Origin of the sequence: Streptomyces sp. CB02414, assembly GCF_001905385.1 — a bacterium.
Lineage (GTDB): Bacteria > Actinomycetota > Actinomycetes > Streptomycetales > Streptomycetaceae > Streptomyces.
On record NZ_LIPF01000005.1, the window covers coordinates 285,536 to 340,767 of the forward strand.

A 55,232-nucleotide genomic window follows, 5' to 3' on the forward strand; every position below is an offset into this window, starting at 1 on the left:
CCTCGAAGCGGAACGCGTCCGCCTCGTCCAGCACGCCGAGCGCGTAGGCGCCGACGTCACGATGGCTTTCCAGGGACCTCATGCCGAATCCTCGTGCCGTTGGGTGCGGGTGGGGTTACTCCGTGCTCCCACCCGTACGCACCGGGAGGCCGAATCACTCAAGCCACGTACAGAATCGCAACCAAGGGGTTCGGAGCGGCGGAGCCGGCGGATTGGTCCCCGCTCGAAGGAATCAGAAAAGGTGGATGGCGAGGTGGCCGAGCGGCAGCCCCAGCTGCCAGGCCGGCGTCCACACCTTCGGTCCCTCGTCCTCGCCGGTCACCGGCGCCCCGCCGGGCACCGCGTTCAGGTCCGGGGCGAGCAGTTCGGTCTCCTCGAGCCAACGCCAGGCGGCCCGGGCCATGTCCAGGTCCGGCGAGTGCCGGCCGGCGGCGACGGCGTCGGCCGTGACCTCGGCGAGGCGCACACGCACCCACTCCTGCCACGGCTGGTCGTAGGCGGTCAGCGACAGCCAGGTCTCCAGCCGGGTGATGACCCGGATGCCGCTCAGCTCGTCCTCGGTGTCGGACAGGAAGACGGTCAGCGCCAGCGCGTCGCGTCCGGCGCGGAACTCGAAGGACGTCGGCGGCATCAGGTCGCCGGTCCGCAGCAGCTCGTCGGCGATGTACTCGGCGTACAACCACGCCATGGGGACGGCCAGTTCGCCCCCGCCGGTGCCGTCCGTGCTCTCTTGACCTCTGTGCAGCATTCCTTCCTGCCTTCCTCCGGTGCGTGCGCGTCGCCCGACCCGGGTCGTGGGCCCCCGTCCGGAACACGGATGAGGACAGCCGATTACTCAACCGGGGTCCACGGCAAGGCGCTTTACGGAGGTTTGACCATACGGTCGGTTTCACCGCAGGTCGGCGGCGTATCCCGGTAGCACCCTGCGCAGGGCGCGCAGCGCGTAGTACGCGCGGGACTTCACGGTACCGGGTGGGATGCCCAGGGCTGCCGCGGCTTCCGCCACACTCGCCCCCTGGAAGTACACCAGCACCAGGACTTCACGGTGCTCGGGGGTGAGAGTCTTCACAGCCTCGCGCACGTCCAGGGCGGCGGCGGCCCGTTCGGCGTGATCGGCGCAGACCCGCGCGTTCTCCAGCACGGCGTCGCCGACCTCGGCGGGGCGCGCCTGCCGGGCCCGACGCGCGTCGATCGCCAGGCGCCTGGCCACGGTGAGCAGCCAGGGCCGTACGGAGTCGAAGTCGTCGGCGCGCAGTGCCTCGGGGTGCTGCCAGGCGCGCACCAGGGTCTCCTGCACGAGGTCCTCGGCGCGTTGCCGGTCCCCGTCGCTGAGCCGCAGCAGCAGCGCGAAGAGCGGCCGGCCGTGCTCGCGCTGCAGTGCGGCGAGCTCGTGCTCGGCGGTCGTCTCGCTGGTCCTGTCCATCAGGGTGATTCCGGCCGTCATGGCCGTATGGCACCGCAGGGTGCCGCCGGGGGACAGGGCGCGCGCACGGGTGTGCGACGGACGGTCGATCGCGTCGACGAACGGTTCGACGAACGGTCGGCACACCCCGCTCGCGCACGCCGGACGGGCTAATGAGCGTGTCGGAGCCGCCCGGGGCCACAAGGGACCCATTACCTGTTTGTAAGTAAATGTGACTTTTCCTCGGTGTGTGCGACCCCAGCGGAGTGAACGGATGATCACACGCAGTCGGCAGGTGGCCCTGGCCCTGACCGCCCTCCTCACCGCGGGCGCGGCCTGCCAGGCCCGCGACCCCGAACCGCCGAAGCCGAAGCCGCCGGCCCCGGCCCCGTCCGCCGCGGACAACGGCTCCTTCACCCTGGTCGCCTCCGGCGACGTCCTGCCGCACGACTCGATCATCGACCGGGCCCGCTTCGACGCGGGCGGCACGGGCTACGACTTCCGCCCCATGCTGGCGGGCGCCCGGCCCGTGGTCTCCGGCGCCGACCTGGCCCTGTGTCACATGGAGACCGTCTACGGCGCGAACGGCGACTACAGCGGCTACCCCCTGTTCAAGTCCCCGCCGGAAGTGGCCAAGGCGCTGGCCGCCACCGGTTACGACGGCTGCTCCACCGCCTCCAACCACAGCGTCGACGACGGCGCCGACGGCATCCGCCGCACCCTGGACGCCCTCGACCGCGCCGGTGTGCGGCACGCCGGGACGGCGCGCTCCGAGGCCGAGGCGCGCACCACCACCGTCCTGCGCGCGGGCCGGGCCGACGTCGCCCACCTCGCCTACACCCTCCACACCAACGGCCACCCGCTGCCCGACGGGCAGCCCTGGGCGGTGGACATGATCGACGAGGAGCGGATCGTCACGGACTCCCGGGCCGCCCGGGAGTCCGGCGCGGACGTCGTCGTCGTGTCCCTGCACTGGGGGACCGAATGGCAGGACGAGCCCGACCAGGACCAGTTGACGCTGGCCCGCCGCCTGACCGCCGCCCGTGCCGGCGACCGTCCCGCCATCGACCTGATCCTCGGTACCCACGCCCACGTGCCCCAGGCGTACGAGAAGGTCAACGGCACCTGGGTGGTCTACGGAATGGGCGACCAGATCGCGGGCGAGATGATCAACGGCGACGGCGAACGCGACCCGCGCGGCAACCAGTCGTCCATCGGCCGCTTCACCTTCGCCCCGCCCGAGCGGCCCGGCGAGCGCTGGCGGGTGACCAAGGCCGAGTTCGTCCCGCAGCTGTTCGACGTCGACGCCGGCCGGGTGGTGAACCTCAACCGCGCACTGGACAAGGGCGCCGAGGTGAAGGCCGTGCGCGACCGCATCCGCGACGTCGTGCTCAGCCGGGGCGCGGCCGAGGACGGGCTGGTGATGGGGAAGTAGCGCGGAGGTCAGGCGTCGTCCAGATGGTCCAGGGCCGTCAGCATCGCCCCGAGCACCCGCAGGCAGGTGGTGACGTCGGTGTCGGTGAGGTCGCCGCCGACGTCGCGCAGCAGCCGGTGCTCCCGGTCCAGTACGGCGGTGACGGCGTCCTGGCCCGGCCCGGTCAGCCGGACCAGCGACGACCGTCGGTGCGCCGGGTTCGGGATGGTCTCGACCAGGTCCTGCGCCGCTGCCTCGTTGACCATGCGCTGCACGAACTGCCGGCTGATCGCCTGGGCCCGGCCCATCTGCGGCACGGTCATCGGCCCGTTGCGGTGCAGCAGCGTCAGCACGGCGCGTACGCCGACGGACAGGCCGTGGGTGGCCAGACCCTGCTCGACGCTGCGCTGAGCGCGCCGGTAGAGGGGGCCGACCAGGTCGTAGACCTCGGTGAGCCGCCGGGCCAGCGCGTCCGGTGGGAGGGGCGTGTCGGTGTCCTTCACTCCGCCATGATGACACCTGGGTTGCCAAAATGGACGCAGAATGACACCTTGGTTGTCATGACGGCTGCTTCGGACATGCGTTTCTTCGCCTCCTCGGACGGTGACCTCGCCTACCGCGACACCGGGACCGGGGACCCGGTCGTCCTGCTGCACTCCGGGTTCGTCGACCACCGGGTCTTCGACGCCCAGATCCCGGTCCTGGCCGCCGGACACCGGGTGATCGCGCCGGACGTCCGCGGTCACGGCGCCTCGGCCAACGCCACCCGGCCGTTCCGCTGGGCCGACGACCTCGCCGCCCTGCTGCGCCACCTCGACGCCGGGCCCGCGGTGCTCGTCGGTGTCTCCATGGGCGGGGCCATCGCCACCGACACGGTGCTGGAGTACCCGGAACTGGTCCGCGCGGTGGTGGTCTCGGGCGCGGCCACCAGCGAGTTCGAGTACACCGACCCCTGGGTGCGGCAGGTGCAGGCCGACCAGGCCCGCGCCCTGGGCGCGGGCGACGTCGAGGGCTGGCTCGCCGCGTTCCTGCGCTTCGTGCCCGGCGAGCACCGCACCCTCGACGACATCGACCCCGCCGTCCTGACCCGGCTGCGGGAGATGGCCCTCGGCACCCTCGCCAAGCACACCCCGGACGAGGAGAACCACCACGTGCCGATGACCGGCACCTGGTCCCGCGTTCCGAAGATCGACGTACCGGTCCTCACGGTCAACGGCGCCCTGGACGCGCCCGACCTGATCGCCGAGGCGGAACGGCTCGCCCGTACGGTCCCGGACGGCCGTTCCGTCGTCGTCGAGGGCACGGCCCACTACCCGAACATGGAGCGGCCGGAAGCCTTCAACGAGATCGTCTCCGGCTTCCTGGACGGCCTCTAACCCCGCCGCGCCAGCTCCGACTTCCGGTACGAGTACCCGAAGTAGATCACCAGGCCGAGCGCGAACCACACGGCGAACCGCGCCCACGTCTGCCACTGCAGGAACGTGATCAGCCAGACCGAGAAGACGATGCCCAGCGCCGGCACGAACGGCATGAAGGGCGTCCGGAAGGTGCGCGGCAGGTCCGGCTGCCGGTAGCGCAGCACGATCACCGCCGCGCACACCACCACGAAGGCCAGCAGGATGCCGATGTTGGTCAGCTCGGCCGCCTCGCCGATCGGCAGGAACCCGGCGATCAGCGCCGACGCGACACCGACGATCCAGGTCACCCGGGTCGGCACGTGCCGCGTCGGGTGCGTCTTGGCGAACCACTTGGGCAGCAGCCCGTCGCGCGACATGGAGAACCACACCCGGGTCACGCCCAGCATGAACGTGAACATCACAGTCAGGATGCCGATGATCGCGCCCACCGCGATCACGTCGGCCAGACCGCTCAGCCCCACCGACTTGAAGGCCGTCGAGAAGCCGCTCTCCGGGTCGATGTCCGGGTAGTTCTGCATGCCGGTCAGCACCAGACAGGCCGCCACGTACAGCACCATCGAGATGATCAGCGAGTAGATGATCGCCTTAGGCATGTGCCGCTGGGCGTCCTTGGACTCCTCGGCCGCCGTCGACATGGCGTCGTAGCCGAAGACCGCGAAGAAGACCGTCGCCGCGCCGGTGAACGCCCCGCCCACCCCGTACGGGAAGAACGGGTCGTAGTTCGAGGTGTCGATGTGGAAGACGCCGACCGCGATCACCAGCAGTACCACCAGTACCTTCAGGACCACCACGACCATCTCGAACCGGGCCGCGTTCTTGATGCCCAGGTTCAGCAGGTACGCGATGAGCAGGCACAGCAGCGCGGCGAACAGGTCGACCCGGTGGCCGTCGCCGGTACCGGGCGCGCCCAGCATCCAGTTGGGGATGTCGGCGCCCATCTCCCCGACCAGGAAGCTGAAGTAGCCGGAGATTCCGATCGCGACCACCGCCACGATCGCCGTGTACTCCAGCAGCAGGTCCCAGCCGATGAACCAGCCCGCCAGCTCACCGAGGACCGCGTACCCGTAGGTGTAGGCGGAGCCCGCCTTCGGGATCATGCCGGCGAACTCGGCGTACGACAGGGCCGCCGCCGCGCTCGCGACGCCCGCGATGAGGAAGGAGACGAGGACCGCCGGGCCCGCCGTGCCGTTGGCCACCGTGCCGGCCAGGGTGAAGATCCCCGCCCCGATGATGCCGCCCACGCCGATCGCGGTCAGCTGCCACAGCCCCAGCGTCCGCTGCAGGCGGGCGCCCTCACCGCCCTCCGTGTCCTCGATCTGCTCGATGGGTTTGCGACGGAGAACACCTTCGCCCATGCGGAACCCGGCCATGCGCCTCACCTCTTTGTGAACGGCAAACGGCTGACGGTGGATCATGATGACTCACACACGCCTGCCGGGGAAGCACGACGCACACGCCACGAAGACCGGTGCTACGGCACCACGGTCACCGGCCAGCGCCCCGCCTTCACCAGCCGCACCGCGACCGACCCCACGATCCGGTGCCCGGCCTGCTCGGACGCGCCGACGACGACGGCGTCGGCCGTCAGTTCGTCGGCCGCCTTCACCAGACCGTTGTACGGGTCGCCGCGGAAGGTGTGGAACTCCCAGCGCACGTCGAATATCCCCTTGGCCCGCTCGGCCGCCTCCCGGATCTGTGCCACCAGGTCCTCGGCGATCTCGTCGGTCGTCTCCGCCACCGGAGCCCCGAGCGCCGCACCCGCCGCCAGCACCGGCTGCACGTACACCACGGCGAGCAGCGCGCGCTGGCGCCGGGCCAGACCGCCGGCGTAGGCCGCCGCCCGCAGCGAGGAGTCGGAGCCGTCCACCCCGACGACGATGACCTTGGGCCCGTCCGTGCCCCGCTCGAACCGCTGGGCGTGCTGTTCCGTCACGCGGCGAGGCTATCGGAGGCGCTCCCGGTTCTGCTCCGTGCGGGTGGTTCCATGCCGCCGCCCCGGTGTTTCTCAGGTGCGCCGGACCCGTGCCGGGCGACTGATGAGTCATGCAGAAGGATCAGTTGCTCACCCGGCGCCGCGCCCTGCTGGCCGGTGCCGCGGCCGTCGGAGCGGCCGGCACCGCCGGCGTACTGGCGGTGGGCCCGGGGGGCGGGCCGGCCCCGACGGCCGCGCCCGCCCCGGGCCCCGTGGCACGCCGCCCGCTCAAGCCGTCCGCCTACCGCCTCCAGCCCCTGACCGGATACGGCGCGCCCGGAAACGCGCCCCGGCAGCCCCCGGTGCGCAGCGAGCCGATCCTGCGGGTGTCGGGCCGGGGCCGGATCATGATGCTCACCTTCGACGACGGACCCGACCCCCGCTACACCCCGGACATCCTGGACACGCTGGCCGAGTACGACGTGCGCGCGACGTTCTTCGTCTGCGGGGAGATGGCCGACCACAACCGGGACCTGCTGTCCCGGATGGCCGACGAGGGGCACGTCGTCGGCAACCACACCTGGTCGCACCCGCTGCTGACCCGGCTGACCCGGCGCCGCATCCGCTCCGAGATGGAGCGCACGTGCGAGGTCGTCGAGCAGGCCTACGGGGAGGCGCCCCGCTGGTTCCGGGCTCCCTACGGGGCGTGGAACCGCGCCGCCTTCCAGCTCGGCGCGGAGCTGGGCATGGAGCCGCTCGCCTGGACCGTGGACACCCTCGACTGGACCACCCCCGGCACCGGCACCATCGTCGAGCGGGTCGAGGACGGCGCCGCCCCCGGCGTCGTGGTGCTCTCGCACGACGCCGGGGGCGACCGCTCGCAGAGCGTCCGGGCCCTGCGCAGGTACCTTCCCGAGCTGCTGGACTCCGGCTACCACCTCACCGTCCCCCGCCGCCGGTTCGTCTGACGCCCGCCGCGCCCGAGGACCGGGGTCCGCTCAGCGGACCTCGGTCATGCGGGCGAAGGCGACGACGTTCCCCTCGTAACCGTTCTGCTTGGAGAAACCCCCGCCGCAGGTGATGACCCGCAGTTCGGGGCTCCCCTTGGAGGCGTACACCCGGTCGCCGGGGAAGTCGTCCTTCGCGAACACCTCGATGCCGTAGATCTCGAAGACCGCCGTCTTCCCGTCCTGGCGGTGCACCTCGACCTTGTTCCCCTTCTTGAGGGCACCGAGTCCGTAGAAGACGGCGGGACCCTGCTGGTTGTCGACGTGGCCGACCACGACCGCCGTGCCCTTCTCGCCCGGGGTGACCGCGCCGGTGAACCAGCCCGCCAGGTTCGGGTCCTCGGGGGGCGGCGCGTCGACCCAGCCCTCGGCGTCGAGGCCGACCGGCATGACGGGCGCGTCGACCTGGATGGCGGGGATGCCGACCCGGTCGGGCACCGAGTACGACAGCGGGGCGAGCCCCGTGGCGGCTTGGGCCTCGTCCGCGGCGCGGGTGTCGGAGGCGGCGGCCGACGCCGGCTGCGGCGGGCCCTGGTCGAACTCCCCCGAACCGTTCCGGATGAGCGCGAGCCCGGTCAGCAGCACCAGCGCTATCACGCCCCAGGGAGCACGCTTCCTGCGCCGCTCCTCCTCTTCGGCCCACTCGGACGTGTCCATCGGCCTTCCCCTCTCGACCCGGCCGTCGCCGTGTCTTTCGCGCATACGGGCACGCTAAGCGCCGCGCGGGCGACCGGCGACGGGGCGGTGGCGAACGGGTGGCGGGGCCGTCCCCCGGTGAGCCATCCGGGACGCGGCCGGACGGAATCTCCTGACGGTCCGTGACCTGCGGCGATATCGGCTCCCGCGGTTCCGGCCCGGTACGCCCCTCACCAGGACGGACCATTCCCGAAATGCGGCCCCGCGCGGGGCAACTGAGGGTCTTTCTGGGAGACGCTTTCTCGCCGATCGACCGGGGACGGGTCCCGGGGCGTCTTTCGCGGAGGATCACATGCGCAACACTCGTGCCCTCGCGGCCGCCGGCGCCGCGGTCGCTGTCCTCGGGCTGGCCGCCCCCACGGCCACCGCGGGCGGCGACCACAACCAGCCGAGCAACATCGTCGCCCTGCCCAGTGTGATCGCCCGCGGCGGCCAGATGACCGTCACGGTCGACGGCTGCCCCCAGGGCGGCACGATGACCTCGGACGCCTTCCGGACGACCCACCTGACCCCGGTCAAGGGCGCCAACGAGACGTCCAAGGGCACCGCCACCATCAAGGAGGACGCCCGCCCGGGCTCGTACGACATCACCGTCAACTGCTCGGGCCGGCGCCTGACGCGTCCGGCCGCCTTCACCGTCATCGGGGGCGTCCGCGGCGGCATCGGCGGCAGCAGCACCAGCGGGGCCACCTCGACCGACATCGCGATCGGCGGCGGACTCGTCGCCGCGGCCGTCGCCGGTGGCGGCCTGTTCTGGATGCGCCGCCGCGCCGAGCGCCGCTACTGAGCCGACACAGGAGTTCGCCCCGGACCGCGAAGGGGCCGGGGCGAACTCCTGTGTCAGCGCGGGCTCAGGCCGCGCCCTCGCCGGAGCGTCGGCGCGAGAGGTGCCACGCGGCGCCGACCGAGCCCGCGACGAGCAGGGCGCCGAGCCCGATCTCCGTCACGTCGAACCCGGCGACGCTGCCGCCCTCGCCGGCGTGGACGCCCTTGTCGGGGTGGCGGGGCTGGTGCGTGGGGTGGCCGGAGTGGCCGCCCGCGATGGTCAGGTCCAGGGTCTCGGTCCTGCCGTCGCAGGCGAACTTCACCTCGTAGACCGCCCCGCGTCTGGCGTCCCGGTCGACCTCCGCCGTCGCCGAATGCTCGCGCCGCGGGATGGTGACCGTGTCGAACACCGCCGACGAGACGGTGACGCGGCCCTCGCAGCCGCCTGCCCCGCGGCCCACCCCCAGCGTCACCTCCCCGCCGGGCGCCACGGTGGCGGGGCTGAGCGTGAAGCCGAACGTCGAACCGTGGGCCGGTACACAGGCGGACAGGGCGGCGACGCCCAGCAGTGCGACCGAGGCGGCGGGTATCGCGCGCATGTGAATCCTCCGGGTCCCGAGGAGCAGCGGGCGGACCTGTACCGCTCGCGCCAGGAATGCACCTCGATGTCCGAAACGCTAGGAACCCGGAGGGTCCGCCGCGATCGCAGTCGCGCGAATGGGGCAGATGTGTGGGCCGCTCAGGGGACGCCGACGGCGTGTCGGGCGCCCCCTGACGCGGGGAACCTCAGTCCCGTGCTCCGGGGAAGAGGTTCAGGAACGGGTCCGTCGACGCCGCCACACCGCGGCTGAACGGTGCGTCGAAGTCCCAGATGAGGAAGAGCAGGAAGGCGATCAGCGCCGAGAACAGCCCGGCCAGGATCAGCTCGCGTGCCGTGCGCCGGATCTGCAGCGCGAAGACCATCCCGACCGTGACGACACCGCCCGCGATGAGGCCGAACCACACCACGCCCGGCATCGTCGCACCGGTCGACTCCGCGCGGGCGATGCGGGCCTGGTCCGCGGCGGTCACCTGGTCGACGAGCGGCTGGTACGCCTGGGCCTCGAAGTCCGTCCTCGGCTCGTAGTCCGTGACGTCCGCGCGGACGCGGTCGAGGAGCTCGGTGCCGCGCTCGGTCACCTCGCCCCGGTCGGCCATCGCCTTCCACTCGGTGGTGACGACGTGTCCGACATAGGCGTTGACATCCTCCCGGATGCGGTCACGGACGTCGGGCGGGTAGACGCGGACGCGTTCCGAGATCTCGTGCAGCGCGACCGCCTCCGCCTGGACGTGGTCCTGGGCGGCGCTGCGCGCCTCCCAGACACCCGCGATGGCCAGGCCCAGGACGATGGCGTACACCACGCCGATCCACATCGTCATGTACTCGATGACGTCCGGGGTCTCGGTGATGTCTTCGTCGTCGGACGCCCGGCGGTGCCGCACGAAGGTGATGATGACCACCACGACACCGGCGGCCACCATCGCGAGGGTGAGAACAAGCCATTCCGGCAAGACAGGCTCCAGAGGATCAGCGCGCACGGAGCGCGGCGACGGCGACCACCGCGGGCACCGTGATGAGCAGGACGAAGACGAGCGGTGAAGTGGCCCCCCGCGAGGACCGCTGCTGCGGAGGGGCGGCGCGGTAGCGCGGGTAGTGCACCGGGCTCAGCGACGGCCGGGGCGTGGGCGTGGCCGACGGGGAGGGCGCGGGAGGCGCCGGCCGGTCCGGTACGGGGGTGGGCGCCGGCGGAGGGGTAGGGGTCGGCGCGGGCCGCTCCGGTGCCGGCCGCGGGGGCGGCGAGGGAGGCGGCGGCTCGGGTCTCGGGGCGGGCGGCGCCGGCGGTTCCGGTTCGGGTTCCGGCTCGGGCGGTGGCGGGGGAGTGGGCTTCGGCGGTGGTGGCGCGGGCGTGGGCGGCGGGGCGGGCGGAGGCGTCGGTGAGGGCTCGGGGCACGCCGGGAAGGTGGGCCAGGTGCCACTCCCGGCGACCGCCACGGCGTCGATGCCGCCCGGTCCCGTCGAGGCGTACGCGCAGGCGTCCGCCCGCGCCGGGCCGACCGGTGCGCCGACGAGCGTGACCGTCAGCGTCACCAGGGCCAACACCCGTCCGGCACAGGCGGATCGGGTCGGTTCGGGTCCATGCACGAGCAGATCATGAAGCCCGCGCGAGCCGGGACAGTCCCGATTACCGGACGATTGGCCCGAAGGAGGTACAAGAAGCGGTCACCGGTTTGACCTGGCCCGCAAAGAAAACCGCGCCCCGGTTGAACACGACCGGCGTCCGCGTGCGTACCCAGTGTCGTGCGGCGGCGCGCGGCCGCCCCGGAACCTTCGTGACGATCGGGGATTGACGATGAAGACCTCCTGGCGGAGCGCCTCACTCGTGGCGGGCGCTGCGGTGGTGCTGGCGCTGACGACGGCGTGCGGCCAGGACGGCGGCGGTGCCACCGGCAGCCAGAACGTGGGCGCCACGGCCGCGCCCGGAGACGTCGGCGACATCGGCGCCGGGGCCGGCGAGGGACTCGGCAGCGGCACCGGCGCGAACGAGCGGGCGTCGGCGAACGCGCCGCAGCCGGCGGGAAAGCTGTCGGTCGCCACGAACGCCGAGATCGGCGAACTGGTGACCGACGGAACGGGCCGCACCCTCTACCGCTTCGACGCGGACACCGCCAAGCCGCCCAAGACGAACTGCGAGAACGACTGCGCCACCGCCTGGCCGCCCGTGGCCGCCGACGACGCGCTGGCCGGCGAGGGCATCGACGAGAAGCTGCTCGGCGAGGTCACCCGGCCCGACGGCACCAAGCAGCTCACCATCGGCGGCTGGCCGGCCTACCGCTACGCCAAGGACACCGCCGCCGGCGACGTCAAGGGCCAGGGCGTGGGCGGCAAGTGGTACGCGCTGGCCGCCGACGGCAAGAAGGCCGAGGCGGACGACGCGCCCGGACTCTCCACCCGCGACGACCCGAAGCTCGGCGAGATCGTCGTCGACGGGAACGGGATGACCGTCTACCGCTTCATGAAGGACGAGGCCTGGCCGAAGCCCGTGTCGGCGTGCACCGGCGAGTGCCTGGAGAAGTGGCCCGTCGTGGCGCCCGTGGAACCGAACGACACCGAGGGCGTCGTGAAGAAGGACCTGATGACCTTCACCCGGCCCGACGGGGCCGAGCAGCAGACGGTCGACTGCTGGCCGATCTACACCTTCGCCGGTGACAAGAAGCCCGGCGACACCAACGGTCAGGGCGTCGGCGGCACCTGGTACGCCGTCTCGCCCGACGGAAAGCCGGTCGGCGCGCCGAAGAAGTAGCGGCCTCCCGCCCGCCGGCTCCGGCGCGCGCGACCCGAGGGCCGTCCCCTCCGCACCAGGCGGAGAGGACGGCCCCGTTCGCGTGCTTGCGCCCGCCTTGTCGCGTGGCACGTGCCGCAGGCAGTGACCGGGAACGGACGGTCAATTTCCGGTTGGACTCGCCCGTTTGGCAGGCGATCAGTAGCCTCTGCTCGAACACCGGATCGCCTATGCCTTGGAGAGCTAGATGGAGCGTCCCGCCTGGGCCCCCCGCAGCATCGACATCTCGGTGCCCAGCGTGTCCCGGATCTACGACTTCTACCTGGGCGGTTCGCACAACTTCGAGGTGGACCGGGAAGCGGCCCGCAGGGCCATGGAGTTCATGCCGGGGCTCCCCAAGATCATGCAGGCGAACCGGGCGTTCATGCGTCGCGCGGTGCGCTTCGCCGCCGCGGAGGGCATCGACCAGTTCCTGGACATCGGCTCCGGCATCCCCACCTTCGGCAACGTCCACGAGGTGGCCGCGCGCAGCCGCCCCGGCTCCCGCGTCGTCTACGTCGACCACGACCCGGTGGCGGTCGCGCACAGCGAGGCGGTCCTGGCGGGCAACGACGACGCGGGCGTCGTGGCCGCCGATCTCCTCAAGCCCCGGGAGATCCTCGCCAGCCCCCAGGTGGAGCGGCTGATCGACCTGAATCGGCCGGTCGCCCTCCTGCTGGTTGCCATACTGCACTTCGTGGAAGACGCGGACGACCCCTACGGTGCGGTGGCCGAGTTGAGCGACGCGCTCGCGCCCGGCAGCATGCTCGTCCTCACGCACGCCTCGTACGAGGGCATCCCGCTGCCCGCGGAGCGGGCCGGGGGCACGGTGGACGTGTACAAGGACATCCGCAATCCGCTGATCATGCGCTCGCGCGACGAGATCGCGCGGTTCTTCGAGGGGTACGACATGGTGGAACCCGGACTGGTGCCGATGCCGCGCTGGCGGCCGGAGGGGGCGCCGGAGGACGAGGACCCGTACGCCTTCTCCGGGTTCGCCGGCGTGGGGCGTACGGCGTGACGGCACAGCCGGGCGGGCCGGAGGACAGACTGCGCCGGTTCGCGACGATCTGGAGCCGGTCGGTGTTCCCGGTGACCTCGACGTCGTCGACCCGGCAAGAGTTCGAGGAACAGCTGCTGCCGCTGGCCCGCAGACTGTGCGGCGTACTGCGGGCCCGGAGCTTCGACGCCGACGAGGCCAGGGCGGTCGGCGCCGCGCTCGTCGACGCGCACTGCACCGACCCCGAGGCGCTGACCCGGACCCTGGACTGCGTGGACGCCTACCTGGTGCTCTACTGCGGCGAGGACGGCGACCCGGAGGACCTGCGGGCCCGTTCGGCCCGGCTCCAGCACGCCATGGCGGCCGGGTTCGCGGGGGCGCTGCGGGCCAGGACCCTGGCCGAACAGGAGGCCATCGCTCAGGCCGCCCTGAAGGCGCAGGGCGTGGTCGCCGAGGCCCTGCACGCCAGCGAGGCCCGCTTCCGCGCCGTCTTCGAGGGCGCCGCCATAGGCATCGGCATCGCCGACCTGGACGGCAACATCCTCCAGGTCAACGGCGCGCTGATGCGCATGTTCGGCATCACCGACCGCACGCTGCGAGGCCGCGGGGTCCGCGAGTGGTCGCACCCCGACGACGCCCCTCACACCTGGCGGCTCTACGACGAGCTGGTCCGCGGCGAGCGCGAGCACTACCACGTGGAGAAGGCCTTCTACCGGCCCGACGGCACCGTCCTGTGGACCAACCTCACCGTCTCCCTCCTGCGCGACGCCGACGGCACCCCGCAGTACCAGCTCGCGCTGATGGAGGACACCACCGAGCGCCGGCTGCTCAACCTCCGGCTGCGCTACGAGGCCACGCACGACGCGCTGACCGGCCTGCCCAACCGCAGCTTCTTCTTCGAACGTCTGGAGAAGGCCCTGAACGCGGGCCCCGGACAGCGCTTCGGCCTGTGCTACCTCGACCTCGACGGCTTCAAGACCGTCAACGACAGCCTCGGCCACGCGGCCGGCGACCGCCTTCTCGTCGAGGTGGCCGACCGGCTGCAGGCCTGCGCCACCGCGCCCGGCGAGATGGTCGCCCGGCTCGGCGGCGACGAGTTCGTGGCGCTGACCACGGGCCCCGACACCCCGCACGAGGTCGACGAACTCGCCGGGCGCATCATGAACGCGCTGCTCGCCCCGATCAGCGTCGACGGCCGCGAACTGACCGTGCGCGGCAGCATCGGCGTCGTCGAGGGCCCGGCGGGCGAGCGCAGCCCGGCCGAGGTGCTGCGCAGCGCCGACATCACCATGTACCGGGCCAAGTCGGCGGGCGGCAACCGCTTCGAGCTGGCCGACCCGGAGGCCGACGCCCGGGTCATCACCCGGCACGGTCTGACGACCGCGCTGCCCGCGGCCCTGGAGCGCGGCGAGTTCTTCATCGAGTACCAGCCGCTGGTCCACCTCGGCGACGGCAGCGTGCACGGGGCCGAGGCACTGGTGCGCTGGCTGCACCCGCAGCACGGCGTCCTCGGCCCGGACCGCTTCATCCCGCTCGCGGAGCACACCGGGCTGATCGTGCCGCTGGGCCGCTGGGTCCTGGAGCAGTCCGTCCGGCAGGCCCGCGCCTGGCGGGAACGGTACGGAGCGACGGCCTCCGCCGGCCCGCTGCGCATCAACGTCAACCTCTCGCCCTGCCAGCTCACCCACCCCGGCCTGGTCCAGGACACCGTCGACATCCTGGAGCGCGCGGGCGTCACCCCGGACGCGCTCTGCCTGGAGGTGACGGAGTCGGCCCTCATCGGCGCCGACGACGACCTCCTGAAGCCGCTGCGCCGCCTGGCCGAGCTGGGGGTGGACATCGCCCTGGACGACTTCGGCACCGGCTACTCCAACCTCGCCAACCTGCGCCGGCTCCCGGTGAGCGTCCTCAAGCTGGACCGCTCCTTCACCCAGAGCATGCAGCGGTTCCCGGCCGACCCCGTCGACCTCAAGATCGTCGAGGGCATCGTCGCCCTGGCCCACAGCCTCGACCTCAAGGTCACCGTGGAGGGCGTGGAGACCGGCGCCCAGGCCGAACAACTCCGCATACTCGGCTGCGACACGGCCCAGGGCTGGTACTACGCCCGCCCGGGACCACCGGAGCGGCTGCACGAACTGGCCCTGGTGGACGCGACGGCGTGACTGTCTCCCCCGCGCCCTGTCATGGGCGTCGGGGGAGTTCCGGTCAGGGGCGCGGGGAACTGCGCGCTCAGCCACGGATCACCCGCACTCCCGGACGAACCTCACCCCCACGGCGGCACCGGGCCCTGCCCGCACCCAGAGGGACAGTCACCGTTCCAGCAACATCCGCTGCAACTCCCGCGCGGCCCGAGGCGGAGCCACATCACTGCGGTGCGCCAGCGCGATCGTCCGGTACAACCCCGGCCGGGCCAGCGGAGTGACCCGCAGACCGCGCCCCGACCGCGCCGCCACCATCCGGGGCACCACCGCCATCCCCAGCCCCGCCCGCACGAATCCCAGCACCGCGTCCATCTCCCCGCCCTCCACGGCGAAGTCCGGCTCGAAGCCCTCCGCGCGGCACGCCGCCACCGTCAGTTCCCGCAGGTCGTAACCGTGCCGGAACATCACCAGGCGCTCGCCCTCCAGGTCGGAGATGTGTACGGCGCGCCGGCCGCCGCCCGGCCGCGGCGCCTCCGGTGACGACACCACCACCAGGTCCTCCCGCAGCAGCTCGACCGTCGTCAGCGCCGGCGACGCGGTGGGCAGCGGAAGCACCACCAGCGCCAGGTCCAGCGCGCCCCGCGCCAGCTCCCGCACCAGGTCGTGCGAGCCGCCCTCCTCGATCATGAGCCGGATGCCGGGGTACCGGTCGTGGAAGGCGCGCAGCACGTCCGGCAGCAGCCCGGTGCACAGGCTCGGTGTGGCGCCCAGCCGCACCCGCCCGCGCCGCAGCTGCACCAGCTCTAGCACCTCGTGCCGGGCGGTGTCCGCGTCGGCGAGGATGCGCCGGGCCAGCGGGAGCAGCGCCTCCCCGGCGTCGGTGAGCGTGATGTTGCCCCGCGCGCGCTGGAACAGATCGGCGCCCAGCTCCCGCTCCAGCGCCTTGATCTGCTGCGACAGCGACGGCTGCGCCACATGGACCGTCTCCGCGGCCCGGGTGAAGTGCCGGGTCTCGGCGACCGCCACGAAGTACTGGAGCTGCTGCAACTGCATGCGACCACCTTACGTCCGCGATAGCCAGAGCCTATGGAAACGAGGCGGACCATGTCTTGGACCGATGGCACTTCGCCCCCGTAGCGTCTTGCGACATGGCTCTGGCAACGCGGACGGACCGACGGCCGTCCATGGCGCGCACCGTGTGGGACTCGACCGTCGGCAAGAAGACAGTGATGGCGGTCAGCGGTCTCGTCATGCTGCTCTACCTGGTCGCCCACATGATCGGGAACCTGAAGATCTTCTTCGGGACGACCGAGTTCAACGAGTACGCCCACTGGCTGCGCACGGTCGGCGAGCCGTTCATGCACTACGAGTGGACGCTCTGGCTGATCCGCGTGGTGCTGGTGGTCGCCGTCGTCGCCCACGCCGTCTCCGCGTACCAGCTCAGCCGCCGCGACATCAAGGCGCGGCCCAGCAAGTACGTGCACAAGAAGAAGCGGGCCAGTTACGCGACGCGCACCATGCGGTGGGGCGGGATCATCCTCGCCCTGTTCATCGTCTGGCACATCCTGGACCTGACCACCGGCACCGTGCACTCCGGCGGCTTCGAGACGGGCAAGCCCTACCAGAACGTCGTGGACACCTTCTCCACCTGGTACGGCAACGTCATCTACATCGTCGCCGTGCTCGCCGTCGGCCTGCACATCCGGCACGGCTTCTGGTCCGCCGCCCAGACCCTCGGCGCCGGCAGCCGCACCCGCGACCGCGCCCTGAAGACCGTCGCGAACGTCCTCGCGCTGCTGCTCACGGTGGGCTTCGTCGCCGTCCCCGTGGGCGTCATGACCGGAGTGGTGAGCTGACATGACAACGTACGCCGACTACACGACCGGAGAGCCGGTCGCCGACACCAAGGCCCCCGCCGGGCCCGTCAACGAGCGCTGGGACACGCGCCGCTTCGAGGCGAAGCTGGTCAACCCCGCCAACCGGCGCAAGCAGACCGTCATCGTCGTGGGCACCGGTCTCGCGGGCGGCTCGGCCGGCGCGACCCTCGCCGAACAGGGCTACCGCGTCGTCCAGTTCTGCTACCAGGACTCCCCGCGCCGGGCCCACTCCATCGCCGCGCAGGGCGGCATCAACGCAGCGAAGAACTACCGCAACGACGGCGACTCGGTCCACCGGCTGTTCTACGACACCGTCAAGGGCGGCGACTTCCGCTCCCGCGAGTCCAACGTGCACCGGCTCGCGCAGATCTCCGTCGAGATCATCGACCAGTGCGTGGCGCAGGGCGTGCCCTTCGCCCGCGAGTACGGCGGCCTGCTCGACACCCGCTCCTTCGGCGGCGTCCAGGTCTCCCGTACGTTCTACGCCCGGGGCCAGACGGGTCAGCAGCTGCTGCTCGGCGCCTACCAGGCGCTCAGCAGGCAGATCGCGGCCGGCAACATCGAGATGCACCCGCGCACCGAGATGCTCGACCTGATCGTCGTGGACGGCCGGGCGCGCGGCATCGTCGCCCGGGACCTGATCACCGGCAAGATCGACACGTACTTCGCGGACGCGGTCGTCCTCGCCAGCGGTGGGTACGGCAATGTCTTCTACCTCTCCACCAACGCCATGAACTCCAACGCGACCGCCGTGTGGCGGGCGCACCGGCGCGGCGCGTACTTCGCCAACCCCTGCTTCACGCAGATCCACCCCACGTGCATCCCGCGCACCGGCGACCACCAGTCCAAGCTGACGCTGATGAGCGAGTCGCTGCGCAACGACGGCCGGATCTGGGTGCCGAAGGCCAAGGGCGACGACCGTCCGCCGAACAAGATCCCCGAGGGCGAGCGCGACTACTACCTGGAGCGCGTCTACCCGTCCTTCGGCAACCTCGTGCCCCGCGACATCGCCTCCCGCGCCGCCAAGAACGTCTGCGACGAGGGCAGGGGAGTGGGGCCCGGCGGCCAGGGCGTGTACCTGGACTTCGCCGACGCCATCGGGCGCATGGGGCGCAAGGCCGTCGAGGCCAAGTACGGCAACCTCTTCGACATGTACCAGCGGATCACCGACGAGGACCCGTACAAGGTGCCGATGCGGATCTACCCCGCCGTGCACTACACGATGGGCGGACTGTGGGTCGACTACGACCTCCAGACCACCGTCCCGGGCCTCTTCGCCATCGGCGAGGCCAACTTCTCCGACCACGGCGCCAACCGGCTCGGCGCCTCCGCGCTGATGCAGGGCCTGGCCGACGGCTACTTCGTCCTGCCGGCCACCATCAACGACTACCTCGCCCGCAACCCGCACAAGGACGAGGTCGACGACGGCCACCCCGTCGTGCAGGAGGTGCTGGCCGAGACCGAGGACCGGCTCAACCTGCTCCTCTCCGTCGACGGCGACCGCACCCCGGACTCCTTCCACCGTGAACTCGGCGAGCTGATGTGGGAGTTCTGCGGCATGGCCCGCACCGACGCGGGCCTGCGCAAGGCTCTGGAGCGCATCCCGCAGATCCGCGAGGAGTTCTGGCGCCGCATCAAGGTCCCCGGGGCCGGCGAGGAGTTCAACCAGTCCCTGGAGAAGGCCAACCGCATCGTCGACTACCTGGAGCTCGCCGAGCTGATGTGCCTCGACGCGCTCGACCGCGCCGAGTCCTGCGGCGGCCACTTCCGCGAGGAGTCGCAGACCCCGGACGGTGAGGCGGCCCGCAAGGACGACGAGTTCGGCTACGCGGCGGCCTGGGAGTTCACCGGCACCGGCGAGGCTCCCACCCTGCACAAGGAAGACCTGGTCTTCGAGTACGTCCACCCCACCCAGCGGAGCTACGCATGAAGCTCACCCTGCGCGTCTGGCGGCAGAAGAACGCCGACGCCGAAGGCGCCATGTCCACGTACGAGGTGGACGGAATCTCCAGCGACATGTCCTTCCTGGAGATGCTCGACACCCTCAACGAGGAGCTCATCCTCAAGGGCGAGGACCCGGTCGCCTTCGACCACGACTGCCGCGAGGGAATCTGCGGCGCCTGCTCGCTGGTCATCAACGGCGACGCCCACGGACCCGAGCGCACGACCACCTGCCAGCTGCACATGCGGTCCTTCGAGGACGGCGACACCATCGACGTCGAACCGTGGCGGGCCGCCGCCTTCCCGGTCGTGAAGGACCTGGTCGTCGACCGCTCCTCCTTCGACCGGATCATCCAGGCCGGCGGCTACATCACCGCGCCGACCGGTGCGGCCCCCGAGGCCCACGCCACGCCGGTGCCGAAGCCGGACGCGGACTTCGCCTTCGAGCACGCGGAGTGCATCGGCTGCGGCGCGTGCGTCGCCGCCTGCCCGAACGGCGCGGCGATGCTCTTCACGTCCGCGAAGGTCAACCACCTGAACGTGCTGCCGCAGGGGGCGCCCGAGCGGGAGACGCGGGTGCTGGACATGGTGGCGCAGATGGACGACGAGGGCTTCGGCGGCTGCACGCTGGCCGGCGAGTGCGCGACGGCTTGCCCGAAGGGCATTCCGCTCGTCTCCATCACCAGCATGAACAAGGAGTGGCTGCGGGCCACGCGGAAGGTGGCCAAGTAGCCCCACGGACGTTCGCCGGAAGGTGCGGACGGGCGGGGCCGGGAGAGGTGCTCATCCCGGCCCCGTCTCGCATGCGCGCCCGGCATTCAGGAAGCGCACATCCGCGCTCCCGGCAGTCGTCATGCGCAGTACAGCCTGCGTCGGAAGAACTGGTGCGAGCCGTCCCCGCGACCACCGTTCTCACGACCAGGAGAGCACCCATGACCGGCGTACTGACCGCAGACCGCCCCCCGAAGCCCGCCGCGCCCCACCGCTACACCGTCAGCCTCGCCCGGGACGAGGAGGACGTGCGGGCCGCGCAGCGGCTGCGGCACGACGTCTTCGCCGGGGAGATGGGCGCCCTGCTGGCGAGCCCGCAGCCCGGACTCGACGTCGATCCCTTCGACGCGTACTGCGATCACCTGCTGGTGCGCGAGGAGACGACCGGGCAGGTCGTCGGCACCTACCGGCTGCTGCCGCCCGAGCGCGCCGCCGTCGCCGGACGGCTCTACGCGGAGAGCGAGTTCGACCTCACGGCGCTGGACACCATCCGGCCCGGCCTGGTCGAGGTCGGCCGCTCCTGCGTGCACCCCGGCCACCGCGACGGCGCCGTCGTCGGGCTCATCTGGGCCGGCATAGCCCGCTACATGACCGAACGGGGACACGAGTGGCTGGCCGGCTGCTGCTCCGTCCCGCTCGCCGACGGCGGCGCCCTCGCCGCCGGGACCTGGGACCGGGTGCGTGCCAAGCACCTGGCGCCCGAGGAGTACCGGGTGCGGCCGCTGCTCCCGTGGGTCCCGCGCACCTCGGCGGCGCCGGCCGGCCGCACCGAGCTCCCGGCGCTGCTGCGCGGCTACCTCCGCCTCGGCGCCTGGGTCTGCGGCGAGCCCGCGCACGACGTGGACTTCGGCGTCGCCGACCTGTACGTGCTGCTGCCGATGAACCGGGTCGACCCGCGCTACCTGCGGCACTTCCTCTCGCTCGTCCCGGCCTGATGAGCGCCTGGCTGCCCACCGCGCCCTGCACCCCGGGGGAGTGCGTGGAGCCGCTCCCGGCCGCGCGGGGGATGCCGCGTGCCGTACTGCGGCTCACGGCGGTCGCCGTGCTGCTCCTCGCCGGCGTCGCGGTCGTCCTCACGCCGCTGCGCACCCGCGTCCCGGCCGTCCTGGTGCGGTGCTGGTGCCGGTGGGCCGTGCGGGCTGCCGGTGTCCGGGTGCGCGTGACGGGCACCGCCCCGCCCGAGGGCGGTCTGCTCCTCGTCGCCAACCACGTCTCCTGGCTCGACGTCCCGCTCCTGGCCGCCGTGCGGCCCGCCCGGATGCTGGCCAAGAGCGAGGTGCGGCGCTGGCCGGTGGCGGGCCCGCTGGCCGCGCGTGCGGGTGTGCTGTTCCTGGAACGGGACCGGCTGCGGGCCCTGCCCGGCACGGTCGCCGTGATCGCGCGGGAGCTGCGCGCGGGCGCCGCGGTCGCCGTCTTCCCCGAGGGCAGTACCTGGTGCGGACGTGCCCGGGGGAGTTTCCGCCGGGCCGTCTTCCAGGCCGCCCTGGACGCGGGGGCGCCGGTCCAGCCGGTGCGCATCCGCTACTGGAGCGGAGAGCGGGCGGTGGGTACGGCCGCCGCGTTCGTGGGCGAGGACACCCTGCTCGCCTCCCTGTGGCGGGTGGCGTCGGCGCGGGGACTGACCGCCGAGGTCGAGGTGCGCCCCGTGCTCCCGCCCGGCCGCCACCACGACCGCCGCGCCCTCGCCGCTGCCGCCGAGCCGGAGCACGGCCACCCCGGGGAAGCACATTCGAAAAGTATGCGCACTTTGTGACGTATGTGCCGTTTTCGTACGGCTGATGCGGACATCCGGAAGGCAGGCACTCCGGAAGGAGGGTGATGCCAGATGATCACCCGTGAAGAGATCGCCAACGTCCTGGACCATCCGGTCTACGACGGGGACGGCAACAAGATCGGCGACGCCAAGCACGTCTTCTTCGACGACATGACAGGGCGCCCCGAGTGGGTGAGCGTCAAGACGGGGATGTTCGGCTCCAGCGAGTCCTTCATACCCATCCGTGACGCCGCGGTGGTGCAGGACCACCTCGAGGTCCCCTACCGCAAGGAACAGGTCAAGGACGCACCCAATGTCGACGTCGACGCGGGCGGCCATCTGTCCGAGTCGGAGGAGCACCGGCTCTACGACTACTACGGCATCAACTGGGACAGCGTGCTCACGGAGGCCGAGCGCACTGACGACGGCCGCTTCGCCGCCGGCCCGGGACCGGCGGGCACCGCCCAAGCGGCGGGAGCCGCGGGCGCGGCCGGCATGGCGGGCACCGCCGGCACGGCGGGCGGCATGGCGGGCCGTCAGGAGGGCGCGGACCGCACCGGCATGCGCGGCGACGACGCCATGACCCGCTCCGAGGAGCAGATGCACGTCGGCGTCGAACGGCGTGAGTCCGGCCGGGCCAGGCTGCGCAAGTACGTGGTCACGGAGGAGGTCCAGCAGACCGTTCCGGTGAGCCACGAGGAAGTCCGGGTGGAGCGCGAGCCGATCACCGAGGCCAACCGCGGGGACGCGCTGGCCGGACCGGAGATCAGCGAGGCCGAGCACGAGATCACGCTGCACGAGGAACGCGCCGTCGTGGAGACGGAGACGGTGCCGGTGGAGCGCGTCCGGATGACCACGGAGGAGCACACCGAGGACGAGGTCGTGCGCGGCCGGGTGCGCAAGGAACGGATCGAGGCCGAGACCGAGCGCTACGACGACGAGACGCGGCGCTTCGACGACGAGACGCGGCCGGGTCGCGAGTAGTCCCGCCGCGCCCCTCAGCGCGGAGCGGGGCGCCGGTGACCCGGTTTCACCGGCGCCCCGCGCCGTGCAGCGCCTCGGCCAGATATCGTGCCGTGGCGCTCCCCTCCGCCCGGGCCACCTCGGCCGGCGGCCCCTCGGCCACGATCCGGCCGCCCGCGTCGCCGCCGCCCGGCCCCAGGTCGATCACGTGGTCGGCGCCCGCCACCACGGCCATGTCGTGCTCGACGACGACCACCGTGTGCCCGGCGTCCACCAGCCCGTGCAACTGCCGCATCAGCACCTCGACGTCGGCCGGGTGCAGACCGGTCGTCGGCTCGTCGAGGAGGTACAGGGTGTGGCCGCGCCGCCCCCGCTGCAGTTCGCTCGCCAGCTTGATGCGCTGTGCCTCCCCGCCGGACAGCTCGGTCGCCGGCTGACCGAGCCGCAGGTAGCCGAGCCCCACGTCGAGCAGCGCGGCGAGGCTGCGGGCCGCCGTCGGCGTGTCCGCGAAGAACTCCGCCGCGCCCTCCACCGTCAGGTCCAGCACTTCGGCGATGTTCCGCCCCCGGTGCGCCACTTCGAGCGTCTCCGGGTTGTACCGCGCCCCGCCGCAGTCCGGGCACGGCGCGTACGTGCTCGGCAGGAACAGCAGCTCCACGCTGACGAACCCCTCGCCCTGGCAGGTCTCGCAGCGCCCTCCGGACACGTTGAAGGAGAAGCGGCCGACGCCGTAACCCCGCTCGCGCGCCTGGCCGGTGGCCGCGAAGACCTTGCGCACCACGTCGAACAGGCCCGTGTAGGTGGCCAGGTTGGAGCGCGGGGTCCGTCCGATCGGCCGCTGGTCGACGGAGACCAGCCGGCCCACCCCCGGCAGTTCCTCGGTGATCTCACCGATCAGCGTCGACTTCCCCGAGCCGGACACACCCGTCACCGCGGTGAGCGCGCCCAGCGGGAAGCCGGCGGTCACCTCGCGCAGGTTGTGGCGGCTGACCGGACCGACCGTCACCGAGCCGCGCGGCGCCCGCGGCGTACGGGCGGGCGCGGGGGAGCGGTCGAAGAGGTGACGGGCCGTCGCGGACTCCCCGACCCCGGCCAGCCCCTCCACCGGACCGCTGTACAGCACCCGACCGCCGTGTTCGCCCGCCCGGGGGCCCACGTCCACGATCCAGTCGGCGTCGCGCATCACGCCGAGGTGGTGCTCCACCACGAACACCGAGTTGCCCGCCGCCTTCAGCCGTTCCAGCACCGTCAGCAGCGCCTCGGTGTCCGCCGGGTGCAGTCCCGCCGACGGCTCGTCCAGGACGTAGACGACCCCGAACAGCCCGGAGCGCAGCTGCGTCGCCAGCCGCAGCCGCTGCAGCTCGCCCGCCGACAGCGTGGGCGTCGAGCGGTCCAGGCTCAGGTAGCCGAGGCCCAGCTCGACGACGGGCCCGATCCGGGAGGCGAGGTCCTCGGTGAGCACGCGGGCCGTCTCGCCGTCCGTCGGCAGCGCCCCGGCGAGTTCCGTGAGCGGCAGCGCGGCCAGCTCGGCGATGGTGCGTCCGCCGACGGTCACCGCCAGGGCCTCGGGCCGCAGCCGCCCGCCGCCGCAGACCGGACAGGGCGCACTGGTGAGGAAGCGCTCCGCCCTCGCCCGCAGCGTGGCGCTCTTCGTGTCCGAGAAGGTCTTCATCACGTACCGCCGGGCGCTCGTGTACGTGCCCTGGTACGGCCGCTGGATACGGCCGGCGTCTCGCACCGGGTGGACGGTGGCCACCGGCTGCTCGTCCGTGAACAGGATCCACTCCCGCTGTTCGGCGGGCAGCTCGCGCCAGGGCCGGTCCACGTCGTACCCGAGCGCGTCGAGGACGTCCCGCAGGTTCTTGCCCTGCCAGGCGCCCGGCCACGCGGCGATCGCGCCGTCCCGGACCGACAGCGAGGGGTCCGGGACCAGCAGCTCCTCCGTCGTACGGTGCGCCCGCCCGAGGCCGTGGCACTCCGGGCACGCCCCGGCCGCCGTGTTCGGCGAGAAGGCGTCCGAGTCGAGCCGCGGCGCGCCCGGCGGGTAGTCGCCGGCGCGGGAGAACAGCATCCGCAGGGAGTTGGAGAGGTTGGTGACCGTGCCGACCGAGGAACGGGACGTCGGCCCCGTACGGCGCTGCTGGAGCGACACGGCGGGCGGCAGCCCGGTGATCTCGCCGGCCTTCGGGGCGCCGACCTGGTGGATCAGCCGGCGGGCGTACGGCGCGACCGACTCGAAGTAGCGCCGCTGCGCCTCCGCGTACACCGTCCCGAAGGCCAGCGACGACTTCCCGGACCCCGAGACACCGGTGAACACGGCCACCACGTCCCGGGGGATGTCCACGTCCACGCCCTTGAGGTTGTGCTCACGGGCGCCGCGCACCCGGACGTACGGGTCGTGGGGACTGTGCATCGCGGGGAACTCCGTACGGTCTTCGGCCCGGTCGAGTCCGGGGAGGGGGACAAACCCCGCGATTCTACGCCGCGGCGATGGCCGTCGCCGTGCCGGTGACGCGGGCGAGCCGCCGGTAGGAGTCCAGCAGGGCCTCGCGGTCGTACGTGCTCGTGGTGACCAGGACCTCCTGCGCGCCCGTGTCCTCGACCAGCGACTCCAGCTCCTCGGCGACCTGCTCCTCGGTGCCGGCGAGGTGTCCGGCGAGCCCCGACTCGTACAGGTCGCGCTCCTTGGCGGTCATCGTCCGGGCCGCGGCCGCCTCGGCCGGGGGCAGCGGCGGGAAGGAGCCGCGGGTGCGGGCCTGCGCCATGGACCAGGCCTCGGGGACCAGGAGCCGCCGGGCCGTCTCGGGGCTGCCGGCCACGGCGATCGTGCCGGAGACGACGACGTACGGCTCGCTGCCCCACTCGGAGGGACGGAACCCGGCGCGGTAGCGGTCGATGCCGCGCAGCATCCGGTCGCGGTCGCGCAGGTCGCCGATGACCATCGGCAGCCCGGCCCGGGCCGCCACGGCCGCGCCCTCGCCCATGGCCAGCACGAACGGCGGCACCGTCAGCCCCTCCGCCGGGCGGGCGTGCACCCCGGTCGGGGACGTGCCCCGGAACCAGCCCAGCAGCTCGGCCAGTTGCGCGTCGAAGTCGTCGGCGTCGTCCTTGTCCCGGCCCAGCGCCCTGCGTACGCCGTCGGTGAAGCCCACCGAACGGCCCAGCCCCATGTCGACCCGCCCCGGAAACAGCGACTCCAGCACACCGAACTGCTCGGCGACGACCAGCGGCCGGTGGTTGGGCAGCATCACGCCGCCGGTGCCGACCCGGATGCGGCGCGTGGCGCCGGCGACGGCGGCGGCCAGCACGGTCGGCGCCGAGCCCGCCACGCCGGGCACGCCGTGGTGCTCCGCCACCCAGAACCGGTGGTAGCCCAGCCGCTCGGCCTCCCGTGCCAGCGCCACGGTGTCGCGCAGCGCCTCGGCGGCGGTGTGTCCCTCGCGGATGCGGGAGCGGTCGAGGACGGAGAAGCGGGTGGAGGCGATCACTGAGCTCACACCGGGTTCAACGCCTGCGCGGCGCCAGGATTCCCGGCAGCGCAATCTAGGGTGGGCGGGTGACCGACAGCGAGAAACTCCCGGTGGCCGTGTTCGACCTGGACAACACCCTCGCCGACACCGCGCACCGGCAGCGGTTCCTGGAGCGCCGGCCCCGCGACTGGGACGCCTTCTTCGCCGCCGCGCCGCACGACGCGCCGCTCGCCGAGGGCCTCGCGCTGGTGCGGGAGAGCGCCGAGGAGTGCGAGATCGTCTATCTGACCGGGCGGCCCGAGCGCTGCCGGCGCGACACGCTCGACTGGCTGGCCGCCCACGGCCTGCCCCAGGGGCCCGTGCACATGCGGGGCAACGCCGACCGGCGGCCCGCCCGGCGCACCAAGCTGGAGATCCTCCGGCGGCTCGCCCGGACCCGCGAGGTCAGGGTCCTGGTGGACGACGACGAACTGGTCTGCGACGACGCCGAACGGGCCGGGTTCACCGTCGTCCGGGCCCGCTGGGCGGCGCGGTCGGCCGAACTGCGGGTGGCGCAGGAGCGCGAGGGCCGCACCTGACCGCCCGGGCTCCCGGTCCGCTCAGTCCGTCTCCTCCAGGCGGAAGCCGAGCTTCAGGCCGACCTGCCAGTGCGCGATCCGCCCTTCCTCGATCTGGCCGCGGACCTGGGTCACCTCAAACCAATCGAGATTGCGCAGGGTCTCGGAGGCACGGGTGATGCCGTTGCGGACGGCCTGGTCGACGCCGTCGGGCGAGGTGCCGACGATCTCGGTGACCCGGTAGGTGTGGTTCGACATGCGGGTGCTCCCTTCCGCGGGCGGCGGTGTGCCGTGTCACTCCACCGTGCCCCAAGCCGGGACGTGGCGCGAGGCGTCGGGACCCCCGGCGGAGCAACCGGCCGTCACCCCTTGACCTCGGCATTGGTACATACCAACATGGCTGCCACCCGTTCGAGCTCCGGGCTCGTTCCCCCACGTCGGGTCTCCCTTCGCATGCGCAGGACATCTCTGTCCGCGCCCGCACCTTGTTCGTCAGACAGAAGGACCCTCCGTGAGACGTCGCCTCCTCGCCCTTGTTTGCGTGTCCGCCTCCCTGCTCAGCGGCTGCGGCCTGATGTCGCAGGACGGCGAGGGCGAGCGGCGTGCGGTCACGGTCTGGCTGATGAAGGGCAGCGCCTCGGACGACTTCCTGAAGCGGTTCACCGAGGAGTTCGAGCGCGAACACCCCGGCCTGGACCTCGACGTGAAGATCCAGGAGTGGACCGGCATCGGCGACAAGGTGCAGACGGCCCTGAAGGCCGACGGCACCGACGGGCCCGACGTCATCGAGGTGGGCAACACCCAGGTCCCGCAGTACGCGGAGGGCGGCCGGCTCCAGGACCTGACCCTGGAGTCGATGCGGGACTGGGGCCTTCAGGACTGGCTGCCGGGCCTCGCCGAACCGGGGCAGTGGATGTCCCAGCAGTACGGCATCCCCTGGTACGCCGCCAACCGCGTGGTCATCTACCGCAAGGACCTGTTCGAGCAGGCCGGCATCACCGATACGCCCCGCACCCGCGAGGAGTGGCTCACCGCCACCGAGAAGCTCGACTCCGGCGGCGACCAGGGCATCTACCTGGCCGGTCAGGACTGGTACACCCTCTCCGGCTTCATCTGGGACGAGGGCGGCGAACTGGCCGTGGAGGAGGGCGGGACCTGGCGGGGAGCCCTGGACTCCGAGGCCGCCCTGCGCGGCATGGACTTCTACCGCGAACTGCAGGCCCTGGGCGACGGCCCGGTCGACGCCGACGAGGAACACCCGCCGCAGGCCGGCGTGTTCGCCAAGGAGGACGTCGCGCAGATCGTCGCCGTGCCGGCGGTCGCCCAGAGCATCCTGCGGGACAACCCCGGCCTCAAAGGCAAGCTGGGCTTCTTCCCGGTGCCCGGCAAGACCGCCGACAAGCCCGGCGCCGTCTTCACCGGCGGCTCCGACCTCGTCGTACCGAAGAACACCGACCAGCACGAGGGCGCCCTCGCCGTCGTCGAGGCTCTGGTCGGCGCCGAGTGGAACACCGACCTGGCCCGCACCATGCACTACGTCCCGAACAAGAAGTCCCTCGCCGACGCCGTCGCGGGCGAGGAAGCGGTCGCCGCCATGGCCGCCGGCGCCGCACAGGGCCGGGCGACCCCCGGCACGCCCCGGTGGGGCGCGGTGGAGGCGGACAACCCGATCAAGGAGTACATGACGAAGGTGCTCACCGGAGGCGACGCGGAGTCGGAGGCCGCCAAGGCCTCCGACCGCGTCACCGAACTCCTGGACCTGGACGCGCGCTGACCCGCGCGGCCCGGACCAGGGCGCCCCGGATCAGCGCACCACGCTCAGCGACAGCGCGAACCGGTCCTCGCCGTCCGTCCACCAGTGGGTCAGGTCCAGCCCGGCCCCCGCCAGTTCGGCGCGCACACCGTCCTGCCGGAACTTCGCGGACACCTCGGTGCGCAGCTCCTCCCCGGCCGCGAAGTCCACGGCCAGGTCGAGCGCCTGGACCTTGACCGTCTGCGCGGTGCGCGAGCGCAGCCGCATCTCGATCCACTCCCGTTCGGCGTTCCACAGCGCCACGTGCTCGAAGGCGGCGGGCGCGAAGTCGGCCGCCAGCTCACGGTTGATCACGGACAGCACGTTCTTGTTGAACGCGGCCGTCACCCCGGCGGCGTCGTCGTACGCCCGCACCAGCACCTGTTCGTCCTTCACCAGGTCCGTGCCCAGCAGCAGGGTGTCGCCGGGGGAGAGCAGCCCCCTCACGGCGGTCAGGAACGCGGCGCGCTCCTCGGGCAGCAGGTTGCCGATCGTGCCGCCGAGGAACGCCACCAGCCGGGGCCCCGGCGTTTCGGGCAGGGTCAGTCCCGAGGTGAAGTCGGCGATCAGCGCGTGCACCTGGAGGTCCGGCCGCTCGGCGACGAGCGCCTGCCCGGCCTGGGTGAGGGCGCTCTCGCTGACGTCGACCGGCACGTAGCCGCGCAGCCCGGTCAGCGCGTCGAGCAGGAACCGCGTCTTCTCCGAGGAGCCCGAGCCCAGCTCCACCAGGGTGCGGGCGCCGGTCGCCGCGGCGATCTCGCCGGCCCGGTCCACGAGGATCTCCCGCTCGGCACGGGTCGGGTAGTACTCGGGCAGCGCGGTGATCTCCTCGAACAGCTCGCTGCCGCGCGCGTCGTAGAACCACTTCGGCGGCAGCCACTTCGGCGCACTCGACAGCCCCGCCAGGACGTCGTCGCGCAGGGCGGCGTCCGTGGCGTCCTCGGGCAGCGTGCGGGTGAGACGGAACGGGCTCACGTGCGGGGCTCCTTAGGGGAGGCGAAAGCGTCTGCGAGGGCGTCGCCGCCCGGGTCCTTCAGCGGAGTGAGCAGCACCTCCGTGCCGCTCGCCGCGAGCAGCGTGCGGTCGGGGACCTCCTGCCAGTGCGGGTCGTCGTCGTACGGCTCCGAGGCGACGACCGTGCCGCCGCCGGGGCGCGTCAGGTACCACAGGGTGTCGCCCCAGGTGGTGGCCGTGACGGTGGCGCCGTCGGTCAGCAGCAGGTTGAGCCGGGAGGCCGGGGCCGCGTCGGCGACCTCAGTCACCGTCTCGGCGAGCGCCCGGCCCGCGTCGTCCCCGGCGCGCAGCCGGGCCAGCACGAGCGCCCACACCAGCGCCGAGTCGTTGCGGGCCTCCAGCGCCAGCAGGTCCCCGGGCGGCAGCGACGACGCCACCGAGGCCAGCGTTCCGGGCCAGCCGGCCACGGCGCCGTTGTGGCTGAACAGCCAGGTCCCGGCGGCGAACGGGGCGGCCGCGGCCTCCGCGTCGGCCCCGGAGAGCGTCGCGTCCCGCACGGCGGCCAGCAGCGCGCCGGTCCGCACCACCCGCGCCAGGTCGGCGAAGGACTGGTCCGCCCAGATCGGCCCGGCCCGCCGGTACCGCGCCGGCACCGGGTCGCCCTCGGCGTACCAGCCGACGCCGAACCCGTCGGCGTTGACCGTGCCGTACCGCTGGTGCCGCGGCGCCCAGGACTGGCGGTACAGCCCGTGCGGCGGCGCCACCACGAGCCGGCCGATCGGTTCCCGAGGGCCCACGTAGGCCAGGTGACGGCACATCAGGAAACCTCCGCCGACCGGGCGGTGCGGAAGCCGGAGAAGATCTGCCGCCGGATCGGGTAGTCCCAGTTGCGGAAGGTGCCCCGGCAGGCCACCGCGTCCACGGCGAAGGAACCGCCGCGCAGCACCTTGTAGTCGGGCCCGAAGAACACCTCCGAGTACTCCTTGTACGGGAACGCCCGGAAGCCCGGGTACGGGGCGAAGTCGCTCGACGTCCACTCCCAGACGTCGCCGATCAACTGCCGCACGCCGAGCGGCGACTCACCGGCCGGATAGCTGCCGGCGGGCGCCGGGCGCAGGTGCCGCTGGCCGAGGTTGGCGTGTTCCGGGCCGGGGTCGGCGTCGCCCCACGGGTAGCGCATGGCGCGGTCGCCCGCCGGGTCGTGCCGGGCGGCCTTCTCCCACTCGGCCTCGGTGGGCAGCCGCCGCCCGGCCCAGCGGGCGTAGGCGTCGGCCTCGTACCAGCACACGTGCACCACCGGCTCGTCGGCCGGCACCACCTCGGTGACGCCGAAGCGCCGCCGCAGCCACTGCCCGCCGTCCCGCCGCCAGAACAGCGGGGCGGTGATGGAGTGGCGGCGGATGTGGTCCCAGCCCTCGGGGGCCCACCAGCGCGGGTCGTCGTAGCCGCCGTCGTCGATGAACGCCTGGTACGCGCCGTTGGTCACCGGCGTGGTGTCGAGGTGGAAGGACGCCACCTCGCGCCGGTGCGCGGGCCGTTCGTTGTCCAGCGCCCACGGCTCGGCCGACGTGCCCATCACGAACGGGCCGCCGGGCACCAGGACCTCCGCGGGGCCGCTGAACAGCGGCACCGGGTCCGGGTCCGGCGCGGTCAGGGCCTGCGGGCCCTTGCGGAGCTGGTGCGTGATCAGCATGGTCTCGTCGTGCTGCTGCTCGTGCTGGGCGATCATCCCGAAGGCGAAGCCGGCCTCCGTCAGCCGCGTCCCGTGGAACGCGGTGGACTCCAGCACGTCCAGCGCCCGCCCGCGCACGTCGGCCGCGTACCGGCGGGCCTCGTCGGGCGGGAGCAGCGGCAGTTTGGGCCGGTCGGCGCGCGGGTGCTCGAAGGCGTCGTACAGGCTGTCTATCTCGGGGCGGATCGCCTCGTGCCCGGCGACGGCGCGCAGCAGCCACTGCTCCTCCTGGTTGCCGATGTGCGCCAGGTCCCACACCAGCGGGGACATCAGCGGCGACACCTGCGCGGTCAGGTCGGGGCCCTCCACGCAGCTGGTCAGCAGCGTGGTGCGGTCGCGGGCGGTGACCAGCGTGGCCAGGGCCCGCTCGCGCAGGGTCTCGGCATCGACGGGAGGTGAGGCGGTGGTGTCGGTGTCGGTGGCCGTGTCCATGGCGGGGTCGGTCATGGGCGGGTCTCCCTCCCGTGCGGGCCACGGCTCGCGCCGTCCGGCATCTCCAGCAGGTCGTCGGCGGGGCAGCGGCCCCTGAGGACGTAGCGCTCCAGGTACCCGGCGACGGCGTCCGTGACCGCGGGCGTGGTGCCGATCCGGGGCAGGGCGCCGAGCGCCGCGGTGAAGCAGGTGACGGCGGCCTCGCGCAGCTCCGGATCAGTGAGGGCGTGCCGGGCCGCGTCCTGGTACAGCGGGTTGTGCGGTGCCCGCAGACCGAGTGTGCGCTCCGCCAGCGGTTTCACCGCCCGGTAGGCGGTCTCGGTGGCCTCCGGGTCGTCGAAGAGCGCCGCCGTCACGGCGAGCGGCACGATCCAGCCGTCGTCCCCGGGCTGCGCGTCGATCATGCGCAGTTCCAGATGGCCGCGCGGTCTGACCGGCGGGAACAGCGTGGTGAGGTGGTAGTCCAGATCCTCCCGCGTCGGCGCTCTGGGCGTCCGGTTCCGGGTCCACTCCCGGAAGGTCATGCCCTCCGGCACGTCCCAGGGCCCGCCGTCCCGGCGCACGCACATCACCGGCGCGTCCAGGACATGCCGGGTCCAGGCGCCGCGGGGATCGGAGTCCAGCGCGGGACCGCCGGCCCGCCCGGTGCCGATCTGGGTCCAGCGCAGCTGACGGGTGGACCGCCAGCCGGTGGGCCGGTCGCCGGCCAGCGGGGAGTTCGCGAACGCGGCCAGCAGGACCGCGCCCAGGTGATGGGCCAGCCACCAGCGGCGTACGTGCCCGAGCGGGCCGGGCTCCTCGTGCCCGGCGTCCAGGCACACCTGCACGGAGGCGGAGGTGCACATCATGAAACGCCCGGCGGGGCCGGTGCGGTCGAGGCAGGCCTCCATGGCGTCGTAGCGCGGCTGCCGCAGGAAGCGGCGGGGCGCCTGCCAGGGGTCGTGGCCGAGGCCGACCAGGGCGAGACCGTCCTCGCGCAGGACCGCGCGGACCGCGTCGAGGTCGGCGGAGACGGCGCCGACGCACTCCGTCAGGGAGGCGGCGGGCAGTGAGCTGAGCTCCAGCTGGCCGCCCGGTTCGACGGTCAGCGCGGATCTGAGGGGCACGGTCCGCAGGGCGGCGTAGACCGCCTGGAGCCGTTCGGGTGCCACGGGGAGCCGTGGCGCGTGCGTGTCGTGGACCAGCCACTCCACCTCGACGCCCAGGCGCCGGGGCGGGCCGGTCTTGAAGCAGATGCCGTGGACAAGCGCCTCGACCTCCGCCTCGGTGACGGTGGTGCGTGGCCGGATACAGCCACCTACCGCTTCGGACATGTCGGGATCCTCCTGAGATTCCACCATGTCGCCGACCCGTTCACGGTGGGCCGGGTCGGCACACTCGTCCCACCCAAGACCCTCGTACGGCTCCGCACAAGGGTGCACAGCGGGACATTCCGGCTCGGAAATCTCCGCGACCCGTCCGTTTCCGGGGCCTTTCCCCGGCGTTCCCCGGCCGGGAAACTCCGTTGCACCGCAGCACCAGCATCACCCAGGATCACCACATGAGCACGACGGGGGAGACCGCGCGGCGCGCGGCCATGGCGTCCACGGGGGTGTCGCCATGAGCGCGCGCCTGCGCGGCGTCGCACAGCGGACCGAGCAGATCGTGACGGCGGGGTACTACCGCACGCCCGGCGGACGCGAGGTGTCCGTCGCGGCCGCGGTCGCCGCCGCGCGCGAGGGCACCCGGATGCACGGGCCGGAGCCGCTGGAGCCGTCCGCCTGGACCCCGGCGCGGACGGTCCTCGAAGTGACCGGCGAGAGCAGCCTGGAGGCCGCCCGCCGGCTCGGCGGCGAGGTCGCCGTGCTGAACTTCGCCTCCGCCCGCAATCCCGGCGGCGGCTACCTCAACGGTGCCCAGGCCCAGGAGGAGGCCCTGTGCCGCGCCTCCGCGCTGTACACCTGCCTGCTGCGGGCGCGCGAGTTCTACGACCACCACCGCGCCCACCGCGACCCGTTCTACACGGACCGCGTCATCCACTCTCCGGCCGTCCCCGTCTTCCGCGACGACCGCGGCGGCCTGCTCGACGAGCCGTACACGGCGGGTTTCCTCACCTCCGCCGCGCCGAACGCGGGCGTGGTGCTGCGCGCGGCCCCCGAGCGCGCCGCCGACTTGCCCGCCGCGCTGGCCGCGCGCGCCGAGCGGGTGCTGGAGACGGCCGCGGCACACGGGTACCGGCGGCTCGTGCTCGGGGCCTGGGGCTGCGGCGTGTTCCGCAACGACCCCGCCCAGGTCGCGGGCGCCTTCCGGACGCTGCTGGGGCCCGGCGGACGCTTCTCCGCGGCCTTCGAGCGGGTGACGTTCGGCATCCTGGACCGCACGCCGGGCGGCACGGTCCGCCAGGCGTTCGCGCGCGCCTTCCCCGAGGGCGCGGTACGCCCCGGTCAGCTCCAGCCGTAGCGCTCCCGCAGCCGCACGAGGTCTAACCCCATCCGGTCCAGGGCGCACGCCTCACGGCGCATCCCGGCGTCGTGCGGCCGCAGCACGATGTCGTCGTTGAAGGAGCTCACGGCCGTACCGTACGGGACGCCGGCGCGGCCGGGTGGCACGCTGATCACGCTGATCACGCCGATCACCGGAAGCCGCACCGCCGCGGCCCCGGCCACCGACCGTACGGGCACAGAAAGCCGTACGAGCACAGAAAGCCGACGTCATGACCGAGCAGCTCACCGTGAGCGTCCTGGGCACCGGCATCATGGGTGCCGCGATGGCCCGCAACCTCGCCCGTGCCGGACACTCCGTCCGCGTCTGGAACCGCAGCCGGGACAAGGCCGAGCCGCTGGCCGCCGACGGGGCGCACGTCGCAGACGGACCCGAGGAGGCGGTGCGGGGCGCCGACGTCGTCCTCACCATGCTGTACGACGGTCCGGCCGCCCTCGACGTCATGCGGCGGGCCGCACCCGGCCTGCGTCCCGGCACGGCGTGGGCGCAGTCGACCACCGCCGGCGTCGACGCGGTCGCCGACCTGGCGGCCTTCGCGCACGAACACGGCCTGGTCTTCTTCGACGCGCCCGTGCTGGGCACCCGCCAGCCCGCCGAGGCCGGGCGACTGCTCGTGCTGGCCGCCGGACCGATCGACGCCCGGGGTGTGGTCGAGCCCGTGTTCGACGCCGTCGGCTCCCGCACGGTGTGGACCGGCGAGGACGGCGCGGCCGGCAGCGCCACCCGGCTGAAACTGGTCGCCAACAGCTGGGTGCTCGCCGCCACCAACGCGGCCGGCGAGGTCCTGGCGCTGGCCAAGGCGCTGGGCGTCGATCCGGACGCCTTCTTCGACGCCATCGGCGGCGGTCCGCTCGACATGGGCTACCTGCGTGCCAAGGCGGGGATGATCCGGGACGGCGCGCTGACCCCGGCCCAGTTCGCGGTCACCACCGCCGCGAAGGACGCCCGGCTCATCGTCGAGGCCGGCGAGGCGAACGGCGTCCGCCTGGACTTGGCCGTCGCCGGTGCCGAACGGTTCGCGCGCGCCGCGGCGCAGGGGCACGGCGACGAGGACATGGCGGCGGCCTACTTCGCGAGTTTCGCGGAGAAGGCGTCCGACTGACCGCCCGCGGGGTACCGGTGAGGGTGCGCGAGAAGCCGGACGCCGACGTAGCCTCGGCACAGACCAGGATCCAAGGAGCCACCATGTCCAAGCCCCCGCTGCCGCCCGAGGCCGTCGAACTGCTGCGCCGCCCCAACCCGTGCGTCATGGCCACCGTCCGCTCGGACGGCGCCCCCGTCTCCACGGCCACCTGGTACCTGTGGGAGGACGACGGCCGGGTGCTGATCAACTTCGACGCCGGCCGGGTGCGCCTGAAGCACGTGCGCCGCGACCCGCGGGTGACCCTCACGGTCCTCGCGGGCGACGACTGGTACACGCACGTCACCCTCATCGGCCGCGTCACCGACATCCGCGACGACGAGGACCTCTCCGGCATCGACCGCCTCTCCCGGCAGTACACGGGCAACCCCTACCCGGACCGCGTCCGGCCCCGGGTCAGCGCCTGGGTCGAGGTCGAGCGCTGGCACGGCTGGGGCACCATGAAGGACAGCGACCAGGCGTCCACCTGAGCGACGGCCGCGAACCCTGTGTCCCGGAGGCCGTCGCCGGAGGGGATCTAGTCCTTCCGTCCGGTGACGGCCACGGTGACGCCGAGGCCGATCATCGCCAGACCGCCCGCGCCGCCGACCGCGGACAGCCGGCGCGGTGACCGCGCGAACCAGTCGCGCGCGGTGGCCGCGAGCAGGCCCCACACGCTGTCGCAGGCCAGTGCGATGGCGTTGAAGACCAGACCGAGCAGCAGCATCTGCACGGCGACGCCGCCCCGGTCCCGGTCGGCGAACTGCGGCAGCACGGCGGTGAAGAACACGATGGTCTTGGGGTTGGTCACCCCGACGGCGAAGCCCTCCCAGAAGCTGCGCCGCCGGTCCTCGTCCGACCCGGCGTCACCGGCGAACGCGGCCCGCAGCGAGCGGCGTTCGCGCCAGGCCCTGACCCCGAGGTGCACCAGGTAGGCGGCGCCCGCCAGCTTCAGCACCGTGAAGACGACGGCGGACCGCTCCACGACCGCCCCGACGCCCAGGGCGACCGCGACGACCAGGACGTAGGAGCCGAGCGTGTTCCCGGCCACCGTGGTGAGCGCGGCCCGGCGGCCGCGCGCGAGCGCCCTGCCGACCACGAACAGCACGCTGGGACCGGGGACCACGACGATCAGCAACGACAGTGCCGCGAAGGCGAGAAGACGGTCGGCGGTCACCATGGCGTCATGCAAGCACGGCACCCGCGCGGCGCACCACGGGATTTCGCCGGGCGTCGACACGCGCCCGGTCCTCGCCTAGGATCCACGGCGCGGCATCGCGTGCCGGTCACCGTCCGGGTGAGGCATGGAGGCGCCGCGGAGATGCCCGTGGAGGCATTGCCCGTGTCAGTCGAGTTCAACCACACCATCGTTCTCTCCCGCAGCCGGGAGGAGTCCGCCCACTTCCTCGCCGGCGTCCTGGGGCTGGAGGTCGGCGAGCCCGCCGGGATGTTCCTGCCGGTGACGACCGCGAACGGCGTCACCCTCGATTTCGCCACCGTCGACATCGACATCCCCGTGCAGCACTACGCGTTCCTCGTCTCCGAGGACGAGTTCGACGCGATCCTCGCCCGTCTCGTCGCGGACGGCGTCCCCGTCCAGGCCGACCCGCACGGCCGGCACCCGCGCCGCATCAACCGCAACGACGGCGGCCGGGGCGTGTACTTCAGCGACCCGTCCGGGCACGGCATGGAAGCCTTCACCCGCCCCTACGGAAGCGACCCGTCCTCGCCGCTCAACGGCGTCACGGAAGACGTCCCCGGCGCCCGCTGACCGCGGTCGCCGGAGGACCGTTGTCAGACCCCCTCCCCATACTGGTGGCCTCGAGTGAGCCGGACGTGAGGAGGGGGTTGCCGTGCGCACGGTCTACAGCGGTGAACTGCACGTCAGTTACGGGCAGTTCTACGTGGACAGCCGACGGGACGACGACGGACCGGCACCGTGGGCGGCCTGCGCCGGGCAGAGCAACGGACTGTGCGGCGCGGCCGTCCCCGGCCACCTCTTCCTCGTCACCGGCCTGCACACCGGCCGGGTCGGTCTGACCGTCGAGGTGCACGGGGCGGCCCCGCCGCTCGACGACGCCTGGGAGGAGGCCGTGGAGGCGTCCTTCCGGCCGGCCCGCGCCCCCGCGGTGGTCCTGCCGTGGGGAGACGGTCCGCTGTGCGTGCTGGACCTGCTCCCGACCGACCACCGGGTGCGCTACTGCGGGCGCGGCATGGACCGGGGACGGGACGAGGAGCTGGCCGTACTGGAGGGGGCCGCGCCGGTGGACCACTATCTGCTGCAGTTCTGGCCCGCCCCGCCCGCCCCGGACGTCGTCGTCCGGCAGACCTCCGGCAGCGCCGCGTACTGGCACCGGCACGCCCGCAGTCTGCCGGCGGCCGGGAAGGAGACCGCACCGGGGGACCCGGAAACCCTCTCCTGGGGCGGCAGGTTGCCCAGCCGGCGCGTCAGGGATGCCGGCGGCGACGCACGCGGACTGGTCCCGCTCGACCGCGCACTGATCGACGCCGTCGACGCCGTGTGCCCGAGGACGCAGCGGTGCCTCGCGCGCTGGGCCGCCCACCGCGCCCTCACCGAGGCCGGGCTCGACGGCATCGACTGGATCACGCCCGCGCTGGCCGCACTGGACCGCGGGGAACCCCTGCCCGACCCGTTCGACGACCCGGAGCGGGCCTGGGGACGCTTCTTCGCCGACGCCCGCACCCGGTGCACCGATCCCGTCCCGCCGGACGGGAGCGGCAACCCGCTGCGGCGGACCACGGCCCTGCCCGCCCTCCTCGCCGCGGCCGAACCGGACCCGCTGCGCGCCGCACTCGGCGCCCTCTTCGCCGCCGCGGTCACCCACGGCCCCGGATACCCGTCGCTGTTCGCCGAGGCCCGCCGCCGCTTCCCGGCCCTGGTCCGGGACACACCAGCAGCAGGGGAGTCGCCAGCAGAAGGACCCCCGCCAGCGCGATCGCCGTACGCGGGCTCGTGAGGCCGGCCAGCAGGCCCCACAGCGCGGTCAGGGCCGCGGTCGACAGCTTGGCGCTGACGGTCCAGGCGGTCAGGGTACGGGCGACCCGGTCCGCCGGCGTCAGGTCGAGGCGGCGCGTTGCGGACAGCGGGTTGAACACGCCCGCGCAGGTGATCAGACCGAACTCGACGGCCATCACGAGGACGAGTCCGCCGGTGCCGGGGCCGACGAAGGCCAGGCCCACCGACCAGCACACGCGCAGCACCCCGCTGCCGACCAGCACCCGGTGCTCCCCGAAACGCGTCACGAGCGGGCCGGCCAGCCGTGAGCCGAGCAGCCCGCCGGCGCACGGCACCGCGAAGGCCAGGCCGTACTGCCAGGGCGCGAAGCCCAGCTCGCCCAGCATGAGGACGGCGAGCAGCGGCGCCGAGGCCATGATCAGGCCGTTGACCAGCAGCGTGTTGAGGAACAGCGGGCGCAGTCCCGGCGAGGTGAGGATGTACCGCCAGCCGGCCGCCAGGTCACCCGCCCGCGGCCGGGCCGGACCGGTGCGCGCCGGACGCGGCTCGCCGCCGCCGACGGCGCGGACGCCCAGCGCCGACAGCAGATGGCTCACCGCGTCGGCCGTCACCGTCACCACCGGGCCGAAGAGCCCGATCGCCGCGCCGCCGACCGGGGGCCCGAGCATCGTCGCGGTCCAGGTCGTCGCCTCGAACCGGCCGTTCGCCCGCAGCAGGTCCGCCGGCGGTACCAGCGCCTTGAGACAGGAACCGGCGGCGGCCCGGAACGTGATGTCAGCCGCGGCCATGACGACCGACACCACCAGCAGCTGGGCGAAGGAGAGCCGGCCGCACGCGTACGCGACGGGCACGCTCAGCAGCACCGCGCACCGGACCAGGTCCATCGCGACCATCACCGGCCGCTTGCGCCGGAACTCCACCCACGGTCCCAGCGGCACCGCCACCACCGCTCCCACCGCGAGCCCGGCCGCCGCGAGCGCCGCCACCTGCTGCGGCCCGGCGTCCAGCACCAAGACCGCGATCAGCGGGAAGGCGTCGAAGGCAAGCCGGGTGCCGAACGTGCTGACGGCGTACGCCGCCCACAGCCACCCGAACGGCCGCCCCAGCGACCTGCCGCCACTCACCACACCCGACACCGACACGCCCGACATCCAAGCGAGCGCGGCACCCGCGGATCAAACAACGGGCCGGGCGCACCGTACAACCCGTGGTTGTACGCCGGTCCGCTAGCGCTCCAGCAGCTTCCGCAGCGCCCCCGCGACCTCGCCCGGTGCCTCCTCCGCCATGAAGTGGCCGCAGCCGACGGTCTCGTGGCTCAGGTCCGGGGCCCAGCTCCGCCACAGCGCGGCGGCGTCGTAGCCGAGGGCCGCGCCCCAGTCCTGCTGGAGGACGGTCACCGGCATCCGCAGCCGGTTCCCGCTCTCGCGGTCGGCCCGGTCGTGGACGACGTCGATGCCGGCGGAGGCCCGGTAGTCGGCCACGATGGACGGCACCGCCGCCCGGGACGCGTCCAGGTAGGCGGCGCGTACGTCGGTGGGCAGGGCGTCCGGATCGAGGGTCCAGACGTCGAGGAAGTGGCCGAAGAACGCGTCGGGCGCGGCGCCGATCAGCTGCTCGGGCAGCCCGGGCGGCTGTGCCATCAGGTAGAGGTGGAAGCCCACCGCCGCCGAGGTGCCGTGCAGCACGTCCCACATGTCCAGGGTCGGCAGCACGTCCAGCGCGGCCAGGTGCGTCACCGTGTCCGGGTGGTCCAGCCCGGCCCGCACCGCGACCAGCGCGCCCCGGTCGTGCCCGGCCAGCGCGAACCGCTCGTGTCCCAGCGCGCGGGCGAGGGCGACGACGTCGGCGGCCATGGTCCGCTTGGCGTAGGCGGTGCCGTCGGGATCGGCCGGCTTGTCGCTGGCGCCGTAGCCGCGCAGGTCGGGGCAGATGACGGTGTGGTCGGCCGCGAGGCCGGCGGCGACGTGCCGCCACATCAGGTGCGTCTGCGGGAAACCGTGCAGCAGGACCAGCGGGCTGCCGGAGCCGCCGACGGCCACGTTCAGGGTGACGCCGTCGGCGACCGTGACGCGGTCGTAGGCGAAGTCGGGAAGGGTGGGTGCCATGGGCTGCTCCGTGCCTTTCGTCTCGTCGCACGCCGTGCCCGTTTCGACGGCGTGCCGCTGACTGCTCCCAGCCTCCCGGGTCCGGATCAGCAACGGATCAGCACCGTCGGCGCGCGTACCGTGGGGAGCGGCGAGCAGCGGTGCGGATCGGAGCGGGCGGAACATGGAAGCGGTCACCTTCGGTGTGCTGGGACCGGTCACCGCCGAACGCGCCGGCGCCGGGCTCGCCCTCAAGGGCCCCAGGCACCGCGCCGTACTGGCGCGGCTGGTTCTGGCCCGGCGGCGGGTCGTCCCGCTCGACCGCCTCGTCCACGACCTGTGGGACGAACCGCCGCCCAGGGCCGTGGGCGCGGTGCGCACCTTCGTCGGGGACCTCCGCCGCGCCCTGGAGCCCGGCCGTCCGCCGCGCACCCCGGCCCGGCTCCTGGTCACCGAAGGTCCCGGGTACGCCCTGCGCGCGGCCCCGGACGCCGTCGACGCGTGGCGCTTCGAGGCGGCCGTCGCCGAGGCCGACCGGCTGCCCGCCGACCGGGCCCCGGACCGTATCCGGGCCGCGCTCGGACAGTGGCGGGGACCGGCGTACGCCGACTTCGCCGGGGCCGAGTGGGCCCGCGGCGAGCGCTCCCGGCTCACCGAACTGCGGCTGCGCGCGGTCGAACGCCGGTCCGAGATCCTGGTGGACGCGGGCCGCGCCGCCGAGGCGGTCCCCGACCTCGACGCGCACCTGACCGAGCACCCCTGGCGCGAGGAGGCCTGGCGGCTGCTCGCCCTGGCCCTGTACCGGGCCGGACGCCAGGCGGACGCCCTCGCGGTACTGCGCCGGGCCCGCGACCTGCTCGCCGCCCACCTGGGCATCGACCCCGGGCCCCGGCTGCGCCGCCTGGAGGCCCGCGTCCTCGCCCAGGACCCGGGCCTGGACTCGCCCGGCGAACCGGCGGAGGCGGCCGCCCGGCTGTGGGCCCGCGCGACCGAGGCGTACGACCGCGCGGTCGCCGCCGGCGCCCACGCCCGCCTGGAGTCCACCGTCGGCCTGCTGCGGGGCCTCGCGGTCACCGGCGGCGGCGGACTCGAGGCGGCCCGGGAGCAGCGCCTGGCGGCGGTCGCGGCGGCCGAGGAGACGGGCGACGCGGAGCTGACGGCCCGCGTCATCGGCGCCTACGACGTGCCCGCCAACTGGACCCGCGGCGACGACCCCGAACGGGCCCGGCGGATCGTCGCGGCGGCCGAACGCACCCTGGCCGCCCTGCCGCACGACACCACCGCCGACGCGGCACGCTGCCGCCTGCTGGCCACCGTCGCCCTGGAGTCCCGCGGCGTCCGGTCCCCGCGCGGACCCCGGGCGGCGCACGAGGCCGAGCGCATCGCCCGCCGCCTCGACGACCCGGCGCTGCTCGCCTTCGCCCTCAACGGCGCCTTCATGCAGTCCTGCACCACCGCGGGACTGGCGCCGCGCCGCGACGCGATCGGCGCCGAACTCGTCGCGCTCGCCACCCGGCACGGCCTGGTCAACCACCTGGTCCTCGGCCACCTCGTCCGGCTCCAGGCCCGCGCGGCCCTCGCCGACCTCACCACCGCCGACGAGCACGCCGCCGCCGTGGACCGGCTGGCCCAGCGGCACGAACGGCCGCTGGCGGGCGTCTTCACCGCGTGGTACCGCGCCCTGCGCCACGCCCTCACTGGCAGCCCGTACGACCGTACGGAGGGCGCCTACCGGTCCGCCGCCGCACGCCTCGAAGGCGCGGGCATGCCCGGCCTGGAACGCGGACTGCTTCCCCTCGCCCTGCTGGGCCTGCGCCTGTCCCGCGGGCGGCCGGCCGACGTCGACCCGCGCGCCGACTGGGGCCCCTACCGGCCCTGGGCCGAACCGTTCGCCCTCCTCGCCGACGGCCGTGCGGCCGAGGCCCGCACGGCCCTGCGGTCCCTGGCCGAGCCGCCGCCCGACCTGCTGTACGAGGCCCTGTGCTGCGCCGAGGCCGCGCTCGCCCTCGAACTCGGTGACCGCGCCGTCCTGGAGCGGACGTACGACCGGCTGCTGCCCGCCGCCGGCGAGATCGCGGGCGCGGGCAGCGGGCTGCTCACCTTCGGGCCGGTCGGCACGTGGCTCGCGGCGATCCGCCGGACACTCGACGCATGAGTGATGCCCGTCGGGTACCCGGCGGGCATGAAGTGGCGACAGGTGCAGGACGGACCGTCCGCGGTGTACGTGGTGGTGCTCGACCCCGGCGAGGACGCGGTCGCCGAGCTCACCGCCTTCGCCCGCGACCGGTCCCTCGGGGCGTCCCAGGTGACCGCCGTGGGCGCCTTCTCGGAGGCGGTCGTCGGCTGGTTCGACCGGCAGGCCAAGGACTACCGGCACATCCCGGTGGACGAGCAGTGCGAGGTGCTGTCCCTGATCGGGGACATCGCCGTCGCCGACGAGGGACCCGCCCCGCACCTGCACGCCGTACTGGGCCTGTCCGACGGCTCCACCCGCGGCGGACACCTGCTGTCCGGCCGGGTCTGGCCGACGCTGGAGGTCGTCGTCCGGGACAGCCCGGCGGACCTGGCCAAGACCCACCGCCCCGAGATCGGACTGGCCCTGATCGACCTGGAGGCGCGACCATGACACGGATACGAGACGTGATGTCACCCGCCCCCGTGGCCGTCGAGCCCATGACCACGGTGACGCGGGCGGCCCGGCTGATGCGCGAGGAGGACGTCGGCGACGTCCTGGTGACCTACGACCGCGACCTGTTCGGCGTGCTCACCGACCGCGACATCGTGCTCCGGGGCGTCGCCGACGGCCGCGACCCCGACACCACCACGGTCGGCTCGGTGTGCTCGCCCCCGCCCGTCGTCACCCTCGGACCGGACGACACGACCGACCGCGCGGCCGAGCTGATGCGGCACCACGCCGTCCGGCGGCTCCCGGTCGTCGAACAGGGCGGTGTCCCGGTCGGCGTGGTCACCCTAGGCGACCTCGCCGCCGCCGACGACCCGCACTCCGCCCTGGCGGACATCAGCAGGGCCGCACCCGGCCACTGAACTCGCCGGACCGGTCACCCAGGAGGCACGGCATGAACGACCGGCGTCACTCCCACGGGGCCACTGACTCCGCCTCCCGGGCGCGGTCCGGCGCGTTCGGCCGCCGCCACCCGCGCACCGGCACCGAACCGGTCACGGCACAGAGCCCGCTCGGACTCCGCCTGGTGCTGTCCGCCCTCTTCCTGCCGCTGTTCCTGGCCGGCGCCGCATACTTCGCGGTGTGGGCCGCGGACGCGGGCCCCGGGGACAGTCCCGGACGCGGCAGCCTGGTCGTCCTCGCCGTCGTGTGCGCGGCGTTCGCCCTGCTGGCGGCGGCGGACCTGATGGTCGTACTGCGCAGGATGCGGCACGAACGGACCGGGGCGGTCCCGCACTGAACCCGAGAACCCGAGGAGGGGACGGAGGAGGAAGCGACATGGCTCCCCTGGCACGAACCCCCGCGGCCGGCACCGAGGACCGCCGCGCCCCCGCCCGCACCGCGCGGCTGCGCAGCCGCATCCCGGAACCCGATGAGGAACCCGACCTGCTCGGCCAGTACCTGGCCCAGATCGGCGCCACCCCGCTGCTGACCGCCGAGGACGAGGTGCGGCTCGCCAAGCGCATCGAGGCCGGCGTCCGGGCCATGGAGGAACTGGAGTCGGCCGACACCGGCGAGCCCGCCCCCACTCCCGGACGGCGCCGCGCCCTGAAGGAGACCGTGCACGACGGCCAGGCCGCCAAGGACCACATGGTGCGGGCGAACCTGCGGCTCGTGGTGTCGATGGCCAAACGGCACGCCCACCGCGGACTGCCCCTGCTGGACGTCATCCAGGAGGGCAACCTCGGTCTGATCCGGGCGGTGGAGAAGTTCGACCACACCAAGGGCTTCAAGTTCTCCACGTACGCCACCTGGTGGATCCGCCAGGCCATCGAGCGGGGCCTGGCCACGCACGCACGTACGGTACGGCTGCCGGTGCACGTCGTGGAACAGCTGCAGAAGCTCGCCAAGGTCGAACGGAAGCTGAGGGCGGGCCTCGACCGCGAACCGACCGCCGACGAGGTGGCCGCCGAGAGCGGCATCGACGGGGACAAGGTCGTCTGGCTGCGCCGCGTCGGACGGGACGCCGTCAGCCTCGACACCCCGGTCGACGAGACCGGGGAGACCGTCGTCGGCGACCTCATCCCCGACAGCGAGGTGCTCCAGGCCCCCGAGGTCGCCGAGTTCCAGGCGCTGGCGGCGGAGCTGCGGGAGGCCGTCGGCACCCTCGCGCCCCGCGAGGCGATGATCCTCAGTCTGCGCTACGGCCTGCACGACGGCCGCCCGCGCACCCTGCACCAGGTGGCCCAGCACGTGGGCCTGACCCGGGAACGCGTCCGCCAGCTGGAGAAGGCCTCCCTCGACCACCTGCGCGCCCCCGAGACCCGGGACCGCCTGCTGGACTGGGCGAGCTGACGGGGCGGGGCGTCAGGTGCGCAGCCGGGCCCCCTGCCGCAGCAGCTCGTGCTGGACCATCCGGTAGGGCAGGCCGCGCGGCCCGCGACCGTGCCGGACGGTCAGCGCCGCGCACACCCCGGCCGCGTGACCGGTCGCCATCGCGATGGGCATGACCCGGTACGACGAGTGCGCCACGTGCGTGCCGGAGATGCAGCGCCCGGCCACCAGCAGTCGCTCCGTGCCCCGGGGGAGCAGGCAGCGCAGCGGGATGTCGTAGAAGCTGCCCTGCGGGACCCGCTTGAGGACGGTGCCGGAGCCGCGCGGGTTGTGGATGTCGACCGGGTAGGCGCCGTGCGCGATCACGTCCGGGAAGGTGCGCGCGGCCAGGATGTCGTGGCCGGTCAGCTGGTAGTCGCCGAGGACGCGCCGGCTCTCCCGCACACCGATGTGGGTGCCGCTCTGCACCACGTACGACTCCTCGAAGCCCGGCACGCGGGTGCGCAGGAAGCGGTCGATCTGGGCCAGCTGGCGCCGGGCCGTGTACTCGGCGCGGGTGAGGTCCCAGACGCTGGTGCCCAGCACGCGGTTGACCCGGGTGCTGTTGATCGCGACCTCGCGCGGGTGCGGGGTGGCGAAGAAGAGGATGTCCTCGCGCGGCAGCCGCAGCTCGCCGGCGGCCCTGGCCTCCTCGATCAGGTCCCACAGGCCGTGCACACCACGCCACTGGTCGGGATTTTCCCGCACGTAGTCGGCGAAGTCCGGCCGGGAGAAGTCGGCGACGCGGAACATCAGCGTCATCGGCTGCACCAGCCCGTCCTCCGGCCTGCCGATCTCGTACGGCGCCCCGCAGGCGGTCGCCACGTCGCCGTCGCCCGTGCCGTCCACGACCACCCCGGCGTCGATCACCACCGGCCCCGACTTGGTCTCGAACACCACCCGCCAGCCGGAGCCGTCGTCCAGGGGCAGCGCGCCGGACGCGAACGAGTGGAAGAGCATCCGCACCCCCGCCTCGTCCATCATCTCCAGCAGGGAGAACTTGAAGAGCTCCGGGTCGAAGGGGACCGTGTACCCGGTCTTCGGGGAGGGCGGAAGGCAGCCGCCCCGGCCCATCAGCCGGTCGAGCAGCTGCCAGAGCACGCCCGCGACGACCGGCTCGCCCTCGCCGTGGTCGGTGGGCAGCAGCCGGGAGGTGTCCCCGGCCTCGGTGAACGCCGCCTGCTTGTGCTCGTTGTGGAACGACATCAGCGGCATCACCAGCGCCGCGGTCGCGTTGCCGCCGAGGAACCCGTACCGCTCGACCAGGACCACGTCGGCCCCGGTGTCGGCCGCGCCGATCGCGGCGGCGAACCCGGCGGGGCCGCCGCCCACCACCAGCACGTCGCACCGGCCCCCGTGCCGGGCGGACCGCGGCGGCAGCGTGACCTCACGGGGTTCGCGGGGCTCTTCCAGGACCGGCATCGCTCTCCTCGCGGGTGTCGCTTTCCGTGGGTTCAGGCGTGCAGGGGGCGCGGCTCGACGGCGTACGGCGCGTACCCGGCCGCCCGGGAGCCCGCCGGAGCCCTGCCCTCGTCGAGGCTGTCGAGCAGCGAGCCGCAGCGCACGCAGGTCTCCCGGGCCGCCGCGGACAGCTCCCGCATCCGCGACCGCAGGTCGTCCCGGCGGTTCGGGTACTCGTCCCACATCCGGTCCACCTCCGCCAGCAGCAGACCGGCCTGCTCCCGCGCGACGCCCACCAGCGCAGGGGCGCCCAGCCGGCGCGCGAAGTCGAAGACCTTGCCGGAGTACGGCAGCGGCAGCACCGGCACCCCGCTGAGCGCCGCGAAGATCACGAAGTGCAGCCGCATGCCGACGGCCACGTCCAGGTGGCGCATGAAGCCGAGGACCTGCCCCGGGCTGTAGTCGCCGTGCAGGATCCGGCCCTTGTCCGGTGCCGTCATGTGGGACAGCACGGCGTGCGCGTGCCGTACGTCGTGCCGTTCCATCGGCAGGAACACCACGTGCGCGTCCAGCCGCCGCACCAGGAAGTCGGCGACGTCGGCGAGGAGCGCGTGGTAGTCGCCCTCGTCCAGCTTCTCGGCGGCCCGGCCCGGTTCGCGCACCGACATCCCCACCAGCCGGGCGCCCGAGGGAATGCCCTCGTCGCGCATCATGGCCTCGGTGAACGCCTCCGGCCCCAGCAGCAGGGCCGGATCGGCGGTGACCGTGACCTCGCGCTCCAGCCCGACCTCCTCCAGCACCAGCCGGGACTCCTCGTCCCGCACCACGACGTCGTCCATGTCCGCCAGTACGGTGCGCACCGCGTCCCGGTCCTCGGCGTCCGTCAGCGGCCCGGCGCCGACGGCGTACGCGAAGGTCGGCACGGACCGGGTCTGCGCGGCGCGCACCAGCCGCAGATAGCGCCGGGCCTCGCCGTCGTAGAGGATGCCGCCGCCGCCCAGCACCAGCAGGTCCAGGCCGGGCAGCACGTCCAGGACGTGGTTGCGGCTGACGCCCTCCCAGGGCACCACCTCGTCGGCGTCGGGGTGATGGGCGCGGGTGTGCTCCGCGTTGCGGCTCATGACGACCAGGCGGGCGCCGGGCCGCTGGGCGCGCAGACAGCTCAGGACGCAGGTGAGGATCGCCTCGTCGCCGGTGTTGAAGCCGCCGTAGGAACCGAGTACGCCGATGCGCGGGCCCGGCGGGGCGGGCTGCGGAGGGGAGGGGGCAGTGGTCATCCGGGGGCTCCCGTCGGATCGGAGTGGGCCGGCCCGCCGGCCACGGTGCGCGGTGCGCGCGGTGCGCGGATCGTGCGGATCGGGTGGATCAGGCAGATCGGGCACGGTGCCGGGTTGCCTGCGCCGCCTCGCGGAAACACCCTGTCCAAGAACCTGTCCGTGGTCCGGCCCCCGTTTTCCTCCTCCACCGCATCAGGAGCACCAGTGAACGTTTCGCTCACGGTCTGGCTGCTGACCGTCGCGGGCCTGTGCGTCCTCGTCGCCGCCGACTTCTTCATCGGCCGCAAGCCGCACGACGTGTCGATCCGGGAGGCGGGGATCTGGACGGCCGTCTGGGTGGTCCTGGCCTGCCTCTTCGGCGTGGGGCTGTGGGTGGCCGCCGGCGGCGCCCCGGCGGGCGAGTTCTTCGCCGGCTACATCACCGAGAAGTCGCTCAGCGTCGACAACCTCTTCGTCTTCGTCCTGATCATGGCCAAGTTCGCGGTGCCCTCCCAGTACCAGCAGCGGGTGCTGATGGTCGGCGTCATCGTGGCGCTGGTGCTGCGCGCCGCGTTCATCGCGGCCGGCGCGGCGATCATCTCGGCCTTCTCCTGGGTCTTCTACATCTTCGGCGCCTTCCTGATCTGGACGGCCTGGAAGCTCGTCCAGGACGCCCGCAAGGGCGGGCACGACGAGGAGTACGAGGAGAACAAGCTGCTGAAGTCGATCGAGCACCGTTTCGGGGTCGCCGACCGCTATCACGGCACCAAGCTGTGGATCGAGGAGAACGGCAAGCGCGTCATGACGCCGATGCTGGTCGTGATGCTGGCGATCGGCTCCACCGACGTCCTGTTCGCCCTGGACTCCATCCCCGCGATCTACGGCCTGACCCAGGACCCGTACATCGTCTTCACGGCCAACGCCTTCGCCCTGATGGGCCTGCGCCAGCTGTACTTCCTCATCGGCGGCCTGCTGAAGAGGCTGGTCCACCTGTCCTACGGGCTGTCGGTCATCCTCGGCTTCATCGGCGTGAAACTGGTGCTGCACGCCCTGCACGAGTCCGGGGTCCACGTCCCCGAGATCGGCATCCCGTTCTCCCTGGGCTTCATCGTGCTCGTCCTCGCGGTCACCACGGTGACCAGCCTGGTGGCGGCGAGGAAGCAGGAGGAACGTGCGGCTCCCCCGGACTGACGCCGCCCGGACACACGTCGGGACCGGAGCCGTGCGCGGCTCCGGTCCCGTGGGCGTGCGGCACTCCGTCAGGCGGCGACGGCCTCGTCGGCGTGGCCGAGCAGCCGGGCGACGACCTCGGTCAGCTGGGCGGCGACCTCGGTGTCGTCGGCCGGGTGGGTCTCGGCGAAGCGGGTCACCGAGCCGGGGATGGACAGCTTGATGTCCTCGATCACCTTGCCGCCGGCGATGCCCACGGCCTTGCGGGTGTCGTCCTGCGCCCACACGCCGCCGTACTGGCCGAACGCGGTGCCGACGACGGCGGCGGGCTTGCCGGCCAGCGCGCCGGCGCCGAACGGACGGGACAGCCAGTCGATGGCGTTCTTCAGGACGGCCGGCATGGTGCCGTTGTACTCGGGCGAGAAGTACAGGAAGGCGTCGGCGGCCTGGGCGGCCTCGCGCAGCTTCACGGCGGCGGCCGGGACGCTGCCCTCCACGTCGATGTCCTCGTTGTAGAAGGGGATGTCGGCCAGTCCCTCGAACAGCTGCACCTCGGCGCCCTCCGGCGCGAACTTGGCGGCCGCCTCGGCGAGCTGGCGGTTGTGCGAACCGGCGCGAAGGCTGCCGACGAGCGCAAGGATGCGGACAGACATGAGTACTCCCACTGATGGCGCAGGCGCTGCGGGCGCAGACGCTGCTGAAACACTGCCGTAACGATCCGGACCGAGGTCCGTTTAATTTCTAACATCCCAAACGGACCGCGGTCCAATTTTCTTCCCGATGCTCTACGCTGGCTTCATGTCCGCCGCCCCGCCGCCCTTCCCGAAGCCCGAGGAGACCGTCGGCCCGCCCGAGCTGCCGCTGCTCGGCACGGAGGCCGAGGAGGACGAGCCCTGCCTGCGCGCCGACGCCGCGCGCAACCGGGCGAGGCTGCTGGAGGCCGCCGCACGGCTGGTCGCCGAGCACGGTGCCGCCGCCGTCACGATGGAGGCGGTGGCCGCGGCCGCCTCGGTGGGCAAGGGCACGGTCTTCCGCCGCTTCGGCGACCGCACCGGCCTGCTCATGGCACTCCTCGACCACTCCGAGAAGAAGTTCCAGGCCGCGCTCCTCGGCGGACCGCCGCCCCTGGGGCCCGGCGCCCCGCCCGTCGAGCGGCTGCGCGCCTTCGGCTGCGCGATGCTGCGCCGCTCCATCGACGAACTGGAACTCCAGCTGGCCGCCGAGCCGAGCGCCGAACGCCGCTACACGTCCGCACCGCGCCGTTTCCTGCGCGGCCACGTGGCGCTGCTGCTGCGGCAGGCGGTCCCGGACGCGGACAGCGAGCTGCTCTCCCACACCCTGCTGGCGTACCTGGACGCCGCCCTCGTCCACCACCTCACCGAACAGTGCGGGGTGCCCCCGCAGCGGCTGCGGGAGGGCTGGCTGGACCTGGTCGCACGGGTGACCCGCACCGAGACCCCGGCCTGAGCCGGCCACCGGCCCGCCCCGGAACGGGAGTTCGTCCGGTCCGGACGATGCCGCCCCGCCCGGCACGCCCCGCGCGGCCTCTGCCAAGATGCCGTACGTCATGGTGCAGATACCGAAACCGCCCGCCCCCGAGTCCCTCGCACCGCGCTCCGTCCCCACGAGCGCCGATGTGGCCCGCCTGGCCGGAGTCTCGCGCGCGACCGTCTCGTACGTCCTCAACAACACCAGCGCCGTCCGGATCAGCGAGCCCACCCGCCGCCGCGTCCGCGAGGCCGCCAGGGAACTCGGATACGTGCCGCACGCCGCCGCCCGCTCCCTGCGCGCCGGGCACAGCCGGACCGTCCTGATGCCCGCGCCGTCCTTCCCGGCCGGCCCGCTCTACAGCCGCTTCTTCGGTGAACTCCAGGGAGCCCTCGGCCGCCTCGACTACACCGTCGTGCAGTACGGCGGCGACGGCCTGTACGGCGACGAGGCGGCCCGCGCCTGGGCCGAGCTCCGCCCGGTCGCCGTCCTCGTGCCCGGTGCCGGCCTGGGACCGCGAGGTGTGGAGATCCTCAAACGCTCGGGCGCCCGCGCGGTCGTCACCCTCGGCCCCGACGCCGTCGAGGGGGCGCACGCCCTGCTCATGGACCACGAGATCGTCGGGCACAGCGCGGTCCGCCACCTCCGCGAGCGCGGACACCGCGGGATCGGTGTCGTCGTGCCCACCGAGGACGGCCTGGAAGTCTTCTCCGCGCCCCGCCTGGCCGGCGCTCGCCGCGCCGTGCGCGACACCGACGCCACCGTCACCGAACTGCCCCTCGCCTACGACGAAGCGGCCGCCGCCCGGCTGGCCGCCCGCTGGGACTCACTCGGCGTCGACGCCGTCTTCGCCTACAACGACGAGTACGCGATGCTGCTGATGCGCGCCCTCCAGGACGAGGGCGTCCGCATCCCCGGCGACACCGCCGTGATCGGCGCCGACGACCTGATGCTGGGGCGCCTGCTGCGGCCCCGGCTGAGCACCGTCCACCTGGAGCTGCCCTCCGGCCGGGACCTGGCCGCGCTGGTCGACCGCGCGGTCCACGACCCCGGCGCCGCGCCCGAGCGCCACGAGGTGCTGGGCGCGGCGGTGGTCCACCGGGAGTCGAGCTGACCGTGTCCTACTGGTCCTACTGGCCGGGCTGACCGTCCTGCCCGCCGGCCTGCGCCTGCTGCTCGGCGACCGCCTTGCGGACCTCGTCCATGTCCAGGTTCCGGGCCTGGCCGATGACGTCCGTCAGCGCCGCCTCGGGCAGCGCGCCCGGCTGCGCGAACACGGCCACCTGGTCGCGGACGATCATCAGCGTCGGAATCGACTGGATGCCGAAGGCCTGCGCCAGCTCCGGCTGCGCCTCGGTGTCCACCTTGCCGAACACGAGGTCGGGGTTGGCCTCGGCGGCCTTCTCGTAAACAGGCGCGAACTGCTTGCACGGACCGCACCACTCCGCCCAGAAATCGATCAGGACGAACTCGTTGTCCGTGACCGTCTGGTCGAAATTGTCCTTGGTGAGCTCAATGGTGCTGCTCATGGTGTGACCCTCTTCCTGGGTTCGGGTGCGTAAACCGTCGGCACAACACTGCCGACCTGGTGGGTATTCCGCGCACGTACCCATGTGGCCACGTCGCACACCACCCACCAGACTGACCCCATGACGCAATCGGATTCCATCGCGTACGACGTCGTCGTGATCGGCGCGGGCCCCGTGGGGGAGAACGTCGCCGACCGCACCCGCGCGGCCGGACTGACCACCGCGATCGTGGAGAGCGAACTGGTCGGCGGCGAATGCTCCTACTGGGCGTGCATGCCCAGCAAGGCCCTGCTGCGCCCCGTCATCGCCCGCGCGGACGCCCGCCGCCTGCCCGGCCTGAGCGGGCCGGCCCGCGAGCCCCTGGACGCCACGGCCGTCCTCGCCCGCCGCGACGAGTTCACCTCCCACTGGAAGGACGACGGCCAGGTCCAGTGGGTCGAGGGCATCGGTGCCGACCTGTACCGCGGGCAGGGGCGGCTCGCCGGACCGCGCACGGTCGAGGTGGCCGCGCCCGACGGCACCCGCCGCACACTGACCGCCCGGCACGCCGTCGCCGTCTGCACCGGCAGCGGCGCCTCCCTCCCCGACCTGCCGGGCCTCGCCGAGGTGCGCCCCTGGACCAGCCGCGAGGCCACCAGCGCCGAAAGCGCGCCGGGACGGCTCATCGTGGTCGGCGGCGGAGTCGTCGCCGTCGAGATGGCCGCGGCCTGGCAGGCCCTCGGCTCCAGGGTGACGCTGCTGGTGCGCGGCGACGACGGGCTGCTCGCCCGCATGGAGCCGTTCGCCGGTGAACTGGTCGCCGACGCGCTCACCGAGGCCGGCGTCGACATCCGCACAGGTACGTCCGTGGAGTCCGTGGTCCGAGAGAACGGCACCGTCGTCGCCGTCACGGACACCGGCGACCGCGTCGAGGCCAACGAGATCCTCTTCGCCACCGGCCGCGCGCCCCGCACCTCCGACATCGGCCTGGAGACCGTCGGCCTGGAACCCGGCACCTGGCTCACCGTCGACGACAGCCTCCGGGTGGAGGGCCACGACTGGCTCTACGCCGTCGGCGACGTCAACCACCGCGCGCTCCTCACCCACCAGGGCAAGTACCAGGCCCGTATCGCGGGCGCCGCCATCGCCGCCCGCGCCTCGGGCGAACCGGACCTGGAGTCGGACCCGTGGGGAGCGCACGCCGCCACCGCCGACCACGACGCCGTGCCCCAAGTGGTGTTCACCGACCCCGAAGCGGCGTCCGTCGGTCTCACCCTCGCCGAGGCCGAGCGGGCCGGGCACCGGGTCCGCGCCGTCGACGTCGACCTCGCGACGGTGGCCGGCGCGAGCCTCTACGGCGACGGCTACAAGGGGCGCGCCCGGATGGTCGTCGACCTGGAGGACGAGATCGTCCGAGGCGTCACCTTCGTGGGCCCCGGAGTCGGCGAACTGATCCACTCCGCGACCGTCGCCGTCGCGGGCCAGGTACCGATCAGCCGCCTGTGGCACGCGGTCCCGTCCTACCCGACGATCAGCGAGGCCTGGCTACGCCTGCTGGAGACCTACCGCGACAACTGACCGCCCAGTCCCCCCGCGTAGCTGCGGGCAGCCGTGCCGCTGGGGCGACACGGGTGGGCGGTGGGGGTCCCCCCGCTCGAGCGAAGCCGAGAGTGGGGGAGGCACCCCGCACCGCCGGGCTGCGCACCCACCCCCTACCCCAGCGGCACCCCGCACCGCCGGGCGGCGTCACGCCCCCCGCAGCCGCCTCTCAAATACCCGGCAGCCCGAACCCCAGCTCCCCCGCCGCCCGCTCCGGCGTAACCTGCCCCCACCACCGAGCCATCGCCCGCGACGAAGCCAACGACCTCGTCTCCGCCCGGTCCAGATACAGCACCCCGTCGAGATGATCCGTCTCGTGCTGCACGATCCGCGCCGGCCACCCCGAGAACACCTCGTCCACCTCCCGCCCCCGCTCGTCCCGCGCCCGCAGCCGCACCCGAGCGTGCCGCGCCACCACCGCCTGCCAGCCCGGCACGCTCAGACAGCCCTCGTAGAACGCGGCCCGGACGTCCCCGACGGGCTCGTACGACGGATTGACCAGCACCCGGAACGGCTGCGGCACCCGCCCCCGGGCCACCCGCACTTCCTGGGGCACTGTCGCCGGGTCCTCGATCACCGCGATCCTGAGCCCCACCCCCACCTGCGGCGCCGCCAGCCCGACCCCCGGCGCCGCGTGCATGGTCAGCCGCAGCGCCTCGACGAACCGTGCCAGCAGCGGCGGCGCCAACTGCCCGTCGAACGGCTCGGCCGTGCGCCGCAGCACCGGGTCACCGGCCTCGACGATCGGCAACGGCCCGTCGGCACAGAGCAGTTCCTCCACACGCTCGGCAAGAGGCGTGCGGCCACTCGGAGTTCCCATCGCGCCAGGATGCCACGGCGCTCACCACCCACCGTCACCGCCACTGTGACGCACGCCACTTCGTGGCGGGGGAACCTCACGCGCACCGGACCCGACCACTGGGACCACCCCGTCCCCACGACGCCCCGGAGCGCCATCGATGACGACCACCTCCCCGACCCCCACGGACGAGGCCCCAGGACCGGCGACCCCGCCGCCGAGACCCGGCGGATGGTCCACGCTGCGTCCGCTCGTGCTGCGCCTGCATTTCTACGCGGGCCTGTTCGTGGCCCCCTTCCTGCTGGTCGCGGCGGCCACCGGTTTCCTCTACGCCGCCTCGTTCCAGGCCGAGAAGCTGGTCTACGCGCACGAGCTGACCGTCCCGGACGTCGGCGACCGCAAACTGCCCGTCTCCGAGCAGGTCGCCGCCGCCCGCCAGTCCCACCCCGAGGGCACGGTGTCGGCCGTACGCCCCTCGCCGGAGGACGACGCCACCACCAGGGTGCTGCTGTCCGGCGCCCCGGGCGTGGACCCGGACCACACCCTCGCGGTCTTCGTCGACCCCTACACCGCCGAGGTGCGCGGCGCGCTGGAGCAGTACGGCTCGACCGGCGCGCTACCCCTGCGCACCTGGATCGACGAGTTCCACCGGGACCTGCACCTGGGCGAACCCGGCCGCCTGTACAGCGAGTTCGCCGCCAGCTGGCTGTGGGTGATCGCGGGCGGCGGCCTGGTGCTGTGGTTCTCCCGCCGCCGGGCCCGGCGCAAGCTGCGCGGCACCAGCGGCCGGCGTCGCACCCTGGGCCTGCACGGCACCGTCGGCGCCTGGGTCGCGGCCGGCTTCGTCTTCCTCTCGGCGACCGGCCTGACCTGGTCGACGTACGCCGGCGCCAACATCGAGGAGCTGCGCGTCTCGCTCGGCCAGACCACCCCGTCCGTGCCGGCCTCGGCCGCCGGGGGCGGCGAGCACGCGGGCCACGGCGCGGCGGCGGGCGCCGGCGGGGACGCCGCGCACGGGGTCGGTCTGGACAAGGTCCTGGCCGCCGCGCGCGCCGAGGGTCTGGGCGACCCCGTGGAGATCGTCCCGCCCGCCGACGCGTCCTCCGCCTACGTCGTCAAGCAGGTGCAGCGCAGCTGGCCCGAGAAGCAGGACTCGGTCGCCGTGGACCCGGCGACCGGCGAGGTGACCGACGTACTGCGCTTCGCCGACTACCCGGTGCTCGCCAAGCTCAGCCGCTGGGGCATCGACCTGCACACCGGCAGCCTGTTCGGGCTGCCCAACCAGATCGCCCTGATGCTGCTGGCCGCCTGTCTGGTCCTGCTCATCGTGTGGGGCTACCGCATGTGGTGGCAGCGTGGCCGGGGCTCCGCCTTCGGCCGCCCGATCCCGCGCGGTGCGTGGCAGCACGTCCCGCCGGCGCTGCTCGTCCCGCTGCTGGCGGCGGTGGCCGTCCTCGGCTGGTTCGTGCCGCTGCTCGGCATCCCGCTGGCCGTGTTC

At 73.3% G+C, this 55,232-nt stretch carries 54 protein-coding genes and 1 pseudogene (2 of these 55 running past the window's edge); 29 read left to right on the top strand and 26 right to left on the bottom strand.

Annotated features, from left to right (window positions below; all coding sequences use genetic code 11):
• The 3 genes from AMK11_RS18310 to AMK11_RS18320 all read right to left on the bottom strand — a co-directional run.
• Positions 1-82, bottom strand: partial view of a zf-HC2 domain-containing protein gene (locus AMK11_RS18310; protein WP_073728433.1) — the 5' portion only. It extends 572 nt beyond the left edge of the window; 82 of the gene's 654 nt are visible here — the first part of the coding sequence; the start codon lies at positions 80-82; its stop codon lies off the left edge, out of view.
• 150 nt (positions 83-232) lie between these two features.
• Complete coding sequence (locus tag AMK11_RS18315) at positions 233-748, bottom strand: hypothetical protein (protein ID WP_073728435.1); 516 nt, start codon at positions 746-748, stop codon at positions 233-235.
• A gap of 141 nt (positions 749-889) precedes the next feature.
• Complete coding sequence (locus AMK11_RS18320) at positions 890-1,444, bottom strand: sigma-70 family RNA polymerase sigma factor (protein WP_073729034.1); 555 nt, start codon at positions 1,442-1,444, stop codon at positions 890-892.
• A 232-nt stretch (positions 1,445-1,676) separates the two neighbouring features.
• On the opposite strand from AMK11_RS18320, the gene AMK11_RS18325 reads away from it, so the two are divergent.
• Positions 1,677-2,837 carry a CapA family protein gene (locus AMK11_RS18325; protein ID WP_073728437.1) on the top strand — a complete coding sequence of 387 codons (1,161 nt, stop codon included), beginning with the start codon at positions 1,677-1,679 and terminating at the stop codon, positions 2,835-2,837.
• 8 nt (positions 2,838-2,845) lie between these two features.
• Here the strand turns inward: AMK11_RS18325 and AMK11_RS18330 are convergent, their stop codons facing one another.
• Positions 2,846-3,319: a MarR family winged helix-turn-helix transcriptional regulator gene (locus tag AMK11_RS18330; protein ID WP_073728439.1), complete on the bottom strand. Its 474-nt coding sequence runs from the start codon at positions 3,317-3,319 to the stop codon at positions 2,846-2,848.
• A 57-nt stretch (positions 3,320-3,376) separates the two neighbouring features.
• Here AMK11_RS18330 and AMK11_RS18335 point away from each other — a divergent pair, with 57 nt between their 5' ends.
• Positions 3,377-4,192 (top strand): alpha/beta fold hydrolase, encoded by an 816-nt coding sequence (locus AMK11_RS18335; RefSeq protein WP_073728441.1) that lies wholly within the window; start codon positions 3,377-3,379, stop codon positions 4,190-4,192.
• Here the strand turns inward: AMK11_RS18335 and AMK11_RS18340 are convergent.
• Entirely contained in the window at positions 4,189-5,604 is a 1,416-nt protein-coding gene (locus AMK11_RS18340) for an amino acid permease (protein WP_073728443.1), read from the bottom strand. The genes AMK11_RS18335 and AMK11_RS18340 overlap by 4 nt on opposite strands.
• 101 nt (positions 5,605-5,705) lie before the next feature.
• Positions 5,706-6,167 carry a universal stress protein gene (locus AMK11_RS18345; protein WP_073728445.1) on the bottom strand — a complete coding sequence of 154 codons (462 nt, stop codon included), beginning with the start codon at positions 6,165-6,167 and terminating at the stop codon, positions 5,706-5,708.
• Positions 6,168-6,277: 110 nt separating this feature from the next.
• On the opposite strand from AMK11_RS18345, the gene AMK11_RS18350 reads away from it, so the two are divergent.
• The gene (locus AMK11_RS18350) at positions 6,278-7,114 is read left to right on the top strand and encodes a polysaccharide deacetylase family protein (protein WP_073728447.1); all 837 of its coding nucleotides are present in this window, start codon (positions 6,278-6,280) and stop codon (positions 7,112-7,114) included.
• A 30-nt stretch (positions 7,115-7,144) separates the two neighbouring features.
• Here AMK11_RS18350 and AMK11_RS18355 read toward each other — a convergent pair whose 3' ends face one another.
• The gene (locus AMK11_RS18355) at positions 7,145-7,810 is read right to left on the bottom strand and encodes a class F sortase (RefSeq protein WP_073728449.1); all 666 of its coding nucleotides are present in this window, start codon (positions 7,808-7,810) and stop codon (positions 7,145-7,147) included.
• A gap of 331 nt (positions 7,811-8,141) precedes the next feature.
• Here AMK11_RS18355 and AMK11_RS18360 point away from each other — a divergent pair, with 331 nt between their 5' ends.
• Positions 8,142-8,636: a hypothetical protein gene (locus tag AMK11_RS18360; RefSeq protein WP_073728451.1), complete on the top strand. Its 495-nt coding sequence runs from the start codon at positions 8,142-8,144 to the stop codon at positions 8,634-8,636.
• Positions 8,637-8,700: 64 nt separating this feature from the next.
• On the opposite strand, the gene AMK11_RS18365 is transcribed toward AMK11_RS18360, so the two are convergent.
• Both AMK11_RS18365 and AMK11_RS18370 read right to left on the bottom strand, forming a co-directional pair.
• A complete protein-coding gene (locus AMK11_RS18365; RefSeq protein WP_073728452.1) occupies positions 8,701-9,213 on the bottom strand; it encodes a hypothetical protein in 513 nt (170 codons plus the stop codon).
• Positions 9,214-9,400: 187 nt separating this feature from the next.
• Complete coding sequence (locus tag AMK11_RS18370; protein ID WP_079187523.1) at positions 9,401-10,165, bottom strand: bestrophin-like domain; 765 nt, start codon at positions 10,163-10,165, stop codon at positions 9,401-9,403.
• An 839-nt stretch (positions 10,166-11,004) separates the two neighbouring features.
• Between AMK11_RS18370 and AMK11_RS18380 the strand changes: the two genes are divergently transcribed.
• From AMK11_RS18380 to rmdA, 3 genes are all read left to right on the top strand, one after another.
• Positions 11,005-11,955, top strand: coding sequence for an SCO0930 family lipoprotein (locus AMK11_RS18380; protein ID WP_073728457.1), 951 nt, complete (start codon positions 11,005-11,007; stop codon positions 11,953-11,955).
• Positions 11,956-12,181: 226 nt separating this feature from the next.
• Positions 12,182-12,994 carry an SAM-dependent methyltransferase gene (locus AMK11_RS18385; protein WP_073728459.1) on the top strand — a complete coding sequence of 271 codons (813 nt, stop codon included), beginning with the start codon at positions 12,182-12,184 and terminating at the stop codon, positions 12,992-12,994.
• Positions 12,991-15,135 (top strand): cyclic Di-GMP phosphodiesterase RmdA, encoded by a 2,145-nt coding sequence (gene rmdA / locus AMK11_RS18390; protein WP_073728461.1) that lies wholly within the window; start codon positions 12,991-12,993, stop codon positions 15,133-15,135. Before AMK11_RS18385 ends, rmdA begins: the two co-directional genes overlap by 4 nt.
• Before the next feature lie 147 nt (positions 15,136-15,282).
• Here the strand turns inward: rmdA and AMK11_RS18395 are convergent, their stop codons facing one another.
• Positions 15,283-16,167 (bottom strand): LysR family transcriptional regulator, encoded by an 885-nt coding sequence (locus AMK11_RS18395; protein WP_073728463.1) that lies wholly within the window; start codon positions 16,165-16,167, stop codon positions 15,283-15,285.
• Between the two features lie 131 nt (positions 16,168-16,298).
• Here AMK11_RS18395 and AMK11_RS18400 point away from each other — a divergent pair, with 131 nt between their 5' ends.
• The 6 genes from AMK11_RS18400 to AMK11_RS18425 all read left to right on the top strand — a co-directional run bounded on the left by AMK11_RS18400 (position 16,299) and on the right by AMK11_RS18425 (position 22,440).
• On the top strand, positions 16,299-16,970 hold the full coding sequence (locus AMK11_RS18400; RefSeq protein ID WP_073728465.1) for a succinate dehydrogenase: 672 nt from the start codon (positions 16,299-16,301) through the stop codon (positions 16,968-16,970).
• 1 nt (position 16,971) lies between these two features.
• Positions 16,972-18,921, top strand: a complete 1,950-nt coding sequence (locus tag AMK11_RS18405; protein ID WP_073728467.1) for a fumarate reductase/succinate dehydrogenase flavoprotein subunit — start codon at positions 16,972-16,974, stop codon at positions 18,919-18,921.
• Entirely contained in the window at positions 18,918-19,664 is a 747-nt protein-coding gene (locus AMK11_RS18410; protein ID WP_073728469.1) for a succinate dehydrogenase/fumarate reductase iron-sulfur subunit, read from the top strand. Before AMK11_RS18405 ends, AMK11_RS18410 begins: the two co-directional genes overlap by 4 nt.
• 200 nt (positions 19,665-19,864) lie before the next feature.
• Positions 19,865-20,638, top strand: coding sequence for a GNAT family N-acetyltransferase (locus tag AMK11_RS18415; RefSeq protein ID WP_073728471.1), 774 nt, complete (start codon positions 19,865-19,867; stop codon positions 20,636-20,638).
• Positions 20,638-21,456 carry a lysophospholipid acyltransferase family protein gene (locus tag AMK11_RS18420; protein ID WP_073728473.1) on the top strand — a complete coding sequence of 273 codons (819 nt, stop codon included), beginning with the start codon at positions 20,638-20,640 and terminating at the stop codon, positions 21,454-21,456. The genes AMK11_RS18415 and AMK11_RS18420 overlap by 1 nt, the downstream gene beginning before the upstream one ends.
• A 72-nt stretch (positions 21,457-21,528) precedes the next feature.
• Positions 21,529-22,440, top strand: coding sequence for a DUF2382 domain-containing protein (locus AMK11_RS18425; RefSeq protein WP_073728475.1), 912 nt, complete (start codon positions 21,529-21,531; stop codon positions 22,438-22,440).
• A gap of 46 nt (positions 22,441-22,486) precedes the next feature.
• Here AMK11_RS18425 and AMK11_RS18430 read toward each other — a convergent pair whose 3' ends face one another.
• Positions 22,487-24,832, bottom strand: coding sequence for an ATP-binding cassette domain-containing protein (locus AMK11_RS18430; RefSeq protein WP_073728477.1), 2,346 nt, complete (start codon positions 24,830-24,832; stop codon positions 22,487-22,489).
• 64 nt (positions 24,833-24,896) lie between these two features.
• Positions 24,897-25,916: an LLM class flavin-dependent oxidoreductase gene (locus tag AMK11_RS18435; protein ID WP_073728479.1), complete on the bottom strand. Its 1,020-nt coding sequence runs from the start codon at positions 25,914-25,916 to the stop codon at positions 24,897-24,899.
• Positions 25,917-25,975: 59 nt separating this feature from the next.
• Between AMK11_RS18435 and AMK11_RS18440 the strand changes: the two genes are divergently transcribed.
• Positions 25,976-26,467: a phosphatase domain-containing protein gene (locus AMK11_RS18440; protein ID WP_073728481.1), complete on the top strand. Its 492-nt coding sequence runs from the start codon at positions 25,976-25,978 to the stop codon at positions 26,465-26,467.
• A gap of 21 nt (positions 26,468-26,488) precedes the next feature.
• Here AMK11_RS18440 and AMK11_RS18445 read toward each other — a convergent pair whose 3' ends face one another.
• Positions 26,489-26,704 (bottom strand): dodecin, encoded by a 216-nt coding sequence (locus tag AMK11_RS18445; protein ID WP_073728483.1) that lies wholly within the window; start codon positions 26,702-26,704, stop codon positions 26,489-26,491.
• A gap of 253 nt (positions 26,705-26,957) precedes the next feature.
• On the opposite strand from AMK11_RS18445, the gene AMK11_RS18450 reads away from it, so the two are divergent.
• Positions 26,958-28,220: an extracellular solute-binding protein gene (locus AMK11_RS18450; RefSeq protein ID WP_073728485.1), complete on the top strand. Its 1,263-nt coding sequence runs from the start codon at positions 26,958-26,960 to the stop codon at positions 28,218-28,220.
• A gap of 30 nt (positions 28,221-28,250) precedes the next feature.
• On the opposite strand, the gene egtD is transcribed toward AMK11_RS18450, so the two are convergent.
• The 4 genes from egtD to egtA are packed head-to-tail and all read right to left on the bottom strand — an operon-like array spanning position 28,251 to position 32,669.
• Positions 28,251-29,213, bottom strand: coding sequence for an L-histidine N(alpha)-methyltransferase (egtD, locus tag AMK11_RS18455; RefSeq protein ID WP_073728487.1), 963 nt, complete (start codon positions 29,211-29,213; stop codon positions 28,251-28,253).
• Complete coding sequence (gene egtC / locus AMK11_RS18460; protein WP_073728489.1) at positions 29,210-30,010, bottom strand: ergothioneine biosynthesis protein EgtC; 801 nt, start codon at positions 30,008-30,010, stop codon at positions 29,210-29,212. The genes egtD and egtC overlap by 4 nt, the downstream gene beginning before the upstream one ends.
• Positions 30,010-31,371 carry an ergothioneine biosynthesis protein EgtB gene (egtB, locus tag AMK11_RS18465; protein WP_073728491.1) on the bottom strand — a complete coding sequence of 454 codons (1,362 nt, stop codon included), beginning with the start codon at positions 31,369-31,371 and terminating at the stop codon, positions 30,010-30,012. The genes egtC and egtB overlap by 1 nt, the downstream gene beginning before the upstream one ends.
• Positions 31,368-32,669 carry an ergothioneine biosynthesis glutamate--cysteine ligase EgtA gene (egtA, locus tag AMK11_RS18470; protein ID WP_073728493.1) on the bottom strand — a complete coding sequence of 434 codons (1,302 nt, stop codon included), beginning with the start codon at positions 32,667-32,669 and terminating at the stop codon, positions 31,368-31,370. Before egtA ends, egtB begins: the two co-directional genes overlap by 4 nt.
• 286 nt (positions 32,670-32,955) lie before the next feature.
• Here egtA and AMK11_RS18475 point away from each other — a divergent pair, with 286 nt between their 5' ends.
• Positions 32,956-33,795 carry a TIGR02452 family protein gene (locus AMK11_RS18475; protein ID WP_073728495.1) on the top strand — a complete coding sequence of 280 codons (840 nt, stop codon included), beginning with the start codon at positions 32,956-32,958 and terminating at the stop codon, positions 33,793-33,795.
• On the opposite strand, the pseudogene AMK11_RS18480 reads toward AMK11_RS18475, so the two are convergent.
• Positions 33,780-33,887: pseudogene (locus tag AMK11_RS18480) on the bottom strand (type II toxin-antitoxin system PemK/MazF family toxin); the annotation flags it as partial. The gene AMK11_RS18475 and the pseudogene AMK11_RS18480 overlap by 16 nt on opposite strands.
• A gap of 161 nt (positions 33,888-34,048) precedes the next feature.
• Here AMK11_RS18480 and AMK11_RS18485 point away from each other — a divergent pair.
• Both AMK11_RS18485 and AMK11_RS18490 read left to right on the top strand, forming a co-directional pair.
• A complete protein-coding gene (locus AMK11_RS18485; RefSeq protein WP_073728497.1) occupies positions 34,049-34,939 on the top strand; it encodes an NAD(P)-dependent oxidoreductase in 891 nt (296 codons plus the stop codon).
• A gap of 83 nt (positions 34,940-35,022) precedes the next feature.
• Positions 35,023-35,448, top strand: a complete 426-nt coding sequence (locus AMK11_RS18490) for a PPOX class F420-dependent oxidoreductase (RefSeq protein ID WP_073728498.1) — start codon at positions 35,023-35,025, stop codon at positions 35,446-35,448.
• A gap of 47 nt (positions 35,449-35,495) precedes the next feature.
• Here AMK11_RS18490 and AMK11_RS18495 read toward each other — a convergent pair whose 3' ends face one another.
• Complete coding sequence (locus tag AMK11_RS18495) at positions 35,496-36,137, bottom strand: LysE family translocator (RefSeq protein ID WP_073728499.1); 642 nt, start codon at positions 36,135-36,137, stop codon at positions 35,496-35,498.
• A 162-nt stretch (positions 36,138-36,299) separates the two neighbouring features.
• Between AMK11_RS18495 and AMK11_RS18500 the strand changes: the two genes are divergently transcribed.
• Positions 36,300-36,728 (top strand): VOC family protein, encoded by a 429-nt coding sequence (locus tag AMK11_RS18500; RefSeq protein WP_073728500.1) that lies wholly within the window; start codon positions 36,300-36,302, stop codon positions 36,726-36,728.
• Between the two features lie 1,067 nt (positions 36,729-37,795).
• On the opposite strand, the gene AMK11_RS18510 is transcribed toward AMK11_RS18500, so the two are convergent.
• Positions 37,796-39,085: an MFS transporter gene (locus AMK11_RS18510; RefSeq protein ID WP_079187525.1), complete on the bottom strand. Its 1,290-nt coding sequence runs from the start codon at positions 39,083-39,085 to the stop codon at positions 37,796-37,798.
• A gap of 75 nt (positions 39,086-39,160) precedes the next feature.
• A complete protein-coding gene (locus AMK11_RS18515) occupies positions 39,161-40,039 on the bottom strand; it encodes an alpha/beta fold hydrolase (RefSeq protein ID WP_073728502.1) in 879 nt (292 codons plus the stop codon).
• 163 nt (positions 40,040-40,202) lie between these two features.
• Here AMK11_RS18515 and AMK11_RS18520 point away from each other — a divergent pair, with 163 nt between their 5' ends.
• The 5 genes from AMK11_RS18520 to AMK11_RS18540 are packed head-to-tail and all read left to right on the top strand — an operon-like array spanning position 40,203 to position 44,495.
• Entirely contained in the window at positions 40,203-42,173 is a 1,971-nt protein-coding gene (locus AMK11_RS18520; RefSeq protein ID WP_073728503.1) for a BTAD domain-containing putative transcriptional regulator, read from the top strand.
• A gap of 27 nt (positions 42,174-42,200) precedes the next feature.
• Positions 42,201-42,644 (top strand): PPC domain-containing DNA-binding protein, encoded by a 444-nt coding sequence (locus AMK11_RS18525; RefSeq protein WP_073729036.1) that lies wholly within the window; start codon positions 42,201-42,203, stop codon positions 42,642-42,644.
• A complete protein-coding gene (locus tag AMK11_RS18530) occupies positions 42,641-43,063 on the top strand; it encodes a CBS domain-containing protein (RefSeq protein ID WP_073728504.1) in 423 nt (140 codons plus the stop codon). The genes AMK11_RS18525 and AMK11_RS18530 overlap by 4 nt, the downstream gene beginning before the upstream one ends.
• Positions 43,064-43,095: 32 nt before the next feature.
• A complete protein-coding gene (locus tag AMK11_RS38165; protein ID WP_073728505.1) occupies positions 43,096-43,440 on the top strand; it encodes a DUF6343 family protein in 345 nt (114 codons plus the stop codon).
• A gap of 38 nt (positions 43,441-43,478) precedes the next feature.
• The gene (locus AMK11_RS18540; RefSeq protein ID WP_073728506.1) at positions 43,479-44,495 is read left to right on the top strand and encodes a sigma-70 family RNA polymerase sigma factor; all 1,017 of its coding nucleotides are present in this window, start codon (positions 43,479-43,481) and stop codon (positions 44,493-44,495) included.
• A 12-nt stretch (positions 44,496-44,507) separates the two neighbouring features.
• On the opposite strand, the gene AMK11_RS18545 is transcribed toward AMK11_RS18540, so the two are convergent.
• Together AMK11_RS18545 and AMK11_RS18550 are read right to left on the bottom strand one after the other, a co-directional pair.
• Entirely contained in the window at positions 44,508-45,935 is a 1,428-nt protein-coding gene (locus AMK11_RS18545; protein ID WP_073728507.1) for an FAD-dependent oxidoreductase, read from the bottom strand.
• A 32-nt stretch (positions 45,936-45,967) separates the two neighbouring features.
• Positions 45,968-47,191, bottom strand: a complete 1,224-nt coding sequence (locus AMK11_RS18550) for a polysaccharide pyruvyl transferase family protein (RefSeq protein ID WP_073728508.1) — start codon at positions 47,189-47,191, stop codon at positions 45,968-45,970.
• Positions 47,192-47,395: 204 nt separating this feature from the next.
• Here AMK11_RS18550 and AMK11_RS18555 point away from each other — a divergent pair, with 204 nt between their 5' ends.
• Entirely contained in the window at positions 47,396-48,361 is a 966-nt protein-coding gene (locus AMK11_RS18555) for a TerC family protein (RefSeq protein WP_073728509.1), read from the top strand.
• Positions 48,362-48,429: 68 nt separating this feature from the next.
• On the opposite strand, the gene AMK11_RS18560 is transcribed toward AMK11_RS18555, so the two are convergent.
• Positions 48,430-48,993 carry an NAD(P)H-dependent oxidoreductase gene (locus AMK11_RS18560; RefSeq protein ID WP_073728510.1) on the bottom strand — a complete coding sequence of 188 codons (564 nt, stop codon included), beginning with the start codon at positions 48,991-48,993 and terminating at the stop codon, positions 48,430-48,432.
• A 145-nt stretch (positions 48,994-49,138) separates the two neighbouring features.
• Between AMK11_RS18560 and AMK11_RS18565 the strand changes: the two genes are divergently transcribed.
• Both AMK11_RS18565 and AMK11_RS18570 read left to right on the top strand, forming a co-directional pair.
• On the top strand, positions 49,139-49,807 hold the full coding sequence (locus tag AMK11_RS18565) for a TetR/AcrR family transcriptional regulator (RefSeq protein WP_073729038.1): 669 nt from the start codon (positions 49,139-49,141) through the stop codon (positions 49,805-49,807).
• A gap of 100 nt (positions 49,808-49,907) precedes the next feature.
• A complete protein-coding gene (locus AMK11_RS18570) occupies positions 49,908-50,942 on the top strand; it encodes a LacI family DNA-binding transcriptional regulator (protein ID WP_073728511.1) in 1,035 nt (344 codons plus the stop codon).
• A gap of 16 nt (positions 50,943-50,958) precedes the next feature.
• Here the strand turns inward: AMK11_RS18570 and trxA are convergent, their stop codons facing one another.
• The gene (gene trxA / locus AMK11_RS18575) at positions 50,959-51,357 is read right to left on the bottom strand and encodes a thioredoxin (protein ID WP_073728512.1); all 399 of its coding nucleotides are present in this window, start codon (positions 51,355-51,357) and stop codon (positions 50,959-50,961) included.
• 120 nt (positions 51,358-51,477) lie between these two features.
• On the opposite strand from trxA, the gene AMK11_RS18580 reads away from it, so the two are divergent.
• Positions 51,478-52,914, top strand: coding sequence for a dihydrolipoyl dehydrogenase family protein (locus AMK11_RS18580; RefSeq protein WP_073728513.1), 1,437 nt, complete (start codon positions 51,478-51,480; stop codon positions 52,912-52,914).
• A gap of 190 nt (positions 52,915-53,104) precedes the next feature.
• Here the strand turns inward: AMK11_RS18580 and AMK11_RS18585 are convergent, their stop codons facing one another.
• Positions 53,105-53,755 carry a peptide deformylase gene (locus AMK11_RS18585; RefSeq protein WP_073728514.1) on the bottom strand — a complete coding sequence of 217 codons (651 nt, stop codon included), beginning with the start codon at positions 53,753-53,755 and terminating at the stop codon, positions 53,105-53,107.
• Positions 53,756-53,894: 139 nt separating this feature from the next.
• Here AMK11_RS18585 and AMK11_RS18590 point away from each other — a divergent pair, with 139 nt between their 5' ends.
• Positions 53,895-55,232: the 5' portion of a PepSY-associated TM helix domain-containing protein gene (locus tag AMK11_RS18590; RefSeq protein WP_073728515.1), read on the top strand. The gene runs 84 nt beyond the window's last position; only the first 1,338 of its 1,422 coding nucleotides appear in the window; it begins with the start codon at positions 53,895-53,897; the stop codon falls past the right edge of the window.

Excerpts from the sequence above, each read along its gene's own strand:
- AMK11_RS18315 (WP_073728435.1), bottom strand. The coding sequence starts at position 748 with ATGCTGCACAGAGGTCAAGAGAGCACGGACGGCACCGGCGGGGGCGAA.
- AMK11_RS18320 (WP_073729034.1), bottom strand. The coding sequence starts at position 1,444 with ATGACGGCCGGAATCACCCTGATGGACAGGACCAGCGAGACGACCGCC.
- AMK11_RS18325 (WP_073728437.1), top strand. The coding sequence starts at position 1,677 with ATGATCACACGCAGTCGGCAGGTGGCCCTGGCCCTGACCGCCCTCCTC.
- AMK11_RS18335 (WP_073728441.1), top strand. The coding sequence starts at position 3,377 with ATGACGGCTGCTTCGGACATGCGTTTCTTCGCCTCCTCGGACGGTGAC.
- AMK11_RS18340 (WP_073728443.1), bottom strand. The coding sequence starts at position 5,604 with ATGGCCGGGTTCCGCATGGGCGAAGGTGTTCTCCGTCGCAAACCCATC.
- AMK11_RS18350 (WP_073728447.1), top strand. The coding sequence starts at position 6,278 with ATGCAGAAGGATCAGTTGCTCACCCGGCGCCGCGCCCTGCTGGCCGGT.
- AMK11_RS18355 (WP_073728449.1), bottom strand. The coding sequence starts at position 7,810 with ATGGACACGTCCGAGTGGGCCGAAGAGGAGGAGCGGCGCAGGAAGCGT.
- AMK11_RS18360 (WP_073728451.1), top strand. The coding sequence starts at position 8,142 with ATGCGCAACACTCGTGCCCTCGCGGCCGCCGGCGCCGCGGTCGCTGTC.
- AMK11_RS18365 (WP_073728452.1), bottom strand. The coding sequence starts at position 9,213 with ATGCGCGCGATACCCGCCGCCTCGGTCGCACTGCTGGGCGTCGCCGCC.
- AMK11_RS18380 (WP_073728457.1), top strand. The coding sequence starts at position 11,005 with ATGAAGACCTCCTGGCGGAGCGCCTCACTCGTGGCGGGCGCTGCGGTG.
- AMK11_RS18385 (WP_073728459.1), top strand. The coding sequence starts at position 12,182 with ATGGAGCGTCCCGCCTGGGCCCCCCGCAGCATCGACATCTCGGTGCCC.
- AMK11_RS18395 (WP_073728463.1), bottom strand. The coding sequence starts at position 16,167 with ATGCAGTTGCAGCAGCTCCAGTACTTCGTGGCGGTCGCCGAGACCCGG.
- AMK11_RS18400 (WP_073728465.1), top strand. The coding sequence starts at position 16,299 with ATGGCGCGCACCGTGTGGGACTCGACCGTCGGCAAGAAGACAGTGATG.
- AMK11_RS18405 (WP_073728467.1), top strand. The coding sequence starts at position 16,972 with ATGACAACGTACGCCGACTACACGACCGGAGAGCCGGTCGCCGACACC.
- AMK11_RS18410 (WP_073728469.1), top strand. The coding sequence starts at position 18,918 with ATGAAGCTCACCCTGCGCGTCTGGCGGCAGAAGAACGCCGACGCCGAA.
- AMK11_RS18415 (WP_073728471.1), top strand. The coding sequence starts at position 19,865 with ATGACCGGCGTACTGACCGCAGACCGCCCCCCGAAGCCCGCCGCGCCC.
- AMK11_RS18420 (WP_073728473.1), top strand. The coding sequence starts at position 20,638 with ATGAGCGCCTGGCTGCCCACCGCGCCCTGCACCCCGGGGGAGTGCGTG.
- AMK11_RS18425 (WP_073728475.1), top strand. The coding sequence starts at position 21,529 with ATGATCACCCGTGAAGAGATCGCCAACGTCCTGGACCATCCGGTCTAC.
- AMK11_RS18430 (WP_073728477.1), bottom strand. The coding sequence starts at position 24,832 with ATGCACAGTCCCCACGACCCGTACGTCCGGGTGCGCGGCGCCCGTGAG.
- AMK11_RS18445 (WP_073728483.1), bottom strand. The coding sequence starts at position 26,704 with ATGTCGAACCACACCTACCGGGTCACCGAGATCGTCGGCACCTCGCCC.
- egtC (WP_073728489.1), bottom strand. The coding sequence starts at position 30,010 with ATGTGCCGTCACCTGGCCTACGTGGGCCCTCGGGAACCGATCGGCCGG.
- egtB (WP_073728491.1), bottom strand. The coding sequence starts at position 31,371 with ATGACCGACCCCGCCATGGACACGGCCACCGACACCGACACCACCGCC.
- egtA (WP_073728493.1), bottom strand. The coding sequence starts at position 32,669 with ATGTCCGAAGCGGTAGGTGGCTGTATCCGGCCACGCACCACCGTCACC.
- AMK11_RS18475 (WP_073728495.1), top strand. The coding sequence starts at position 32,956 with ATGAGCGCGCGCCTGCGCGGCGTCGCACAGCGGACCGAGCAGATCGTG.
- AMK11_RS18485 (WP_073728497.1), top strand. The coding sequence starts at position 34,049 with ATGACCGAGCAGCTCACCGTGAGCGTCCTGGGCACCGGCATCATGGGT.
- AMK11_RS18490 (WP_073728498.1), top strand. The coding sequence starts at position 35,023 with ATGTCCAAGCCCCCGCTGCCGCCCGAGGCCGTCGAACTGCTGCGCCGC.
- AMK11_RS18495 (WP_073728499.1), bottom strand. The coding sequence starts at position 36,137 with ATGGTGACCGCCGACCGTCTTCTCGCCTTCGCGGCACTGTCGTTGCTG.
- AMK11_RS18510 (WP_079187525.1), bottom strand. The coding sequence starts at position 39,085 with ATGTCGGGCGTGTCGGTGTCGGGTGTGGTGAGTGGCGGCAGGTCGCTG.
- AMK11_RS18515 (WP_073728502.1), bottom strand. The coding sequence starts at position 40,039 with ATGGCACCCACCCTTCCCGACTTCGCCTACGACCGCGTCACGGTCGCC.
- AMK11_RS18520 (WP_073728503.1), top strand. The coding sequence starts at position 40,203 with ATGGAAGCGGTCACCTTCGGTGTGCTGGGACCGGTCACCGCCGAACGC.
- AMK11_RS18525 (WP_073729036.1), top strand. The coding sequence starts at position 42,201 with ATGAAGTGGCGACAGGTGCAGGACGGACCGTCCGCGGTGTACGTGGTG.
- AMK11_RS18530 (WP_073728504.1), top strand. The coding sequence starts at position 42,641 with ATGACACGGATACGAGACGTGATGTCACCCGCCCCCGTGGCCGTCGAG.
- AMK11_RS38165 (WP_073728505.1), top strand. The coding sequence starts at position 43,096 with ATGAACGACCGGCGTCACTCCCACGGGGCCACTGACTCCGCCTCCCGG.
- AMK11_RS18540 (WP_073728506.1), top strand. The coding sequence starts at position 43,479 with ATGGCTCCCCTGGCACGAACCCCCGCGGCCGGCACCGAGGACCGCCGC.
- AMK11_RS18545 (WP_073728507.1), bottom strand. The coding sequence starts at position 45,935 with ATGCCGGTCCTGGAAGAGCCCCGCGAACCCCGTGAGGTCACGCTGCCG.
- AMK11_RS18550 (WP_073728508.1), bottom strand. The coding sequence starts at position 47,191 with ATGACCACTGCCCCCTCCCCTCCGCAGCCCGCCCCGCCGGGCCCGCGC.
- AMK11_RS18560 (WP_073728510.1), bottom strand. The coding sequence starts at position 48,993 with ATGTCTGTCCGCATCCTTGCGCTCGTCGGCAGCCTTCGCGCCGGTTCG.
- AMK11_RS18565 (WP_073729038.1), top strand. The coding sequence starts at position 49,139 with ATGTCCGCCGCCCCGCCGCCCTTCCCGAAGCCCGAGGAGACCGTCGGC.
- AMK11_RS18570 (WP_073728511.1), top strand. The coding sequence starts at position 49,908 with ATGGTGCAGATACCGAAACCGCCCGCCCCCGAGTCCCTCGCACCGCGC.
- trxA (WP_073728512.1), bottom strand. The coding sequence starts at position 51,357 with ATGAGCAGCACCATTGAGCTCACCAAGGACAATTTCGACCAGACGGTC.
- AMK11_RS18580 (WP_073728513.1), top strand. The coding sequence starts at position 51,478 with ATGACGCAATCGGATTCCATCGCGTACGACGTCGTCGTGATCGGCGCG.
- AMK11_RS18585 (WP_073728514.1), bottom strand. The coding sequence starts at position 53,755 with ATGGGAACTCCGAGTGGCCGCACGCCTCTTGCCGAGCGTGTGGAGGAA.